Origin of the sequence: Picosynechococcus sp. NKBG042902, assembly GCF_963864045.1 — a bacterium.
In the GTDB taxonomy this organism is placed as follows: Bacteria; Cyanobacteriota; Cyanobacteriia; order Cyanobacteriales; family MRBY01; genus MRBY01.
Genome location: NZ_CAWLTV010000076.1, coordinates 57,672 through 115,342, shown reverse-complemented (window position 1 = coordinate 115,342; position 57,671 = coordinate 57,672). Strand labels below are relative to the sequence as shown.

Genomic DNA, 57,671 nt, shown 5'->3' with positions numbered 1-57,671 from the left:
GGTGTTACATTCTGCCGACACCACCGGCAAAGCGATCATTACCACCTTGATCGAGCAGGTGGTTGAACGTCCGAACATTCACATTGTTTCCCAGGCCTTTGCCCTCCAACTCTGGCGCAATGAAACGGGCCGATGCCAAGGGGTCAGTGTTTTATTTGATCATCACATTCAGTGGATTGCCGCAGGAGCCGTAATTTTAGCGACAGGCGGTGGCGGCCAAATTTTCGCCCAAACCACAAACCCCACCGTCAGTACTGGGGATGGGGTGGCCCTGGCTTGGCGGGCGGGCGCTCAGTTGCGGGATCTCGAATTTTTTCAGTTTCATCCCACGGCCTTAACGAAACCGAACGCCCCCCATTTTTTGATTAGTGAGGCGGTACGAGGTGAAGGGGCGCATTTGTTGGGGTTTAATGGTGATCGCTTTGCCTTTGACTACCATCCAGACGGTGAACTCGCCCCCCGTGATGTGGTCAGTCGCGCTATTTTTAGCTACCTGGCCGAAAATGCCGGTGATCCGGCCAATGCCCATGTTTACCTCGATCTGAGTGTGATCCCCGCTGAGAAAATCCGCCGTCGCTTCCCGAACATTATTCGGATGTGTGCCGAGTGGGGAGTGGATGTTTTTACGGAGCCAATTCCTGTGGCCCCCGCCGCCCACTATTGGATGGGGGGAATCACCACCAATACAGACTGTGAAACCTCGATTCCAGGGCTCTATGCCATTGGCGAAACCGCAAGTACGGGTGTCCATGGGGCGAATCGTCTCGCGAGTAACTCCTTGTTAGAATGTCTAGTTTTTGCGGCGCAACTGCGGGATCTCCAGCCAAAACCAGCGGCCCTAGCGGTACAAGATCCTGAGATCCAGACCATCACCGCAAGCTGGAAAAAATTATCCGTTAAAGTGCAAACGATCCGGGCCGATCTCCCCCTATTGCTCTGGCAAAGCGCTGGTATTTGTCGAGAACAAAAAATTTTACAGGAGGCGATCGCCCAGGTAAGCACCTGGCAAAAACAACTCCAGCAAATGCCTCTGGCGCAATTTCTTCAGGGCCGTCCCCCGCAGCAGATCCACCTCACTCATCCCGATGCCGAGGCGCAAATTCGTCTCTATGCAGAAACCTGTAATCTCACCGATGTTGCCCTCTTAATCCTCAAGAGTGCCCTCTGGCGTACCGAAAGCCGTGGTGGGCACTATCGCACCGACTATCCCAACGCTGAAGTCCCTTGGCAAGTGCATACGTTAGTTGAAGGGGAAACGTTGCAACGTTCTGCACCGTCGCGCCTAGAGCAGTCACCCTGAAATCCCCCTGGCGAATTAATTAATAACTTCTGCGAGTTCGATCACCCGTTCATCCCAGTCTTTGACCAGAAAGTTTAAGGGTTTCTCCTGGCGAATTTTATATTTGAGACGGCGGGCTTGGATACGGAGCAGGAGCGCTTCTAGACAATCCTTATCGAAACAAACGTGGCGTTGGCGATTCTTTTTTCCAAGGCTCGCCCCAGATACCACATGGAGTTGGGTATTTTTTTTCAGTTGATACCATAACCCGTCTGCCCCCCCCAAGGTTTCAGTGCGGCCCATCGCTATGGGACTGGCCCCCATATACATCGGGTCAAGGCTGGCGGCCCCTAGGGTTTGTTCATAGTTGTAGTAGTAGTGGAGGGGAACATCGGCGACGGGGAGCTGCAAAATTCCTTCATAAAATCCCCTGGCCACTTCTAGATCCGAGACCATAATCGTGTGGACTTTGGGGGCTGTGGTTAGAAACATCCACATGGCGACCCCATAGGCACAGAGCAACATCACCATGATGCCTTGGGTGGAAAACAGGCTATCGAAGGCGGGGAAAAAGGCCGCTATTGAGGGATGGGACAATGCAGAGAAAGCAACGGTCATGGAACAAAAGTTGGGAGGTGAATCGCTTATGATTAAAATCAGGTGACGCCGCACAGGCACTTTTTAGGCATTATTGCAGGACATGATTCAGATTCCGAGTTTTTCTGAAACCAATCATCCACTGATTTTGGCCCTCAACCATTATAGCGATTCGGATCTGCTGACTTTTTGTCAACGCTATTCGGATCAAGGGAAATACTTCACAGGGATTTTTTGTCGATATGCACCGTTGGTTTACACCCTCATTGGCCACGGGGGGCGATCGCCTGTGCAGACGGACTATCTTTTTGCCCTGACCTGGCGGCAAATTTTCCACGAGATGCGCACCCTCGATTTAGAGGCCCAAGGGTTTCAATCTTTACAGCAGTGGCTTTTGGAAGTGGCAACGGCCTACCAGGATCAGTTCGAGATTCCGCCAGTGGCCAGCATTAACTATGACATTAAGCGGACAACGCCGCCCCTGTGGTGTTACCTCGAACAAGCCTTGGATTTAGTTCCGCCACTGCCCCGGTTGATTGTGGTGCTCGCGGATCATTTTCACTGGAGCTCGACCCGCATTTCTGCCCATCTCCAGGCCGAGAGAGAGTATTTGACCGTTGAGGATGTGGAGAATTGGCTTAACCAAGGGCGTCAATTGATTTTAGAAGAGTTGCCGACAGATATTCGCACGATCTACTTTCCAGAATCCCTACCCCAACTCAATAACGAAGGCGATCGCCTGACAGATTCGGCGAGTAACGCCAATTGAACGCGCTATGATAGGTAAAATTTCTTAGTCATTTCAGTAAAAGGTTTGGAAGCGATGATTCTCCCTGGTAGCACGGTGCGCGTAATCAACCCCGATGACACCTTTTATCGGTTTAAGGGCCTCGTCCAACGGGTCAGCGATGGTCGGGCGGCAGTTCTTTTTGAAGGGGGGAACTGGGATAAATTGATTACCTTTAACCTCGCGGAGCTTGAAGTCACGAAATAAGTCCCTTTGGCTCGTCCTATGCGTCTGCCCTTGCCCCAATTTTCCCCTGGTGATCGCCACCCCGATCACATTGCCGAGGTCATTGAAACTGCCACCACTGAGTTCACCGCCCAATGTTTGGAGCCGGAAGACCTCAGCTTTCCAGTGATGCCCCCCTTTGGCAGTTGGGTAAAATCCTATGACGAAGAATCAGGCAACATCGTCTACGGGGTCGTTACCTACGTCACCACGGCCCCCATTGATTCAGTCCATCGGGCCAGGGCCTTGGGGATGAGCCTCGAAGAGTTGCGAGAACAACAGCCGCAAATTTTTGCGATGCTCAAAACGGAGTTTCGGGCGGCCATCGTCGGTTTTGAAATTCCCAGTAATCGCCGCAATGGTCGGCGGGGCGAAGTGTTTCAATATTTACCACCCCGTCCCCCCCAAATTCACCAATCGGTTTACCATTGCGAACCGGACGAAATTATTCACTTCACCGACAGATTAGAGTTTCTCAGAGTGCTTTTGCAGGTGAATTGGGTGCCCCCAGAATCCCTCATGGCGGCGGCAGTGCGGGAAGTCTACCGACTGCGAAAAGGCGATCGCCAATGGTTAGTGGATGTGGGGCGGATGATCAGCACCCTCCTCAAAGATGACTACGACCGACTCCGCTACATCCTGAGTCAGATTCATTGGTAGCCACAAAAAAAGAGGGATTACAATCAATCCCCCTCGTTATTTACCGCAATTTAGACTTTAATCTCGAATTTCTTTAGTCCCAACCATGGCGATCGAGATATTTCGCCACCGTTTGTACATCCTTATCACCCCGACCAGAACTGTTGATCACAATGCGCGGACTGCCCGACAACTGGGGACAAAGGGTTTCTAGATAAGCAAAGGCATGGGAGGTTTCCAGGGCGGGAATAATTCCTTCTAACTCGGACACCCGTCGGAAGGCAGCCACTGCATCTTGGTCAGTGACACTGTAATACTCAGCCCGACAAGTATCTTTGAGGTAGCTGTGTTCCGGGCCGACGCCAGGATAATCTAAGCCCGCACTGATGGAATGGGCCTCGACAACTTGGCCTTCGGTGTCTTGCAATAGGTAGCTCATGGCCCCATGTAGGACCCCTGGTTTCCCTTGGGTGAGGGTGGCGGCGTGGTGACCACTGGTGATCCCAGACCCTTCGGCCTCAACGCCAATCAAGCGCACGGTCGAATCTTTAACAAATTCGTGGAAAAGCCCCATGGCATTGGAACCTCCCCCCACACAGGCGATCAGAATATCCGGGAGGCCACCCCACTTTTCTGCACATTGTTGGCGAGTTTCGGCACCAATGATCGCGTGGAAATCTCGCACCATCATCGGGTAGGGGTGGGGGCCAGCTACGGAACCGAGGATATAGTGGGTTGTCTCTACATTTGTTACCCAATCCCGAATGGCCTCGGAGGTGGCATCTTTGAGGGTTCCAGTGCCCGCTTCTACGGGTTGGACGGTAGCTCCTAATAATTTCATCCGGAAGACATTGAGGGCTTGGCGTTCCATGTCCTGCACCCCCATATAGATAATGCATTCCAGCCCAAACCGGGCACAGACCGTCGCTGTGGCAACGCCATGTTGACCCGCACCAGTTTCGGCAATGATGCGTTTTTTGCCCATGCGTTTGGCGAGGAGGGCCTGGGCGATCGCATTATTGATTTTGTGGGCACCTGTGTGGTTGAGATCTTCCCGTTTCAGGTAAATTTGCGGGCCAGAACCATCGGGGCGAGCATAGCGAGCCGTCAGCCGTTCTGCAAAATAAAGGGGACTGGGGCGACCAACATAATCTTTTAATAGTCCAGCTAATTCTGCTTGAAAAGTCGGGTCGTTACGATACTGGGCATAGGCCGCTTCTAACTCAGCTAAAGCGGGCATCAAGGTTTCAGGCACATATTTACCACCATATTTCCCAAAACGCCCAAAGGCATCGGGTTGATTGGGGTTAAAGGTAGTGTCTTGGGGAGAAATGGGAGAAATAGTCACGGTGTCTGTATCAGGTGAAATCAACTAGGTCTGGGTCAGCTTTATTGTAACTTGATCAAACTCCCTCGCAGATACCCTGGGGCTGGTTCCTAGGCATTGTCCTTGGGGGAAGATTGCATCGGAAAGGAAAAGTAAAAAGTAGAGCCTTCACCAAAGGTAGAAGTCAACCAAATTTCACCACCATAACGGCGCACAATTTTTTTACACACGGCGAGGCCAATGCCTGTCCCAGAATATTGACTCTGGGAATGGAGGCGTTTAAAAGCGTAGAAAATTTGCTCAAAATAATCGGCTTCAATGCCAATGCCATTGTCGTGGCAGCTAAAAACCCAGTGGTTATCGTTTTGGACGGCACTGATCCGAATCTGGGGAGGCACCTCTTCCCGGCAATACTTGAGGGCATTTTCGATTAAATTTTGGAAAATTTGACTAATTTGTAGGGGATTTCCCTGAATGGTAGGCAAGGAATCAATGGTGAGCTTGGCGCTTTGTTGGGCGATCGCCGAACTGAGTCGATTACAAACCTGATGGACGATCAAATTACAATCCACATCCACCGCCGTATTTTCTACTCGATCGACCCGCGAATAGGTTAAAAGATCTTCAATAAGCTGGGTCATCTGGCGCACGGAATCTTGGATCGCATTGAGGTAACTACTCCCTTTTTCATCCAGACAATTGCCGTAGCGCACCTGGAGCAGTTGAGACCAAGAGTAAATACTCGCTAAGGGTTGCTTCAAATCGTGGGAGGCAATATAGGCAAACTGTTCAAGCTCCTGGTTGGATTGTTCAAGTTTGATCTGCATTGCTTCGCGGGCCTTCATCTCTTGCCGGAGTCGCTCGTTGGCTAACTTGAGGGCCTGTTGATTTCGCTTGCGTTCGATGGCGTAGAGAATTGAGCGGAGTAATGTCTCTTGGTCAAAGGCGATATTTTTTTGATTAAATAATCCTGGGCTCCTTGGTGCACCGCTTCGAGGGCTAACTCGGCATCATTGGTATTCGTCAGCACCACAATGGGAACGTCTGGGGCAATGCCCATCAGCATCGGGAGAGAGCTTAGGCCCTGGCTGTCGGGCAAGCTCAAATCGAGCAAAATCACGTCAAAGGTTTGGTCTTCAAGACAGGCGATCGCCTTTTCGAGGTGGGCAAAATGCACAATATCGCACTGCACCATCTCAATATCTGCCAGTAGATCCCCTAACAATTCAGCTTCCGCCAAATTATCTTCAATGAGCAGAATATGTAGATCATCTAAGTGCATAGTTTAGTCGCGACAGTTGGGGAAGTCAGGCCAAATTCACTTGCAATCTCGCTTTTTCACCCCAGGCTTTTCCCTTGAAAAGTGGCCGTTACTCGCCTACTTGCATCGATATTAGGAATCCATATTCCTTCGATTTACAACTGGTGCTGAATTTTCACGAGGATGATTTTTCCAGGAAAGTCACTATTTTACAATAACCTATTTAGGCTTTCCCCTATTGGTTAGATATCGTCATACTTTGTTTTACTAATCTCAAAATAATACGAAAACCAGCCAAGATAGCAGTGTGGTCTTAAAAATTAAACTTAGAAAATCGAACTCGCATTGACTACCGACTACACTAAGATGCAATCTTTGCGGGTGAATACAACTTTCCTTTGGGCATTCACGCCCGACGAACTTCTTAGCCAATGACCCAAGCAGTAGAAGCGACTACCATAGAAAACCAAAGGAGTGATTAAAATGTAAAGGAGTATGCTTACCCCTTTGCCAGAGTAAGTCACAGTTTAAATTGCACTCAATCACGTATAGAGATATAGCATCATGGGATTTTTAGATCGTCTTGGTCGTGTTGTTAAAGCCAACCTCAATGATATGGTCAGTAAGGCCGAAGACCCCGAAAAAATATTGGAACAGGCCGTTGCCGATATGGGGGAAAGTTTGGTGCAATTACGCCAGTCGGTGGCCCGGGCGATCGCCGCCCAGAAAAAAACTGAGCAACAGCTGATCAAAAACCAAACCGAAGCGACCACTTGGCAAAAGAAAGCAGAATTAGCCATTAAGAACGGTCGAGAAGATCTTGCCCGGGAAGCCCTAGTCCGGAAAAAAACCTTTGCGGACACCGCAGCAGTCCTCCAACAGCAACTGACCCAACAAAATGCCCAGGTAAAAACCCTCAAGGAAAACCTCCTTGCCCTAGAAAGCAAAATCCAAGAGGCTAAAACCAAGAAAGATATGCTTAAGGCCCGGGCCAATGCAGCAAAAGCGAATGCCCAACTTCAGAGCACCATGAACAACATCGACACCAGCAGTGCGATGAGTGCCTTCGAGCGGATGGAGGACAAAATCATGGAACTCGAAGCCCAATCTGAAGCAACCAATGTCTTGGGCAGTGCCAGTTTAGATCAAGAATTTGCCCAACTTGAAGCCTCCAATTCCATTGATGATGAGTTGGCGATGCTCAAAGCGGCTTCCCAAGAAGCACCAGCCCTAGAAGCGGCCAAGATGGTGGATGAAATGGAAGAAGTATCCGATACTCCCGTCGAAACTCCCGAACCAACGGATGCTGATTTTGCGGCGGTGGATGCTGAGCTGGAGGCCCTACGCACCCAAATGAAAAATCTCTAGGATCTCGCCTTGAGGGGGGGGATCTTTATCCTGGTTTTTGGGTCTTGAAACCTTACAAACAGATTACTTGGCGGGGTAGAAGTCCAAAGAACTCCTACCTAGTTCGCTTACGGAGTTTTGTGGCTGTTCGTAAATCCATTGATCCAGCGATCGCCGAAAACTGTTAACGTAAGGAACTGTCTTCATTTTGTAAGTAATCAAGGAGTTCACCCCCTGTGAGTGGCAGCGTTTTGGAAATTACCGATTCCCAGTTTGAGCAGGAAGTCCTCAACGTCAATCAAGATATCTTGGTCTATTTTTGGGCCAGTTGGTGTGGGCCTTGTCGGTTAGTTTCGCCCTCGGTCAGTTGGGCCGCCCAGGAGTATGGCGATCGCCTAAAAGTCGTTAAGCTCGAAGTAGACCCCAATCCGGAAGCCGTTGCCCAATGCCAAGTGGAGGGGGTGCCGGCCCTGCGCTTTTTTAAGGCCCAGAAGGTTGTGGCGAGCCATGAGGGGGCGATTACGAAGCAGGGTCTTAAGGATTTTGTTGAAGCCCAACTGTAATATTTTTCAGCGATTTGATTTGCCCCTATGCATTTTTCCCAGCGGTTATCACGGCTTTCGGCAAATGTGTTTGCAGATATGGACCGGGCCAAGGCCAAGGCGGTGGCAGCAGGTCGGGATTTAATTGATCTATCCCTCGGCTCTTCTGATCTCCCTGCTTCAGCGATCGCCACGGAAACCATTGCCCAGGCATTAACCGATCCCCAAACCCATGGGTATGTCCTTCACCGCAATACCCAGGCTTTTCGAGAGGCGATCGCCACTTGGTACACCGAGCGTTATGGGGTTGCCGTTGATCCGAATACCGAAGTCTTGGCACTGATCGGTTCCCAGGAGGGGACGGCCCACCTGCCGCTGGCCTTGCTCGACCCTGGAGACTATGCTCTACTGCCGGATCCGGGTTATCCATCCTATGCGGGTGGGGTGGCGCTGGCGGGTGGCGAAAGTTACTTTATGCCCCTCACCGCTGAACATCATTTTCTGCCGAAATTTGCGGCGATCCCCCAGGATATTTTGGCAAAAAGTCGCTTAATGATTCTCAGTTATCCCCACAATCCCACGACGGCGATCGCCACGCTCGATTTTTTTCAAGGGGCAGTAGCGTTTTGCCAGGCCCATGATCTGGCGCTAATTCATGATTTCCCCTACAACGACATTTATTTTGCTGGGGAAACGGCACCACCGTCGGTATTACAGGCCGATCCGGAAAAAACCTGTAGCATTGAATTTTTTACCTTTTCAAAGTCCTTTAATATGGGAGGCTTTCGTACTGCCTTTGCGGTGGGGAATGCCCAACTGATTGCGGCCCTACGCCAAATTAAGGCGGTGGTTGATTTTAACCAATACCAAGGGATTCTCAACGGGGCGATCGCCGCCCTCCAACGGGATCAAGTCACCATCGCGGAAAACGTACGCGTTTACCAAGCCCGCCGGGATGCCCTCGTCGAAGCCCTCAATGACCACGGTTGGTCTGTACCAAAGCCTGGGGCGACCCTCTATGTGTGGGCCAAGTTACCAGAAGCTTGGTCAGGAACTTCTTTGGAATTTTGTACCCAATTGGTGGCCCAAACGGGCATTGCCCTGTCGCCAGGATCAGGGTTTGGTAAAACAGGGGAAGGCTATGTCCGCTTTGCCCTCGTTCAGGAACCAGCGGTACTGCGGGAAGCCGTGCGCCGGATCCAAACATTCCTTTCGCCACAACCATGACATTGACGCAGGTCTGGGGTTGTCTACTCATTTTTACTTTAATCCCAACCCTCGGTGCAGTTTGTATTTTGCCCTGGGGCGATCGCCATCCCCCTAGGCAACTGTTGGGAGATTGTCTCCTGGGGATAATTGTGGTGCTCTTCACCCGGTATTTTTTCCCGTACCAATCCCCCTGGGAACTCATCAGTCTTTTAGCTTTTATGATGGGCCGCTATTGGCGCACCCAAGATCTGGCTTTTGCGGCGGTGTGGGGAGGCTTGTTACTCCATGATTGGCAGATTACCCCCATTGTCAGTTTTATTGGCTTGGTGGGCTTGACGGTATTTCGACAAATTCGCCTGGGGATCTGGGCCGTTTTAACCTTGATTTTTGTCGCTCTCACGATCCGCCACGGTGCGGTGCCGGGCTATTGGGTCGCGGCGATCGCCCTGGGGGGACTCCTGGGCTGGTTAAGTCAACAGACAACAAATAGTCGGCAAGTTTGGCAAATTTTTCGGCCTGAATCCGGCTTTCTCTCCCTCGATCAGCGCCTCAGTAGCCCCCAAGTGGGCCAGGATGCGGCGACCCTCAGCCAATTGAAATATTTGGGTTATCCCGTTTTGCCGGGGTGGGTGCTAAAACCAGGGGATGATTTTAAACGACTGGTTGATTTACTAAAACCCAGTGGCGATCGCCCTTATATGGTGCGTCTCTCCAGCGAAAAAGTCCTTCCCAGATTTCAGATTCCCACGGAGCAACTCACCAGCCCAGAAGCCTTGGAAGTTGCCCTGGTGAATGGCTTTAGTCAAACGGCAGTGGGGAAACAAGCACTGCTGGTGCAAGCCCAACCCACCGTGCAATGGTCTGGCATTACCTACAGTCGCCCACCGCTCCCCTACAAGCGCCAGGATCCCCTCACGGAAGTTGTCCGGGATTTTATTACGCCGCTCGTGATTGGAGAAGGCCAATTTTTGCTGTACTACGGTCTGGATTCACCCCAACCCCTGGGCGGGAAACCCTATGCTAACCACCCTCCCTTGGATATTTTGCAAGAAGTGGCCCACCTCAGCCGTCAGTTGGAACATCAACAGGGCAGCCCCCAGGCCCTGGAATGGTGTTTTACGGGCCAGGATATTTGGATTTTGCGGGTGCGGCCGATCTATCATCTCCATCCGGTCTGGACGAGGGAAGAGATTGCGAGCCATTTCCCCAAACCTTTATCCCCTTTGAGTGCCTCCCTATTAGAGGTCACGGCACCAGGGGCGATCGCCAGTATCTATAATGCCCTGTGGGAAGGGCGCGAAAATCTCCAGAACATCGCCTTGATTTCCCATCATCGGGGATATAGCTATCTCAATCGCAGCTTTTGGGAGCGGGTCTGCCGCCGGGAAAATTTTGAATTTAGCGACCTCCAATCCCGGCTGGGCTGTCTGCTGTTTGGCCTGCGCCATCCTCTGTTCTGTTACCGCTATTTGCGTTGGGATTGGCAATGGTACCCAGAGTTTCAGCAGGAAGCGGAGCGCCTTTGTTATCCCCTGCTAAAAACGATCAAGATGATCAGTCGCAATGATCTTTCGACCCTCAGCCTGGCGGACTTGGTGCAAAATGTCGAGCAAATTACAGAGATGCTGGAGCTTTTGCTTGGCTATTGGCTCCGGGGAGAAGTGATCCTCTGGCGTCGCCGTTTGACCACGGGACTGTCTCATTTTTTGCCGCCGCTCCCGCCCAAATTTCAAACTCTCAATCAATTGGCCGTGGATATCCGGGGCACTCTCCGCACCAAAGGGGAGTCAAGCCAAGGAGCCGTTGAACCCTTTACACGGGCGGTTTTATTTGCCCAACTCGCAGAGCTGCCCGATGGTGAACATTTGTTTGGTCGTTTAAATCAGTGGCTGAAGGAGCATGGGGATGGGGCAGATTTCCCTTGGGAGTTGGCCCAGCGGCGCTGGCGAGAAGATTCGGGGACGATCCGCCAACAATTAACGGATTTAGTGAACCAGCCGCGCACCGCCATTTCTCCCCCTGGTCTTAGCTCCGCCCAGCGCCAACTCCAGCAGATCTACCGTCAACAGGAAATGGTAACGGGGCTTTGTGAAACGTTCTTGGCCCAGTTGCGCTGGCATTTTTTGGCGATCGCCCAGATTTGGCAAAACCAAGGTTATCTAGAGCAGCCCCAGGATATTTTTTGGCTCAAGCTCCCGGAGGTAAAGGCCTTGATTAATGCCCCCCAATCCCAGGAGTTCTCCCGCCTCCAGCTCAAAATTCAATATCGGCGATCGCAGATGAGTGTGAACCAAGAGCAGGGGCCTCCCCCAGAGATTATCTACGGTCAATTGACCACGAAAGAAGATGTTTCGAGTAGTTGTTTTTTACAAAAACTCCAGGGTCAAGCGGTGAGTAGTGGCTCGGTGATTGGCCGCGTCCATCGCTGTTTACCTGGGGAACGGGTCATATCCTGGAGTCCCAATGATATTTTGGTGACCACCTACATTGATGAACATTTTCTAGAGCATCTCAAGGAGGTCAGCGGCATTATCACAACCCAGGGGGGCATGCTCTCCCAGGGGGCAAGCTTGGCCCGCCAACACCAAATTCCAATGGTTGCCAATGTCACCATGGCCCTTGAGCTGCTCCAACCAGGTCAATGGGTACGCCTCGACGGTCGTCTGGGTCAGGTGGAACTTTTAGATCCAGAAGCCCTGTCTACGGATGCGAATTAGTTGCCCACATAGCAGGTTACAATCGCTGAAGTTTTTTACTTAAAATCCTCCAATTTGCCCATGTCGCCCCTTGATTCTGTTCGTCGTTGGTACCACAGCTATGAGAAATTCCCGAAAACCACGGGGATCATTTCGGCGATCGCCTTGGGTCTCCTGGGGGGACTCGCTTTTTTTTGGCAGCTTGGCGCTGTGGGCCTCGTGGATGAAACGGAACCCATGTTTGCGGATGCGGCCCGACGGATGTTAGCCACAGGGGATTGGATTACGCCCTATTACAACGATGCCACCCGCTTTGATAAGCCGCCCCTGGTGTATTGGCTGATGGCGATCGCCTACAAAATTGTTGGGGTGAATGCCTGGGGGGCCAGATTACCCTCTGCCTTTGCGGCCCTTGGTTTAATGGTCTTGGTTTTTGTGGTGCTGCGTCAGTTTGGTTTTGGCACAACAACGGCGGCCCAAAATCCCGAAGCTCCTAATACCCAACGCAAACTCTGGCTGGCGGCTTGGATCGGCAGTAGCTTAATCGCCTTGAACTTACAAACCATTGTCTGGGCGCGGCAGGGGGTCTCCGATATGCTCCTTAATGGCTGCTTTAGTGGGGGCTTGATTTGTTTTTTCTATGGCTATGGTAGCGGCGGACAGCCGATCAATCGCTGGTTACCCAATAGCTGGTACATGGCGGCTTACGCGTTATTTGCCTGTGCAGTCTTGACCAAAGGGCCGGTGGGGATCGTAGTGCCGGGACTTGTGATCATGCTCTTTTTGCTCTATGTCGGCAAGTTTCGCGAGGTACTGCTGGGGGAAGCGAAACCCTTGACTGGGGCTTTGATCTTCACGGCGATCGCCTTACCTTGGTTTGTCCTGGTGACTCTTCGCAATGGCCAAGCGTACATTGATAGTTTTTTTGGTTACCACAATTTTGATCGGTTTACGGGGGTGGTCAATGGCCACGATGCTCCCTGGTATTTTTATTTTCCAGTGGTATTGGTGGGGTTTTTGCCCTGGTCTGTGTATCTACCAGCGGCGATCGCCCGACTCAAGTTACATCGTCCGGCCCGTTGGCGTCAGGAGGCGCGTTCTACCCACCTTGCCGTCTTTGCAAGCATTTGGTTTGGGGTGATTTTTGGCTTCTTTACCATCGCCGTCACCAAACTACCGAGTTATACAATTCCCCTCTTGCCCGCCGCCGCAATTTTGGTGGCGTTGTTTCTCAGCCATGTTATTGAAACGCCCCGGCAACCCTCAACAGGATTCCGTTGGAGTGCGATCGCCAATGTGGGGCTGTTGCTGATTCTCAGCGGGTTTATGATCTATAGCCCCCAAGTCATTGGTTATGATCCTGCGGCCCCGGATCTGGCTACGACCTATGCCCAATCAAACCTTGCTTGGTGGGGCTGTGGGATTTGGCTCCTGGGGGCGGTTGTTCTTGCGGTTTGTGTGTGGCGATCGCGCCTGGGGATCTGGCTAGCTAATGGGGCGATTATGGTGGCATTTATTGTCCTTGTTTTACTACCGGCCAGCACTTTGCTGGATCAAGCTCGCCAAGCCAGTCTCCGGGAAATTGCCGATACCATTACAGCCCAGCAGCGGCCTGACGAAACAGTGATGATGGTGGGTTTTGAAAAGCCGAGCCTCGTCTTCTATACAGGCCAAGATATTCTCTTTATTGACGATGATAAAGAAGAGGAACTCGCCGCCATCGACAGCACCTTAACCCAGGCCAATTCTTCTTTTCTGTTGGTGGTGCGCACATCCACCCGCCCAGAACTTCCCCTAGGGGACAAAACCCTTGATCTCCTCCTGGAAAGATCGCCCTACGAACTGTTGCGGGTACAAAAATAATGCTGGCGCTAAATTTCCGGTAAAATCTCAGCCTATTTTGACAAAAGATGTTACCGTAACCCCAAGCAAGCAAAAAAATTAAGCTTATCTTTATAATTGTCCCATTATTAAAAGAAAGCTATCCTTTAACTTAAGCTTATTTCGATGTTGGTCGGTCTACTTTGGTTTCTAAACTCTCCCTTTATCTAGTTACACCTCCTGGTTTTCAACCCGGAAAAATTGAAGCTCAATTGACAGGCGATCGCTATCAGATCAAGCTCCTTGACTATGGCCAAAAATTCCTGGCATTTCTTGAGGCAAATAAAGAACAAATTGACTGCCTTGTGGTTGTTCAAGGGAAAGAAAACCAAGACTATTTTGAGCGCTTAACTCAGAGTGGAATTTTACTCCCCTGTGTCTTTCTTGGGCCGACCACCGCCTGTGAACTTTCCCAAGAAGATGTCTCCGAGCAGCTTTACCATAGTGCCGAAAAATACCTAGATTTTACCAATCTCGAAAACTTATCGTTGACCATCGACCAGGCGATCGCCCAATTTTTGCACCTCGCCCCAAGCTGTGCCCTGAGCGACAAACCCCAAGATCCCCACCACAGCGATCCCGATAAAACCCACCAAGCTTTTTTACTGCTACAACAGCGCCGTCTCGCCGAAAAATTACGGGAACGATTAGGCTATCTCGGCGTTTATTACAAGCGCAATCCCAAATATTTTTATCGCAGTCTTTCCCCCGAAGAACAGCAAGAATTCCGTGAGCAATTTGTCGCCGATTATCGCGATATTGTCCTAAGCTACTATTGTCCTAAGCTACTTCAGTGGCGATCTCCCCACAAATCAAGCCATTGATCAATTTGTCAATCAGGCTTTTTTTGCCGATGTTTCTGTCTCCTATATCCTCGAAACTCACATGAAGTTAATGGACGAATTCGCCCAACAGCTCAAACTTGAAGGGAGAAGCGAAGAAATCCTCCTAGACTATCGCCTTACCCTCATCGATATCGTCGCCCACTTGTGTGAAATGTATCGCCGTTCTATCCCCCGTGAAGATCTACCTTTTGAACTTCTATTTCGGATAGACTAGGATGAAATCATTCCCCTCCACGACGCCTAGCACCTAACCCTATTCCTACCCACATCAGCCTTGTCTATGAACCTCCTAAAGAAAACTTATGTTTTAAAGCTTTATGTGGCTGGCAATACCCCCAACTCTGTCCGCGCCCTCAAAACCTTAAAAAATATTTTAGAAACTGACTTTAAAGGGGTCTATGCCCTAAAAGTAATTGATGTCCTCCAAAACCCCCAACTAGCCGAAGAAGATAAGATTTTGGCGACACCAACCCTCTCCAAAGTGCTTCCACCTCCCGTCCGTAAGATCATCGGTGACCTCTCCGACCGAGAAAAAGTATTGATTGGTCTCGATCTCCTTTACGAAGAGTTTTTAGAACGGGAAGAAGAGCTTTAAGAACAGGAGCACTTTCTAGTAGGATAAAGCCATTTGATTTTGTATACTTCCTTCGTCTCGTTGGGTCATCAGGCTATGCCGTCCAAAAAGATGGCGTTTCAAGCGCTTGCTCTCCCTGCATTAGGACAACCCTAGTTAAATCTCTTCATTCTTTTATTTATATCTCCAGTCCCTAAGTCGTAATGAATCAGCCCACCTCCTCTAATAACGGTGCCATCAAAGGCGTCCAAAAAATCCGCACCCTCATTGAAGGTCTCGATGAGATTAGTCATGGTGGTTTACCCTCCGGCAGAACAACCCTAGTGAGTGGTACTTCGGGGACTGGGAAGACCTTATTGGCAATCCAATTTCTCTACCATGGCATCAAGCATTTCGATTACCCAGGGCTTTTTGTCACCTTTGAGGAATCTCCCCGGGATATTATTCAGAACGCCCATAGTTTCGGTTGGGATCTCCAAAGTCTCGTTGATGAAGGTAAGTTATTTATTCTCGATGCTTCCCCAGATCCCGATGGTCAGGAAGTGGTGGGTAACTTTGATCTATCTGCCTTGATTGAACGGATTCAATACGCGATTCGTAAATATAATGCCAAGCTTGTTTCCATTGACTCGGTGACAGCGGTTTTTCAGCAATATGATGCTGCCCCCGTCGTCCGGCGGGAAATTTTTCGCCTGGTTGCGCGATTGAAACACCTTGCGGTCACTTCAATCATGACCACGGAAAGACTGGATGAATATGGCCCTGTAGCACGGTTTGGGGTCGAAGAATTTGTCTCAGATAACGTGGTGATCCTGCGGAATGTCCTAGAAGGGGAACGGCGGCGACGCACCATTGAAATCCTTAAGCTGCGGGGAACAACCCACATGAAGGGGGAATATCCCTTCACGATCACCAACGACGGGATCAATATTTTCCCACTGGGGGCAATGCGTCTGACCCAGCGGTCTTCTAATGCACGGATTTCTTCTGGGGTGGAAACCCTGGATAAGATGTGCGGCGGCGGTTTCTTTAAAGATTCGATCATCCTAGCCACGGGAGCCACAGGTACCGGAAAGACTTTACTCGTAAGTAAGTTCCTCGAAGAAGGTTGTCGGCGCGGCGAACGGGCGATCCTGTTTGCCTATGAAGAGTCCCGGGCACAGTTATCGCGTAATGCCTCTTCCTGGGGGATTGATTTTGAGGAGATGGAACGCAAAGGGCTGCTCAAGTTACTCTGTTCCTATCCAGAGTCGGCGGGCCTGGAGGATCACTTACAGATGATTAAGTCAGAAATTTCTGAATTTAAGCCGTCCCGAATTGCGATTGACTCACTATCAGCGTTAGCGCGGGGCGTGACCAATAATGCGTTCCGCCAATTTGTGATTGGGGTAACGGGCTACGCGAAACAGGAAGAGATCACGGGCTTCTTTACGAATACAACGGATCAGTTTATGGGGGCCCACTCGATTACGGAATCCCACATTTCGACGATTACGGACACGATTTTGATGCTGCAATATGTCGAGATTCGTGGCGAGATGTCCCGGGCGATCAACGTCTTTAAGATGCGGGGATCTTGGCATGACAAGGGCATTCGGGAATACACCATCAGTGAAGGTGGGGCAGCAATTAAGGATTCTTTCCGAAACTACGAACGGATTATTAGTGGTTCGCCGACCCGGATTGCCGTGGATGAGAAGTCGGAGTTGTCGCGGATTATGCGGGGTGTACAGGATAAGACCTTGCCGGAGTAACCCCTACCCCCTCTACCCTGTGGGTATCTCTCCCAAGGGAATTAACCCCCTCTGCCTAGCGGCATCTCCCCCAGGGGAGAATATTTTTGGGAGAAAAGAGGCGATCGCCTCTTTCTTTTTACACAGATTTAATCCCGACTATTTTTATCGGGTATGATTGACGACAATTTTAGAACTGTTTACTATGGCTTTCAATTAAGCATTCAGCATTCATGGAAACGGAGAAAACCCTAATGACGCAAGCAACCCTTGATACCGCCGTCGCCTCCCTCGACACCGCCAACTTCACCGCCCTCGCCTGTAAGGAATGTGGCGCTGAGTACGAACCCAAAGCCCTCCACGTGTGTGAGTTTTGCTTTGGCCCCCTCGAAGTGAAGTACGACTACGAGAAAATCGCCAGCAAAGTAAGCCGTGAAAGCATCGAAGCTGGCCCCAAGTCCATCTGGCGCTACAAAGAATTTTTGCCCGTTGTCGGAGAACCCATTGATGTGGGCACTGGCTTTACGCCCCTCCTCAAAGCGAACCGTTTGGCCCGTCGTCTCGGCATCAAGGAGCTTTACATCAAAAATGACGCGGTGAATATGCCCACCCTGAGTTTCAAGGATCGGGTGGTATCCGTTGCCCTGACCCGCGCCCGCGAATTAGGTTTCTCGACCGTTTCCTGTGCTAGCACTGGTAATTTGGCAAACTCCACAGCGGCGATCGCCGCCCATGCCGGATTAGACTGTTGCGTCTTTATCCCTTCCGATCTCGAAGCAGGGAAAGTCCTCGGCACCCTGATCTACAACCCCATTCTGATGGCCGTCCACGGCAACTATGACCAGGTGAATCGCCTTTGTTCTGAAGTTGCCAACTCCCACGGCTGGGGCTTCGTGAATATCAACCTCCGCCCCTACTACTCCGAAGGTTCCAAGACCCTCGGCTATGAAGTCATCGAACAACTTGGCTGGGAACTCCCCGACCACGTGGTTGCGCCCCTGGCTTCCGGTTCCCTCTTCACCAAGATCTACAAAGGCTTTAACGAATTCGTCAAAGTCGGTCTTGTTGAAGACAAAGCGGTTCGTTTCAGCGGTGCCCAAGCTGAAGGTTGCTCTCCCATTTCTCAGGCCTACAAAGAAGGCCGTGACTTTATTACTCCTGTGAAGCCCAACACGATCGCTAAGTCCATTGCGATTGGCAACCCTGCTGATGGTGTCTACGCCGTAGAAATCGCCAACAAGACCAACGGCAACATCGAAGACGTCACCGATGCTGAAATTGTTGACGGCATCAAACTCCTTGCTGAAACCGAAGGCATTTTCACCGAAACTGCTGGTGGCACTACCATTGCCGTTTTGAAAAAACTCGTAGAAGCAGGCAAGATCAACCCCGACGAGAAGACAGTCGTCTACATCACTGGGAACGGCCTCAAGACCCAAGAAGCAGTACAAAATGCTGCTGGTGAACCCCTCACCATCGAAGCGAACCTGGAAAGTTTCGAGCAGGCTCTTGATCGTGCCCGCACCCTCGAGCGTCTAGAGTGGCAGCAAACTTTGGTATAGTTGCTGTTCTAAATTGGGTCTTTTCTCATTGTCACTGCACGGTAGATCTGACCCAATCCCTGTTCCTTATCGTTTAGTTTTAAAAAAATTTGTCTGACTCAAAATGGCAATTAAAGTTTTAGTTCCAACTCCCCTCCAAAAGTTTACGAAGGATCAACCCACCGTTGAATGCGCTGGTTCTTCCATTAAAGAATTGCTCGATTCCCTAGAAGCAAACTGCCCCGGCATTAAGGCTCGCCTCTGTGATGAACAGGGCAATCCTCGACGCTTTTTAAACCTCTACGTCAATGAAGAAGATATCCGTTTTCTGAACGGTGTCGATACTGCTCTAAATGACGGTGATGAGGTCAGCATTGTACCCGCTGTGGCAGGGGGCTAAAGTTTCGAGTAATAACCATGAATGCTTTTGTACGGGGGAAGAATACTTCCCTCGTTTTTTATTTTTTGATTTGTTGATGACATTTGATTCGATCAAAAATAGGCTGATTTTTAGCTGACTTCATAAGCAAAAGTTGACCTTGAAATTAAAAATTGATCTCATAAAAAAGCCATAAATGCAAGAACGTCATGATACATTTAAATAATTGCATGGAGCAAAGTTATTAAAATCCAGCAATCCTATCGATCTTGATTGGAAGTTTTATGTCATCATTTCCCCGGCGGGCATCTATTCGATTAAAAAAACGTTCTAATACAGCAATTCTGAGGCGGTGGCGACGCAAATTTTATACGCTGCAACAGAGCCGTAGACATCAACCCAGCTTCTCCCGACAACATATTGGTTTGTCATTTTTAGGCAGTTTTATTGGTATTTCGACCCTGGCTTACATCTCGGTTTATAGTTCCTATCCTTTGATTGCGGCTCCCTTTGGGGCCACGGCCGTACTGGTATTTGGGGTGCCGGATAGTCCATTAGCCCAGCCCCGCAACGTGATCGTGGGGAATGTAATTGGGGCTTGCAGTTGTGTGGTGTTATTTCACTTGTTCGGAGATGCTCCCTGGGTCATGGGTTTGGCGGTGGCAGTGACGATTAAGCTCATGCAACTGACCCGAACCGTCCATCCGCCTTCGGGGGCCGTAGCCTTAATTGGTATTTTGAGCCATGCGTCCTGGCAATTTATTTTGACGCCTGCTTTATGCGGTTCTGTGTTGATTGTGTGGTTGACGGTAATTTTTAGTCGTGTGGTGCCGGGACGTCCTTATCCGAAGCACTGGCTTTAGGTTTAACTTTAAAAAAACACTACTTTTGTTAGGCGAATGAGGGTTAGAGTTCGTTGAAAATGACGACGGATGTTTGGATTTGGCTCGAAATTTTTGTGGTGACATCGCCCACAGCTAGGCCTCCGGCGGTACGGTAACGGGTAGAGTGCAGAATGACAAGGTCGAAGTCTTTGGCGTCATGGAGAATTGCCTTGGCCACGTCGTGGTAACGGATGATCCGAATCTGCATTTTGGTGGTAATTCCGGCATTTTGCAGGGCATTTTCTAGGTCGGCTTTGAGTAGGTTGCGTTGGTCTTTGGTCATCCAGGTTTCGCACACATGGAAGACGGTGACTTCGGCTTGGTTGGCGATCGCCAAAAGTTCAGCAAATTGCACCATCTGTAAATTTTGGGCTGAGATCCCTTTGAAGGGCACCATAATTCGCCGCAAATTTTTCGGGTCATCCAAGAGACGCACGACCGCTACTGGGCAATGGGCCGACCAGCAAACATTATGAATTAAAGTCCCCAGGAGCCTTGCTTTGAGACCCTCAGTTTTCCCCCAGCCCATCAAAATTAAGTTGGCATTTTCTTCCCGGGCCACGCGACTGATCCCGGCGGCCACATCGTCATCGATGCGAATTTTCGGTTGCATTGTAATTTGCAGTTGCTCCCCCTGGGCGATCGCCTCTTGGAGTAAGCTTTGACTCCGGTCGATCCCCGTCATCACTGCCGGATCATCCATGTGGGCGTGGCCCGTCACAATCGACACAGGCATCACAACCCCTTGACGAATGCGGGTTAAAAGCCCTGCTGCTTCGAGCAAATAATCCTTGGTGCTGGGATTGGCAATGGGCACAACAATTTTGAACCGATCCGTCGATGGCGACACCTTAACCGTTGTCAGGGCAATATCCTTGCCACTACTGGGTAATAAACGACCAAAGCGACGGGTTAACACCGGCCCCAGCATCGAAGTGACTAGCATCAGTACGATCACCGCATTAAATACCGATTCGCTGATCAGTCCTACCCGGAAACCAACCAAGGCCGCCGCCAGGGTTGCCGCCACCTGGGGGATCGACAACGACCACATCGTGAGGGTTTCGGCCCAGCTATAGCGATAAATTTGTTTGGCGATCGCCGCTGCAATAAATTTAGACAACAACAACCCACCCACAATCGAAAACGTGAGGGGAAACTCATAGAGCAAATTATTAATAAATGCCGGAATATCGAGCAATAACCCCATCCCCACAAAGAAGAACGGAATAAATAGCGTACTGCCCACAAATTCAATTTTTTCCTCTACCGGGCTTTTGCCGACCACATCATTGACCGCCAAACCCGCCAAAAAAGCCCCCACAATTTTATCGACATTGATCACCTGGGCACCCACTGACGCGAGAAAGACAGCCAGCAAAATAAATAAAAATTGATTGCCCTCTTCATCCCCATTGCGCTGGAAAAATTCTCGACCAAGCCAGGACAGACCGAAGAGCACCAAGGCTCCGTAGCCCACCAATAATGCCAGTTGCAAGACCAAAGAAGCCGTTGAAAAATCGCCCTGGTGAATCGACACACAGATCGCCAGCACCAAGAGAGCGGCAATATCCGTAAAAATCGTCGCGCCAATCGTGACCGTTACACTCTCATTATTGAGAATCCCCAAACGGTTAATAATTGGGTAACCCAGCAACGTATGAGAAGCCAATAAAGATCCAATAAGAATTGCCGCATTCCAACCAAAATCGAAACTTAGGCCGACCACCGTTCCCATCGTTAACGGCACAATAAATGTCAGAAAACCAAAGCCAATGGAGCGATCCTGGGTTTTCCGAAACTCCGCCAAATTAATTTCCAATCCGGCCACAAACATCAGGTAAATTTTGCCCACTTCCGAGAATAAAACCATCGTTTCACTCTCTGAGTCGAGGAGGCCTAGGGCATTTTCACCAAGGATAATCCCTGCGAAGAGTAAGCCCACCAAGCCAGGTAAATTCAGCCGTTCAAAAATAGGGGGAATGGTCAGGGACACTAACAGCAGCAGAATAAACGTAAAAATCGGATTTTCTGTGATGTATTGGATCGATTCGGCAACCATGGCAGTCCGAGAAAAAGGCTAGCCTCCCAGTGTAGCGGAAGAAGTTTATAACGAAAATAAATTGTCGATTTTATGGCAAAAACAGGGAATTTTGGCCCTTAAGCTTGCTCAAATTTCCCTACAGAGAGAAAAGGGCATCGCCGCTTTTAGGCCCAGGAAACGTTAAACTTGAAATAAATTGTTACATTTCAGAAAAATCCAAATTATGGCTGCAACCGTTGAAATTTATACTTGGAGCACCTGTCCTTTTTGTATCCGGGCCAAGCATCTCCTCGACAGTAAACAAGTGGAATATACAGAGTATTGCATTGATGGCGATCGCCAAGCGCGGGAGGCCATGACAGACCGAGCCAATGGCCGCAGTAGTCTCCCCCAGGTTTTTATTAACGATCAGCACGTGGGCGGCTGTGATGATCTCCATGAACTAGAGTACCAAGGCAAACTCGACGATCTTCTGATGCAGGCGGCTTAGATTTGACCAGCACTAATTTCCCCAACCCTCGGCGGCAGTCTGGGGGTTTTTGTTTGGCTATTTTTGAATGTTCTGGCTCGTTAGCTCTGGATAACCCGCTTTGATCAGGGCTTCATCCCGGATGCGGCAGGAATCACATAAGCCGCAGGGATGTTCTCCCCCCTGGTAGCAAGACCAAGTTTCGGCAATGGGAACCCCTAATTTCACGGCCTTTTGGATAATTTCTACTTTGGTATCAAGCACAAGGGGCGCAACCAATTGGGGCGCGTGACCTTCGATGCCAACTTTAGAAGAAAGATCCGCTAACTTCTGGTAGGCGGCAAGATATTCGGGGCGACAGTCAGGATAACCGGAATAGTCCACGGCATTGATCCCCAGGTAGATCGCTTCGGCTTGTTTTGCTTCAGCGAGAGAAAGGGCGATCGCCAAAAATACCGTATTACGACCGGGGACATAGGTCGAGGGAATATCCCCTGTCTGGACACCACTTTGGGGGATCGCTTGGTTAACGTCAGTTAGGGAAGAGCCGCCCCACTGGGACAAATTCACATCCATGATGAAATGCTCGGTGATCCCTAAATGTTCGGCAATTTTCTGGGCGGCGACCAATTCTCGGCTATGTTTTTGACCATAGCGAAAGGAAAGGGCAAACACTTCATAGCCATCGGCGATCGCCTGGGCGGCACTGGTGGCCGAATCCAAGCCACCGGAGAGTAAAACAACAGCCCGTTTCATCTAGCGCACCCCCAGGAACTTATGGGTTTGCAGACCAAGACGCCATTCGGGGTGAGCCAAAATATAGTCGAAAATAAGGCTCTGACTGGCAGGATTTTCCCACTGGGGTTGGAGATATTGCGGAATCTCTGCGGCAATTTTTTGAGCTTGGGTTTCGGCCCACTGAAAATCCGTGGCTTGGTCGATCACGACCTTTAATTCACTGACATGATCATATAATTTCCGGCAATGGCATTTTAAAGGGTTTTGGCGAAAGGGTCAGCCAATTAAAATGACCGCTGAGGGGATGGGCACCGGAGGTTTCTAGGTGGAGGGGAATCCCCGTTTCTTTCAACCCAATCGTCAAAGGATAAAGGTCATGCATCAAAGGTTCCCCCCCCGTAATGACAATGATCTTCGGCTGGGCTTCTATCGCCTGTTGTTTGAGTTCGGCAACGGAAACTTGGGGATGACGTTTCGGATTCCAGGAAATTTTGGTGTCGCACCAGGGACAACCCACATCACAACCGGCGAGGCGAATGAAAAAAGCTGCTGTGCCAAACCAAAAGCCTTCCCCCTGGATCGAATGAAAGGTTTCTACGATGGGATAGGTGACGGAGGCAATCTCTAAAGAATCAGCGGAATCAAGCAAGGGTCGCGGTACGGTACGAAGGGCCATGGCCTTGGGCAACAGAAAATAACACAGGGTTACTACTGTATTCTAAAAGGCGATCGCCTGTCTCCGGGGCAAAATCCAGAGATCCCCTAGGAGATGCGATAAAGTAAGAATTTGCCTGCCGATTCTGTTTTGTGCGCCGTCACCATGGTTAAACCTGCCTCCACCGATACCACCGCTATTTTTCGCATCCTCGATGCCAACCTTGACCGAGCCAGGGAGGGACTGCGCATTGTTGAAGAATGGTTTCGATTTGGCCTGAACCATGCTGAACTGGCCGCCCGTTGCAAGGAAATGCGCCAAACCCTGGCCCAATGGCACCACGACGAATTACGCGCCGCACGGGATACGTCCAACGATGTAGGCACCAGCCTCAGCCATCCCCAGGAAGAAAGCCGCACGGATCTTAATCATTTGCTCCGGGCCAATCTTTGTCGGGTCGAAGAAGCGCTCCGGGTGCTAGAAGAATACGCCAAACTCTACAAAACGGAGATGGCGATCGCCTGTAAACAGATGCGGTATCAGGTCTATACCCTCGAAAGTCAACTCTTTAGCCCCCAACTCAAACAACGTCTCGAAAAAGCACGACTTTATTTGGTGACTTCTCCCCACGAAAAGCTGTTGGCAGTGACCGAAGCGGCCCTCCAGGGGGGCGTTGAAATCGTCCAATACCGCGACAAAGAAACCCCCGACGAACAGCGTTTTGCCAATGCGATCGCCCTGAAAAAATTATGCGATCGCTACCATGCCCTATTTCTCGTCAATGACCGTGTGGATCTTGCCCTAGCTGTGGATGCCGACGGCGTTCACCTCGGCCAAACGGATTTACCCATTGCCACTGCCCGCCAACTCCTTGGCCCCGATAAAATTATTGGCCGTTCCACCACCAATCCCCAGGAACTCGAAAAAGCATTGAGAGAAGGGGCGGATTATGTCGGCGTTGGCCCCGTGTACGAAACCCCTACTAAACCGGGGAAAGCCGCTGCGGGTCACAGTTATGTCAGCTATGCCAGGGAAAATTGTCCTGTGCCCTGGTTTGCGATTGGCAGCATTGACACCGAAAATCTCGGCGAGGTTCTGGCCGCCGGAGCCGAACGGGTTGCAGTGGTGCGGGCCCTGATGCAGAGTGAAGACTCAACCCTAACAGCCCAGTTTTTTGCGGCCCAATTACACCGCCAACAAACCCTACAAAACCTTGAGGAGGCCACGGCATAAATGATCGATGTTTGGGTGAATGGTGAACTAAAAACTATTGCGAGTGAACTATCTCTACCCAGTTGCCTTGAACAATTGGGCATGAACCCGCGCCTCGTGGCAGTGGAATACAACGGCGAAATTTTGCACCGTCAGCGGTGGGAACATACCTTGATCCAGGAAGGCGATCGCCTAGAAATTGTCACCATTGTTGGTGGTGGCTGAGGCTGAAACCGTTACACTACAAAGCAACACACCTTCAACTCCTTGAGCGAAAAATGAGTCAAACCGTAAATTGTGCCGTTGAGTGCGTCAATGGTTGCATCCTAGGGGAAGACTGCCCCAACAAAGAATATGCGGCCCAAGCCAGCGAATTTGTGCAGACCGTCTCCATCGACAAAATGCACGAAATCGCCGAAGCAGCGCGCCTCAAGAAAATGATGGAACCCCCCAAATGGGTAATCCCCGACGAAATTTAGACTGCTTTTACCTTGGTTTTCCGGTTGAACCATGACCCAAACCATCGATCATGATTTGTTGTTTAAGGAGTTGCTGACGACCTTTTTCTGGGATTTTCTCGCCCTTTTTGCGCCGGAAATCCTCGAAACAGCCGAGCAGAACTCCTTAACTTTTCTTACCCAAGAAGTTTTCAATGACCTACCTGGCCAAACGCATCGCAATGTAGATATTGTGGCGAAACTTCACTTTCGCGGCCAAGAGACTTGTTTTCTCGTACACGTTGAAAATCAAGCAACCTCCCAAGCAGATTTTGCGGAACGGATGTTTCTCTATTTTGCGCGGTTGTACGAAAAGTATCGTTTACCCATTTACCCCATTGCCTTATTTTCTTACCGCTCTCCCCAGAGGCTAGAACCAGAGACTTTTTCAGTGGTGTTTCCTTCCAAGGAAATTCTCAGTTTTTCTTTCCAGACTATTCAATTGAACCGCTTGCCGTGGCGTGACTTTCTCCGCCAACCAAACCCCGTTGCGGCTGCGCTCATGGCAAAGATGAACTTTAGCTCAGAGGAACGCCCAAAGGTCAAGTTAGAATGTTTACGGATGATTGTGACGCTTCGTTTAGATTCGGCCAGAATTCATTTGTTGTCGGGTTTTGTGGATACTTATCTGAGGTTAAATATGGCAGAACAGCAGATCTTTGAGCAGGAACTACACCGAATTCAGCCCCAGGAGGAAGCCCAGGTGCTGCGAATTGTCACGTCTTGGATGGAAGAAGGTCTACAGCAAGGCCGCCAAGAAGAAGCTTGTAAAATAATCCTACGCTTCATTCAGCAACGCTTCCCGGAGCAAGTTTCAGGATTCGCCCCACAAATCCAGGCCCTGAATCTAACTCAACTGGATGCCCTAAGCGATCGCCTATTTGGGTTTGAGTCAGCCGCAGAGTTAGAAACTTGGCTGCGGGAAAATCCCACCGAGGGCAACCCTACCTAGCTACCGAGAATAAACAAACTCAATAGAGTGCCGCTGTTCCACAAACTATGGAGGAGCATCGGTGCCAAGAGGTTGCGGGATTTAACATAAACGAATCCCAAAATAATGCCCAGGGTCATCAAGGGTAGAACTTCTGACAGGCTCATGTGGGCGATCGCAAACAAAAACGCACTGAGAATGATGCTGCCCCACACTGGGACATAGCGGGTTAGAGAAGGTAATAGAAAACCTCGGAACATAATTTCTTCAAAGAGGGGAGCCATCACCGAGGCCGTCAAAAAGAAAATCGTTAAGGCCACCTGATCCTGAGCTTTAAGGGCGAGAAACAAAATCGGATTACTGCCCCCCTGACCCTGCCAAATTTGTTGATTGAGTAGGGAAACGAGTAACACCAGCGGCAAGGCCACCATGTAGCCTCCAAATCCCCATACCGTCCAGTTATCCAGCCATTTCACCTGAAACCAGCCCTGGGGGAGGGGCCGAAATTCCCAAACCGAAGCCGCTAGAACGATTAAACCAGCGATCGCCATCAGTGAATAGGTGATGAGGGTATAAACAGCTTTTTCACGTACACTCCAAGCGGTGGCATCGATGCTAAAGGCCTGGAGGGCGATGGGTAAAGCAAGGGGCAAAATAATTTGACCGACGAGAAAGAAGCCGACGATAAAAACCTGCCAGATAATTTCTCCATTCCAGGGGGTGTTCCAAGTCGCCTGATCATCAATGTGCAAAAGGGCTGCTTCCTGCTTCCGGAAAACTTGAACGCCCAAAAAGATGAGAAAACCCAAGCCAAAAAGACCCACACTAAAGGGCAAGACGGTAATGACCGTTAATTTTAAAAAAGCCCGTTGCGCATTCTGTTGAATTTGTTGTTGGAGTTGCTGTTGTGCCGGACGATTGTCTTGAATTTGGTATAGCTTTTGGAGATTTTGTTGCTCGAACCAGGTTTCAAGCTGGGCCTGGGTTAAGGCATCTGGGTCAGCGGGAGCTTGGGAGTTAAGCCAGAGGGGCGCTAAAGTTTGAGCCAAACCATCAGATTCTTCTCCGGAAACGTCTTCCCATCGCTGTTGTGCTTGTTCGAGCTTGCCGCGACTGGCATACAAAATTCCGAGTCTGAGCTGGAGTTCATCGATTAAGGTGGCGGTTTCGGCGATCGCCTTTTTTGTCGCCTGGGTTTGAGCAGCGCTTGTTTCTGTGGAGTCTGTGAGGAGTTTTTGGCGGGCTTCACTACTACTGAGCACCTTTTTATACTGGGCGATTGCACTACTGTAGGGATCTTGGCCCGTTAGTTGGGTAACAAGGGTGGCGATCGCCTCAGGGGAGGTAGTGGCCGTGGAATTGGGATCGTACTCTGCGGCCTGAAGCACCAAGTTGGTTTGATACAGTTCGAGGCGGCCCTGGATCTGCGGTTCCTGGAAACTGGCCCACAACGAAGACAGGAGCGGCACCAGGGTAATAATCGTCAACAGAATTAAAATTACGCGCTTCACGTTAGCTACCCGCACAAAAACAGTGGATCTAGCCTAGCCTGTTGTTTCTCACGGAATCAATATTTAACGGTGGATAATTTCCCTGGCTGGCTATCGTGAATGAAATCTGATTAAACTTGCTGCCAAATTTTGATCGTGCCATCGGAACCGCCCGCCGCGAGGGTACGCCCATCGGCAGTGAGGGCTAGGGACAGCAAACGTACATGATCTTCTTGGTCGGGAGTGTTGAAATTCAATGTCGTCAAAGGCTCAGTGATGCCTAACTGCCAAATTTTGATCGTGCCATCGACGCTACTGCTCAGGAGAAAATGACCTTGGCGACTAAAGAGAAGCTGGGTAATCGGCTTTTCGTGGGCTTCGAGGGTGAAGCAAGGCACAGTTTCCGGTAAAACGTCTAAATGATTGAGATCCACTTGCCACAGATGAATCAGGCCATGTTCGCCAGCAGAGGCAAACAATTTACCGTCGGTGCGGATGGCGATCGCCGCAATGGCTGCGGGGGGATCATTTTTTAAACTACCGAGTAAGCGATGATCCGTGGTGCGCCAAAACTTGAGGATGCCCTCTGTGCCACCGCTAATAAAGAGGTTTTCTTGGGGGGCCAGGGCGATCGCCTGAATCTGATCATTGAGATCAAGGGTTTGTTGATAAACGCTACCAGCCTGAAGTTGCCACTGGCGCAGGGTCTGATCATGACTCCCGGTGATGAGTGTTTGTTGGCCAGTCAAAGCCATGGCATAAACGGCCCCTTGGTGTCCCTCCAGGGATTTTTGGAGCGTGAGTTGGGGCACCGCTTGGCTTTGATCGAGGTGCCAAAGGTTAACTTCCGGTGAAAAACTACTACTGGCGATCGCCAATGTTTCTATTTGTTCTGTCTCCGCCTTGGCTCCGGTCACAGGGGGGATGAATGCTAGATTTAAGAGACCCTGTTCGTGGGCGGTCACTTGGGAAATTTGCTTTTGATCGTCTACGCGCCAGAGTTTCAACTGATGATCCCAACTGCCACTCGCGAGGAATTTTTGATCGGCACTAAAGACTAAAGCACTCACACAATCTCGGTGGGCTGGGATAGTAGCGACTAACTGCCATTGCTGCTTGAGTTGCGGTGCTGCGGGTGGTTCTGGAGCGGGGAGTGTTTCCGTGGCCCAAGGATCGGCGATCGCCTCTGGTTTTAGATCATCGGCAACTGCCTGGGCGATGGCTGGAGATTTTGCGGCTAGGGTAGGTTGCTGCCGTAAAAATTCCTGTTCTAAATTCGTGAGTCGTTCATCCAAGACAGCTTCATTGAGATACTGCACCACATTGGTTAGGGCTTTTTCTAAACTGCGCAGATAGGTTTGCATTTCTCCATCTGTTTCGATTTGGGCCAGGCTGGCATTGATTTGGCTCGCTTGGCGAATTTGTTCGGTGAGGGGTTGCAGTTGCCCTTGAAACTGACCTTGTAAACGTTGCTCAAGGCTGCGCACCATGCCCAGGATTTGTCGCCGCTGGTGTCGTTGATGGGCAATGCGGTTAAAAAAATTTAGCCCTAGGGTGATCCAGAGCAGGAACATGACTAATGAAGCTGTCGAATTACCGTCGCCTTGAATCACATCCCAGATCCACGCCAAGAAAACCAGCAGCAGCAAACCCAATTCTGCAAATTCCAACCATTGCTGCTTTTTTCCCATCAAAACATGACCCTCCTCACGGGTGCGTTCGCCTTATCATAACCTCAACATCATGCGGGCGATATTAAAGTAAATCAAAACCCCAATCACGTCCACCGCCGTTGTAATAAAGGGTGCCGACATTAGGGCCGGGTCTAACCCTAGGTATCGGAACAAAAATGGTAGTGAGGAGCCAGCCACCGATGCCAGCACGGCGATCGCCACCAAACTGATACCCACCGAAATGGCCACCGCCAGATTTCCCTGGAGAAAGTAGGCCCAAACAATCACCACAATCCCCAGGATCGCCCCTAACAATGCCCCGGCGATCGCCTCCCGTCCGACTACCTTCGCTGGCCCCAGATCGTTCAAATCCTCCGTATTCAAACCCCGAATTACCACCGTCGAAGACTGCGCCCCTACGTTTCCCCCAGTCCCCGTCAAAAGCGGAATAAATGCTGCCAAAATTACCACCTGTTCCAAGAGCGACTGCTGGGAGCTAATAATCCAGCCCGTAAAGGTATTCGTAATCAGCAACACAAACAACCACACAACCCGCTGTCGGGCCACCGTCCACAGATTCATTTGGAAATAATTATCACCATCCGTTTGCAGACCCCCCAACGCATAGATATCTTCCGTGGCTTCCCGTTCAATAATGTCGATTACATCGTCCACCGTAACGACCCCCACCAGTCGATCTTCTCGATCCACCACAGGTAAAGCGAGTAGGTCATACCGTTGAATCGTTCGCGCCACTTCCTCTTGGTCAGTATCCGTGTGAACCGAGACCACATCCCTGGTCATAATCTCTGACAACGGTAAATCCGGCTCTGAAACAACGAGATCCCGTAGGGAGACAATGCCTACCAGTTGCCGGGATGCGTTAGTGACATAGAGGTAGTAGATAATTTCCGATTTGCTGGCCTGTTGCCGAATCCGCTCGATTGTTTCTGAAACGGTGAAGGTTTCTTTAAGGGAAATATACTCCGGGGTCATTACCCGGCCAGCGGTATCTTCCTCATAACCGAGCAAAAGATTCGTCGCCTGTCTTTCTTCGGGGCTGAGCTGTTCTAGGAGCTGCCGTACCACCTTCGCCGGTAATTCATCGAAAAGACGCACCCGGTCATCGGGGGACATTTGGTCAACGACTTCCCGCACTTCCTGGCGCTTAAATTTTTGAATGAGGGCCTGCTGCACCGATGAATCTAAGTATTCATAGACTTCGATGGCCTCTGCTTTAGAAAGCAGACGGAAAGCAATGACCTGCATCGATTCTGGTAAATCTTCGATCGCCTCGGCAATGTCAACGGGTTGTACGGGCACAAGTAGCGATTTAGCCCCTTGCAAATTATTCGATTCCAGCAAAAGCAACAATTGGCTTCGGACCAACTGGCGCAGCTCAGTATGTTTAGCGGATGTAGTCATCTTGATGGATCGTTTTGCCTCGGAATGTGCGGCCAACAACAGCCTGGGTACCCAGAACAAAGCTTAAAGGAAGGGTGACTCTGCGATTATCTAAGTAAAAGTGCTCAGGCTATCAAAAAAAGGAGAAAGCGCTTCATAAAACTTTATTTATTCTACAAAACAAGTGCCCCCCAAAACTTGTGTTTATTTTTTTGACTGTGCTAGCCTAGTATTGTTGGGAATCAAAAGAATTCGAAAGTACTCGGTTACGGTTTTGTCTCGTTTGGTATTGTGTTTGGTTACGACAGTATTGACAGAAAATCTCCCCGCCCGATACGACTACGAACTCTCCTTCCCCGATGCACAGATTAAGTCATCTTTAAGGAGACAATTTTTATGTCAATTTATGTTGGAAACCTGGACTACGCCGTAGAAGAAGACGATCTTCGGGAAGTCTTTAATGACTACGGTAAAGTAAAACGCGTTTATCTTCCGGTAGACCGTGAAACCCAAAGAAAGCGTGGCTTTGGCTTTGTGGAAATGTCTAACGATGAAGAAGAAGATAAGGCGATTGAAGCCCTCGATGGTGCTAGCTGGATGGGCCGCGACATGAAGGTCAATAAAGCAAGACCCCGCACCAACAGCCGCTAAATATCACCTCTGCGTTGGCATGGGATGTAATTTCTAGAAAACGTCCATGCTTCCAAACAACATGAATTAAATTCAGTGAGGCCACTAGTTTTGTATCTAGTGGTTTTTTTGATCGCCATGATTCGGGAGCAGCAACAAAAAAACTCCCCAGAATTTCCGAGGGAGTTTTTTGGCGATCGCCTGGACTGTTCCGGGAATTACACAGTAATTGCAGCTTTTTGGTTGAGTCGATCAAGTTGGCGCATCAGGAGACTGAGGAACAGTCCCACATCGGTGACCACGCCGACGGATTCTACCGAGCCGCGATCGCTTAATTTTGTGACTACCGCAGGATTAATATCGACACAGACCATCTTCACCCCGGCAGGAGTCATATTGCCGACGCCAATGGAATGGAGCATCGTCGAAAGCATCAAAACCATATTGGTGCCTTCTAGCAAGCGCGCATATTCTTCCTGGGCGCGAATCAGATCCATTTCTGTATCGGGGAGAGGGCCATCATCACGAATAGATCCGGCTAAACAGAAGGGCACATTATTTTGGACGCATTCATACATTACCCCCTTTGTAATGAGCCCCTGGGCCACGGCATTGGCGATACTGCCACAGCGACGAATGGTATTGATTACTTTGAGATGATGACGGTGACCCCCACGCACAGGGACGCCTTTATTCATATCAACGCCAAGGGAAGTGCCCATCATTGATTGTTCAATGTCGTGGACGGCGATCGCATTCCCACCGAGCAAAGTATGGACATAGCCCTGGCGAATTAAATTGGCGAGATGTTGCGCCCCCCCGGTATGGATCACCACTGGCCCAGCCGTGACCGCAACTTTTCCACCCTGGGCACGGATTTTATGGAGTTCCCAGGCAATTTGCTCAACGACCAATTCCACACGGCGTTCACTCGAAACCCCGGCCCCCATGAAGCTAAATTCTTGTTTTTCGGCACTGGGGCGAGCGGTGGTTTTATGGTTGGTGCGAATCCCGTCGATGCCCACAACAACTTTTTCTCCCACCTGGAGATCCCGCAACAGACGACATCGGGCATGAATAGTGCCGTTGCTCTCACTAATGGCGATCGCCCCGTCCATGCGTTGGTGGGTCACCTTAACCCATTGGCCTTTAATCCTGACCTCCGTGGGATAGATATTCGTCACATAAAAATCATCGGGGGCGACTCCCATTTGCTTCACGGTTTCTAGGTGCGCATCCTGGATATCTTCTGCCGAAGCACTGATCGCGCCCATTTCAATGAGGGCGGACATAATGTCCTCCATGGTGGTGGGAGAGGGTGCGGATACCCGTACATTAGCCGATGACGTATTTTTTCGCTCGATGCCGAGGTTGAAATTTAATACTTTTGCGCTGCCGCCCTGTTCATTGATTAAATCCAAGGCTTGGTTCAAAATGCCCGCGTCGAGGAGGTGCCCTTCGAGATGAATAATCCGACTATCAACCGGAGCATTGGCTTGGGCGGTTTCTTGAATCGGTTCTGTGGTTTTTAGGGTTAAACATTTTGCAGCTCCCCCTGCCTTGAGAAATTCCGTGAGGGACGTTTGTCGCACCTGAAAGCCCTTGGTGGCGATCGCCGTTTCGAGTTCTGGGCTGATTTTATTCATGATGATCACATCATCGACATTGACCGCATTACAGGCAAAATTCACCGCATCTGGTTCGGGGACAACAATGCGCTTTTCTGCCGGAATCCGCCGCTCAATTAGGGCATTGGAGTAAGTATCAAAGGCGGGAGGATAGTAGAGAAGATAACCGCCGCTAAGGGGACAAAAGCAAGTATCGAGGTGATAAAAGCGGGGATCGATCAGGCGTAGGGACAGAACTTCCACATCGAGCCATTGGGCAATGTAGGCGTGGGAGTCGAGTTCAGAGCGAAAACCATAACCAGCCCACAACGCTCCAGAATCCCGGTCAAAGAGGGCATCGCCTGCCCCTTCAAAAGGCAAATCCTGGGGCAGCTCATAGACCTGGAAACCATTTTCCGCAAACCATTGCTTAAAGTAGGGTTCTTCCCCTTGGCGCTCTGGGTGATAGAAACGACTGAGAATCGCTTTTTGACCCAAGACCAGACCGGCATTGGCCGTGAAAACCATATCTGGCCAGCCCTGGGCAGGGGGCACGAGATCAACAACGGCATACTCTTTGATGATTTGATGGAGAGCCTGCCACTGTTCAATGGCTTGAGCTTGGGACGATTTGTGGACGTTTCCTTCCATCCAAGGGTTAATGACATAGTCCACCTCGTAATGATCGGGGGCACACATCAAAATGCGGGTTGGGTTAGTCATGGTCAATTTAAAAGCTGAATGGTTTAGGACTAATCATGCAACGGGAAAAGCGGGCGAATTGTATTGATCGGTACGGTACAAAACCCTGTTTTCTGTGGCGCGAGTTTAATTCTATGGGGTCGCTAGAACCACGGCAAATTAAGTTTTTCGAGTTTTTAGGCTTTGGGGGCGATCGCCTTGTTTTTATATTGGTAAATGCTGACAAAAACGCCTTGGATACTGGCAATGTTTGACGATTTTGTTGGCCTTTAAAGGATTATTTTGTCATGAAAATTTGACATGAAACTGTAGCGGCGATCGCCTTTGGACTAGGGCCGAGATGTTAATTTATATATCAAAACCTTGAAAAGGACTTTTATTCAGGGAAATTTAAGGGTAAGCACCCCCCTAATATTTTTCAGGAGAGTCGCCATTATGACCACCGCCAAGCAGTCCAAGAGCCAAGGTTCCTTTGACTCCCTAACCGAAACCGCTAGCAACGATGAGCTCGCTGTGTTTGATCCGGATGAAACAACCCTCCGGAATGGTCAGACCACAGATTTAGTGAGGCTGTATCTGCAGGACATCGGGCGCGTACCGTTACTCGAAAGAGATGAGGAGCTAACGGAAGCCCGCAAGGTTCAAAATTATATCCAGCTTTTGGAAAAACGACAAGAGGGGGCAGAAGCAGGCGACGAAATTTTGGCAGAATTTTTGAGTTGTATCAATGTCCATGACCGCCTAGCCATTGAGTTGGGTTGCCGCCCTTCCCTCAATCGCTGGGCCCAGGAAATGGACCTAGAGCGAGCCGTATTGCGGGATATCATTCGCCAGGGTAAACAGCACTGGGCCGAGCAAGTGGGCTTAAGCGTTAAAGAACTTGACTCGATCCTCAAGGCTGGGGCCAAGGCAAAAGAGCACATGATCCAGGCCAACCTCCGTTTGGTGGTTTCTGTGGCCAAAAAATATCAGAACCGCGGCCTCGAACTTTTAGACCTTATCCAAGAAGGAACCCTCGGTTTAGAGCGGGCGGTGGATAAATTCGACCCGACAAAGGGCTATCGCTTCTCGACCTATGCCTACTGGTGGATTCGTCAGGGCATTACCCGGGCGATCGCCACCCAAAGTCGCACCATCCGTCTCCCGGTTCACGTCACCGAAAAACTCAACAAAATCAAAAAAGCACAGCGGCAAATTTCCCAAACCCAGGGTTGTACTCCCAGCTTAGACGACGTAGCCCAGGCCCTGGAGATGACCCCAGAGCAGGTGCGAGAGGTCTTACAAAAGGTTCCCCGTTCCGTTTCCCTCGAAATTCGCGTCGGCAAAGACCGGGACACAGAATTAGGCGATCTCCTAGAAACCCAAGATGCTTCCCCCGAAGAAAATCTTGTGCGGGAGTCTCTGCAACGTGACTTGCATAACTTACTGACAGAACTCACCGACCGGGAACGGGAAGTCATTCAACTGCGCTATGGTCTAGGTGATGGTAAAACCTACTCCCTCGCAGAGATTGGCCGAATGCTAGAGCTTTCGCGGGAACGAGTACGCCAAATTGAGGCAAAGGCTCTCCAGAAACTCCGCCAGCCCAAACGCCGCAATATTATGCGGGATTACTTGGACACATTGTCATAAACATAAATGAGCCATCCCAAGAGGATGAGGCGATGATCTAGGGTTCCTTGACTCTAGATCTTTTTGATGTTCAGTTTTTTTACGACTAGCCTAAAATCCAGATTTTTCTTCTCGAAAGCTTTTTCTAAAAGAGTTTGGGAAAGAGGTAGGCGAAAATTTAGTCAACCACAACGAAAAAAGACCACAAAAAAGGGGCATTGCCGCCCCTCGATTGAACAGTGTTTGAGAAGTTGAAATTAAGCAGCCGTCTTTAGACGTGCATAGAAAATACCGCGAATTCGGACTTCTTCGGGATCTTCTGCACCCATGTCAGTGGATGAAGTTTGCTCGCTTTCAAAGGTGCCGGCAATTTCACCAGTTTTCTCGTCGATTTTGGCAATTTGCAGGGAAATTTCACCAGTGCGAGATTCATACTGCTTGATGTTGGCGCGGGTTAGCTCTTCTTCATCGGCTTGGGAAGGTAGAGCGACAGCGTTGTCATAACCGCTAGCAGTACCACGGGCCTTGGGATCAAGGAATACAGCACCACGATAGGGGGGAACCCGGAATTCACCGATAAAGTCAGTGGAAGTGTTGATGGAGTCAGACGGGGTAGAGGTCTGGGCCACTAGATTTTTAATGGTGAAGAGGAAAGGTACTTGGTCACCACCGGGCAACTGAACCGTAATCGGTTGGAAATCGATACCGTCTTCTTCTACCAGGGTAAGGAGCCCGTCGCTATCGGCTTTGATCTTCCCGGTCATTTGTTCGAGGGAAGAGGTGTAGCGGGTAAGGGGCTTACCTTCGATGAATTCAGCTTCACGACGCTTGTTGAGGGGCTCTTCCTTAACGAAATAGGTTTGAGGCTCTAAGCAGAGGTCAGAGAATTCGATGGTTTCATTGGGGGCAATGGGAATTGTTCCCCGGGTGAAGTTCGCGATTTGGGGGCAGGAGTTCGCGAGTCCTGTATTGAGAATTTCGTCGTATGTTAGTTGCTTCACATCGACGGTCGCAGCATCGGGCGCTTCACTACAAGCAGTTAGCACGCCGATACACAGAGCCAGAATGGCTGCTAATAACGAACGTAACTTCATGATTAACCTCTTTTTGTCAATCTCAGGGCGGAACTAATCTTGTCCGTTCCACTTAATTTTTTAAAAGTCTGGGATCTAATAGGGACAAGCTATCCGGTTTTATATCGGTATCTACTCTACCAAATTGGGATCCTTTAGTGGTAATGAATCCTCATCTTACCTGGGCGATCGCCTTGGGTTTTTTACGGCAACCAGGGATATTGGCGGAAATTTGGCGATCGCTTTTCCAAAAAAGCCTGCTTCCCTTCTCTGCCCTCTTCTGTCATGTAATAAAGCATAGTGGCATTCCCCGCTAGCTCCTGGAGGCCCGCTTGCCCATCACAATCAGCATTCAGCGCCGCCTTAAGACAGCGAATCGCAATGGGGCTTTTACTCAACACTTCCCTGGCCCACTGCACCCCCTCAGCCTCTAGCTGGGCGACGGGAACCACCTGATTTACCAAGCCCATTTGCAGCGCTTGCTGGGCATCATACTGACGACAAAGAAACCAAATTTCCCGGGCTTTTTTTTGTCCGACAATGCGCGCCATGTAACTCGCCCCAAATCCACCGTCAAAACTGCCTACTTTTGGCCCCGTTTGCCCAAAAATTGCATTATCTGCGGCAATCGTTAGATCACAGAGAAGATGCAGTACATGGCCGCCGCCGATCGCGTAGCCCGCCACCAAAGCGATCACCACCTTGGGCATCGAGCGAATCAGTTTCTGCAGATCCAGCACGTTTAGGCGCGGTACCCCGGCTTGATCGACATAGCCGCCCTCACCCCGCACCGATTGGTCGCCACCAGAGCAGAACGCATATTTCCCATCCGTATGGGGGCCAGCCCCCGTAAGCAGGATGACACCGATGTCTTGATCTTCCCGGGCATCGCAGAAGGCCTCATACATTTCAAAGATTGTCTGGGGTCGAAAGGCATTGCGCTTGTGGGGACGATTAATCGTGATTTTTGCAATCCCATCTAACTTTTGATACAAAATATCTTCGTAAGCTTTGACGGCTTGCCAAGCAAGAGATTCCATAATTTTTCATAGACAATGACTGCCCGTCATCTTATCCCATTCCCCCACTGCTAAGGTTCACTGGCCTTGTGAAAGATGTGTCCCGACGGAGGCTCACACTCTTTTAAAGGGCCGACAAACTTAATATTTTTTGTTAACCTTTACTTAAAAGTACGGAAAACCCGAAACTGTTTTTGACTATTTTTCGGTAAAAACTTAAATTAGTCTTAAGTATGTTTAGGATCAAAGAAAAAGGTAAGAGAATATTCTTGGGATCAACTCAATTGCATTTAAAAGCTTTTTAATGAAACTTCAAACGACCCTCAAAATCACCGACCTTAATTTTTTTAGAATTCAGGACAAAGCTATGGATTGTTCATATTCGCTCCCCTGTCCGAACTGTGGTGCTCCAGCTCTGCGCCGTTATTTACACAACTCTAGCCTGCGGGAAACAACTTGTGAAACCTGCGATTATTTAATGGTGAGTTGTGAAGAAACCGGTAATGTTGTCGAATCCTATGCCCCTGGCCTTTATAGTTTCTAGGGCCGCTTAATGGTCGATAGTCCCTTGGCGATCGCCAATCACCCACAAATCTTTTTTAAAGACAAAATCTTTCCCCAGGAAAAATTTTAGAACCCTTTAGCGACCTCTCAAGCTTCAACACCTTGGGAGCCTCTTCCCCAGAATATTCTCTACCACTTCTTTGGATCCGACAATCAAAATCCTAGTCATTTCTCACTCTTACCTGTCAATTCTTTTGCACCAAAGTGATGCTTAACTAGGAGAAATGGTTGTTCGCTTCCGTGAAAATGAGGCTAGTCCATCGAGTTACTTTTACGTGAATCTACACACGAACTGAGTCACCAGCACCAAGCCCAAAATTCAGCCTCCAGAAAGATTGACGTCTGGTGGTCGCTTTTTTGTAAGAAAATGCAAGCAATCAGTTATCCTAGACTGACACATTTAAGTTTTGGCAATCATTAAGGAGTAAGAGTGGACATTCAAATTGGTCGTGGCAAAACAGCTCGTCGTGCTTACGGATTCGATGAGATTGCCCTCGTTCCGGGCGGTCGTACCCTAGACCCTGAACTGGCAGATACCAGTCTCGAAATTGGTGGAATTAAGCTAAATATCCCAATTTTAGCCAGTGCAATGGATGGCGTTGTCGATGTAAAAATGGCAGCGCTGCTTTCTGACTTGGGTGCAATGGGCGTATTGAACCTTGAGGGACTCCAAACCCGTTATGAAGACCCCAACCCAGTCCTTGATCGGATCGCCGCAGTTGATAAAACCGAGTTTGTCGGCTTAATGCAAGAGCTCTATTCCAAGCCGATCCAACCGGAGCTAATCCAGAAACGCATCCAAGAAATCAAGGCCCAAAACGGCCTCGCTGCAGTAAGTCTTACCCCTGTCGGTGCCACCAAATATGGCAAAATTGTCGCTGATGCTGGGGCCGATATTCTCTTTATCCAAGCAACGGTAGTTTCTACTTCTCACCTATCTCCTGAAGGGATTGTCCCCCTAAACTTGCACAAACTTTGTTCTGAACTGCCCATTCCAGTTGTCCTGGGGAACTGCGTTACCTATGATGCGGCGTTGGAACTGATGCGTGCAGGGGCAGCGGCCGTGCTCGTGGGGATTGGCCCCGGAGCGGCTTGTACTTCCCGTGGTGTGCTTGGAGTTGGTGTCCCCCAGGCAACCGCAGTTGCTGATTGTTCTGCGGCCCGCGATGATTATGAGAAAGAATCTGGCCGCTATGTGCCGATCATTGCCGATGGTGGAATTGTTACTGGTGGCGACATTTGTAAATGTATTGCTTCTGGGGCAGATGCAGTAATGATTGGGTCTCCCATTGCCCGTGCGGCGGAAGCACCGGGTCGCGGTTTCCACTGGGGGATGGCTACACCTAGCCCTGTACTACCCCGGGGAACCCGGATTAATGTGGGAACAACTGGCACGATTACCCAGATTATGACGGGGCCAGCGAAACTTGATGATGGAACCCATAATCTCTTGGGCGCTCTCAAAACAAGTATGGGAACCCTCGGCGCCAAAAATATCAAGGAAATGCAACAGGTAGAAGTAGTAATTGCTCCTTCGCTGTTGACGGAAGGGAAGGTTTACCAAAAAGCCCAAAAACTGGGCATGGGTAAATAGGCTCGGCAATAATTGCTGATTTTCGGCCTGGAGGTTTATTTAGCTTTTTGAAAAGTGAGCCTTCGTTTCAATCAAATCCATCAAATTAACCGAAAGAAAAGGGAATGTTTTTCAACACTCCCTTTTTTTCTTGTTTTGGTAAAAAATTATTCGGCTGAGATGAATATTGTTTAACCGATCCCAAGGTACTGGGCCTCCGCTTCTAACTGTTGCACGAGGTGGTCATTGCCGGAATTCCGGGCGGCTTCGAGGCGATGCTGCAAATTTTTCTTGAGGTTTTCGCGGTGGGTGCGTTTAATTTGCTTGACGATTTGCTGTTGAACGTTTCTAAACATGATCTTCTCGCTGGGGATAATTGGCTATTTTTAGAGTAACAGGCTTCAGATTAAACTGTATCAAATACTACAAAATACTTAAAACATGATGGCGATCGCCTTAGTGACAGATTTCGGTTTACAGGACGGTTATGTGGGGACAATGAAGGGGGTTATGGCGGCGATCGCCCCCCAAGCCCTAGTGATTGATCTCAGCCACAATATTCCGCCCCAGGATCTGTGGGCTGGTCGCTTTTGTTTGTTGAGTGCAGCGCCTTATTTCCCGCCGGACACAATCTTCGTGGGCGTTGTGGATCCGGGGGTCGGCACTAACCGCCAGGCGATCGCCGTGGCATCGAACCAAGGTTATTTTGTGGGGCCGAATAACGGTCTAGGGAGCGGTTTGTTTGCAGATGATGCCATTGTTGCGGCGGTAGAACTGGATAATCCCCAGTATTGGCGATCGCCTCTGAGGGAAAACCTGAGTCACACTTTCCATGGCCGGGACATTTTCGCGCCAGTGGCAGCCCATCTTTCCCTGGGCGTTCCTTTATCCAAACTGGGCCGTCCTCTCAAATCAACAGAAATCATTCGTTTAGATGTTCCACCCTATCAGAGCAATGGCAAGTCCTACACCGGGATAATCCAGCACATCGACCACTTTGGGAACTTGATTAGCACCATTCCCAATACTGTATGTGCAAATAATCAGGGCCAAGCAACGTTAGCGGGTCAACAAATTCCCCTGGTTTGTACCTATGGAGATGTGCCGAAAAATTATCCCTGTGCCTTGGTAGGAAGCCATGGTTGGTTAGAAATCAGTGTAAATCAAGGTAATGCCCAACACTTTTTTCAGGTGCAACGGGGCGCAATGGTTCAATACCAAATTTCCTAAACATTTAAGTTAATTAGTCGCTGATAACCCACAAAAAAGAAGCAATAAAAAAGGAAAGCTTTATGTTAGAAGACTTTCCTTTAAATTAGGGATTAGATTTGCCGATGATCCAAATAATAACTATTGTCTAAAAGCCATTAAATGAACCTGGAAAAAATCAACTATTCTTTGCCCAAGCGCGGTTGGATTACACCATAACCACCGTGGTTGCGGATATAGATCACATTGATGGCATTTGTGTCTTTGTTCAAGAACATATAGAAGTCATGGTCTACCAACTGCAACTGCTCTAAAGCCTCATCAATGGTCATGGGGGGCATCGCAAAATACTTCATCCGTACCACTTCAGAGGGAAGCTCTGGGGCGCGATCGCCAATGAGATTATCTGGCACCGGATCCTCAGGTAACACTTCACTGGTTTTTTCCTGAACGTGGGTTTTCTTGCCGAAATTTTTCTCTTTATATTTGCGGAGTTGGCGGGCGATTTTATCAGAAACAAGGTCAATGCTGGCGTAGAGATTTTCACTGCCTTCCTGGGCGCGAATCACTGTACCATTGGCGTAAACAGTAACTTCAGCTTTATGCTTGTCGGTAATGCGAGCATTGTTAGCAACAGACAAGTGCACATCTACTTTTGTGGCGAAGGTTTGAAAGTGCTTGGTTGCTTTTTCAAGCTTACTTTCAACATAGTCATGGATCGATTCAGTTACTGCAATGTTGTTGCCTTGGATCAATAGCTTCATAGTCTCTGGTTACTCCATCTGAATGGATAAAACAAGTTTACTTTGTACACAATTTACGAATGAAATCTGGATTTAAAGCCTAAAAAAAATTCGCAATGAAATGACTGGTGTAAACAAGAACTTGTTGGTGAAGTGTTTCGTTATTCTAGCAAGGTTTCTTCAAGGCGAAAAACTATTGTGGTGGCGTCATATATAGATCCGTCCGTTTAATATTACGCAACACTTCTACAAGTATTAGCGTAGGTTTGAATACTAGAGAAACTTTTTTTGATGAGATAAACAAACTGAAAATTAAGCGGTTTTTAGTTCTTTTGGAGAAAATTAGTTGCTGACAACTTATTGACTGGGAATTTTTAGGATTTATCTCTTTCTCTCTATAGTTTTAATTGTAGGTTTTGCCTTTGGGCCTTGTCAATTTATCTTTTTTGAAACATTAAGAAAGCCAGGAAGCTTTTACAGTTCTTAACTCTTTGCTATGGTGAGGACAATATCTAACCTTGTTTTGCCAAAAGGCGATCGCCCCTTGATGACTTTTAATGTTTTGTCGGATCCCTTGACATTGCGTCATATCAATTCACACCCTTTCCCCCTTTGTCTATTTTATCAAGGGGGAATTTGGCCTTACACCGAAGCTTGGGCACAGCAACAACAACTGGTGGAAGCACGCCTACGGGATGGGCAGTTGAGTGATGTTTTACTGCTGCTGGAACACTTTCCGGTCTATACCCTAGGGACAGGTTCAAAGCTGGATTTTGTGAAATTTTCTCCAAAAACCACAGGCATAGAATTGCATCGGACAGAACGGGGCGGCGAAGTGACGTACCATTGTCCGGGGCAATTGATCGGTTATCCGATTTTGAATTTGCGTCGCCACCAACAGGATCTGCACTGGTATCTGCGGCAATTGGAAGAAGTCTTAATTCAGCTTTTGGCGCGCTATGGCTTGGTGGGAGAACGAATTCCTGGACTAACTGGGGTTTGGGTCGAGGGTCATAAGGTGGCAGCCATTGGCATCAAGGTGAAGCGCTGGATTACGATGCATGGGTTTGCCCTGAATGTTTGCCCGGATTTGGCGGGATTTAAACGGATTGTTCCCTGCGGCATTGGCGATCGCCCCGTGGGGAGTTTGCAGCAGTTTTTACCGGAGATTACCTTGGCCCAAGTGCGCGAAGATTTACCGAAGATTTTTGGCGAAGTTTTTCAGTTGGAGATGATCAAGCAACAAAATCTCCTAGGCGAAGCAGGCAGCAATCCAAAACAGACCATCGACGAGGAGGGTACTGACTACGGCTCCAGCGAAACTCCAATAGGGGATTTGGGGTTGACGGAAGGCCCACCAACTAATGCCGATCAATAAATTCACCAAAACAACTGCCCAACTGATGCCCCAGAGGGTCTGCATCTGGGCCAAGGCCGCTTGGAAAATGGGCATCACAAAATCCGGTTCGGCATACATGAGCTTGCGCCAGTAGGGGATCAAATCCGTGAGGTAAAAGTAAATGTCGGTGATCGCCGTACCAAGAAGGGAACCTAGGTAAAACAAATGCCCCACCAAGCCCCGCTTTTGCCACAGGCCCCACAGGGCAAAGGGTAGCCCAATCGCCTCCACCGGAAGATGTAAAAAGGGTTCGTAGCGCAACCAGCCCCAATAGATGGCTCCGGCTAACCAGCTCCAGCTAAACCCCCAGAGTAGATCACCCCAAATTTCGGTATTTTCTCGCTGCCGGAGGCCACAGGCGATCGCCACCCAGAGGAGAGTCAAGGCCAAACTCAGCCAGGGAGCCGTCCTGACCAGGGGGGCTTGGAAAAAAACAGGCACAGAAACCAAGAAGCCCGACGCGAGGCAAATTAGCAGGGGGATATTGCGGCGGAGATCCTGTTGTCGCTTGAGAACATACACTGCACCGACAGAGAAAAGAGGATGGTTCAGCAAAACAAAGTGGTTTGTAACAATAACTTGTAAATATTTATTAATGAATTTTAACTTATGACTCCCGATTTTCTCATAAAGAGGACGGGAAATTTGCCTGATTTTGCCATTTCTGAGGGGCGATCGCCGAGGATTTAACCTCCAAGTGGGGAATCCCCAGGCCGGATTTTTCTAAAAGCTAGTCAAGGTCAACCAGATTGACTAGAGTAGTTGAGGCAGATTTACCCGACGCCCAAGGGAAGCGACATCAATGCTCAAAAAAAAGCAACAACGGCACTGGTTTGAGTTCAGCAGTATGGTGGCCCTCGGCTTGGTTCTATTTCTGTTGATTAGCTTTTGGCATCTGCGCATCAATGCCGCCCCGCCCGAAAATACGTTGGCGATCGCCCCGGTACAGTTCAATTGGTTCCAAGGGATTATTTTAGGATTGGTGCAAGGCTTAACCGAATTCATCCCCATCAGTAGCACTGCTCACCTCAAGGTGATTCCCGTGGCCCTCGGTTGGCCCGATCCAGGGGTGGCTCTCACCGCTGTGATTCAACTGGGGAGCATCGTCGCTGTGCTGGGTTATTTCTGGCAAGATTTACGGCAGGTCATTGGTGGGGCCTGGCAAGCTTGGCAACAAAAAGATTGGCAAAAACAAGAGTGGCGAATGTTTTGGGGCATTGTGTGGGGGACTTTCCCGATCCTCGGCGTGGGTCTGCTGCTCAAAATTTTTGTCCCTAACTATGACGCGTCACCGTTGCGCAGCTTAACCGCCATTGCGATCGCCTCCATTGTGATGGCGATTTTGTTAGCCCTTGCCGAACGTTATCCCCGGCACCAACGCGCCTTTGACCAGCTCAGCCTCAAGGATGGCCTTCTCATGGGCTGCGCCCAAGCTCTCGCTGTCATCCCCGGAGTGTCGCGGTCTGGTTCGACGATTACAGCGGGTTTGTTTATGAATCTAGACCGGGCTACGGCGGCGCGTTTTTCGTTTCTGTTAGGGATTCCGGCCATTACCATTGCTGGCCTTGTGGAATTCCAAGGGCTAGTGAGTGAGGGCTTAACAACAGTGCCGCCCCTCACGCTCATCGCTAGCCTTCTTTCTTCAGCGGTGTTTTCCTACTTGGCGATCGCCTGGCTGATCCAATTTCTCCAAAAACACCAAACCTGGGTTTTCGTCTGGTATCGATTAGGCTTTGGTATGATCATCTTGGCATTAACCCTGCTGCGTTAACCCATGAGTGTCTCCACCATCAAGCCCGCCCAAATTTGCCATGTTGTCCCCGATTCCATTGCCGCTGAAATTGGTTTTGAGGCTGGTGATGCCATCGTTTCTATCAATGGGATGAAGCCGAGGGATCTCATCGATTATCAATTTCTCTGCGCCGACGAATACCTCGAATTAGAAGTCCTCGATGCTAAGGGGAAATCCCATCACCTCGAAATCGAAAAAGACTACGACGAAGACCTGGGTTTGGAGTTTGACAACGCCCTCTTTGACGGTTTGATCCAGTGCAATAACCGCTGTCCCTTTTGCTTTATCGACCAGCAGCCCCCCGGCAAACGCCAAAGCCTCTACTTAAAAGATGATGACTATCGCCTCAGCTTTCTCTATGGCAGTTATCTCACCCTGACCAACCTGACCGAGCGGGAATGGCAACGCATTAACCAAATGCGCCTCTCGCCCCTGTTTGTGTCCGTCCATGCCACTGAGCCGGAGATTCGTCGGCAACTCCTCAAAAATGACCGCGCTGGGGAAATCCTCAAGCAACTCCAATGGTTTGCAGATCACCGCTTACAAATCCATGCCCAAGTCGTCGTTTGTCCTGGGATCAACGATGGGCCTCATTTAGAAAGAACATTGCGGGATTTGGCTGAATTTCACGGGGAAGACTTACCCGCTGTGATTTCGGCAGCGGTGGTACCGGTCGGTTTAACTCGTTTTCGACCTAATCTGACGGAACTTAGCCCCGTTGATCAAGCCAAAGCCCAGGAGGTGATCACCCAAGTGACGGCGCTCCAGGCAGAGTTTCGGGAACGGTTTCAGACGAATTTTGCTTGGCTGGCTGATGAGTGGTTCCTGATTGCGAGGGAAGAACTGCCGCCGGAGTCCCATTACGAAGACTATCCTCAACTGGGGAATGGGGTGGGTTCGATTCGCCAGTTCATCCGGGATTTTCTCAATACCGCCGATGAAACTTTACCGCCGGCGATCGCCAAACCCAAACACTTCACCTGGGTGGTGGGGAATGCCGTAGAACAAGCTTTTGAACCCCTTGTCGCGCGTCTAAACCAAGTGGAAAATTTAACAATTACCCTGGCGGCCTTAAATAGTGACTACTGGGGCCAAGCCATCACCGTTACCGGACTGCTCACGGGAGAAGACTTGATCAAAAAACTGGTTGGCCGAAATTTTGGCGATGGTATTTTGCTCCCGACGGTGATGCTCAAGCACGATGAAGCCAAGTTCCTCGACGATAAAACGGTGGCAGAAGTGGCGATCGCCTTAGAAACCCCCATCTATGCTGTAGAAAATGTCTTAGATTTGATGAACCGCTGTTGTCAAGATTAACAGTTCACAAAGAAGATTATCGAAACATTAAGAATTAAATGCTTCTTCAGTAAATAGAGTATGTTTGCTTTTCTAATAAAAGAGGAGGCCGATGCCAGCAGGTAGCATTTACAAATGGTGCTGCTCGTTTTTGGTGCTCGGTTGCATAAAGCTGGCCCTATGAATATTGAAGCGCTTCTCAATGACTATGCCTTGGGACAGAGGTTATTTCCCAGGGAACGGTTTACTGCCGCAAACTTGACTGGGTTAGACCTAGCCCATACCAACTTTACCGGAGGAAATTTTGTTTCTGCCTCCCTCGCAAGGACGAATTTACACCATTGCCATCTACGTCAGGCAAACCTCAAGCGAGCTTTTTTATACGGCGCAAACCTTAGCTATGCCAAATTAGACCAAGCCGATTTGACTGGCGCGGATCTCACGAAAGTTAATCTCCAGGGGGCGACCTTAACCCAAGCAACCCTAAATCACGCCCAGCTCAGTGGGGCCATTATGCGTTGGGTCACTTTTTTCATGGCGGATCTCCAAAACGTGAACCTCTGTGGCGCCAATTTAACGGGGGTCAATTTTCGCGGGGCCAATTTAACAGGAGCGGATCTCAGTTGGAGTAATTTGAGTGAGGCGAAACTCAGTGGTGCGATTTTGCAGGAAACAAATTTACAAGGCATACAGTTACAGGCCGCCTATCTCAATGGTGTTGATTTTCGGCGGCAGGATTTTAGTGGTCTCAATTGTGCTGGAATTCTTTTCTGCGGTGGAAAAGGCCACGATATGAATTTGGTGGGAACCAATTTAACGGGAGCCAAACTGCGTTTTACGAGTTTTGTCCGGGCCAATTTCTCACGGGCATCTTTGCACCAAGCTGATTTCCAACACGGAAATTTAACCGCCGCTAACTGTCAATATGTAGAGGCGATCGCCAGCAATTTTCAGCAAGCAGAATTAGTTTCGACGGATTTTCGGCATGCCCAACTCCAAAGGGCCGATTTTCGGGGCGCAAATCTCCGGGGAGCCAATTTCGCCCGTGCTGACCTCCGGGGAGCCAAGTTTCAGGGCGCTAAACTAAATCAGACAAATTTCCAAGGGGCTGTTTTTGAATTCGATCCCCGCACGCAGACTCTCCTTGCTTCGTAAGGGAAAGTACAAGATCAAAATTATCCCAAAGCGGACTATAATCCTGGGGAACTTGTTACGTTACAAAAGTTAATGGACGCCCAAACGATTGTATTTTGCGACTTTGACGGCACAATCACGACCGTCGATACCTTCGGCGATGCCCTCGGTAAATATGCACCAGAAGTGGCCGCTGACATTCTTCCGGGCTTGTATAACCGCAAGATTACGCTCCGGGAAGGAGTGCGCAAAATCCTCGAAGCGATTCCCTCGGAGCAATTTGCTGCTTTTGTCGGCGAGGTGGACGATAAGCCTGTGCGTCAGGGCTTCAGTGATTTTCTCCAGTTTTTAGGCGATCGCCAAGTGCCGATTGTCGTGGTCTCCGGTGGCCTCGTGCCAATGGTAGAACGGGTTTTAGCGCGCCCCGGTACCGATGGCAAACCCCTGCGCGATCACATTGAAACGGTGGCCGCGATGAATATTGATACCCTCGATCCCTATTTCAAAATTATTGCGCCCTTTGAAGGGGGGACAGAAATGGTGGAAAAAGTTCAGGTGATGGGAAAGTATAAATACCAAAAAGCGATCGCCATCGGGGATTCCCTGACGGATATCAATATGGCCCTCAAAGCAGATTTGGTTTTTGCCCGCGATCGCCTCCAGCAATATCTGGATGAAGAAGGCAAAACTTACGTGCCTTGGGAAACCTTTGATGATATCCGCCATTACCTCGAAACCAACGGTTTTCCGGCCTAGTAAGCGCCTTTACCAAAAAAGACGATCCGCACCGTTTCTAGCAGAATATCGAGATCGAGGTTCAAAGACCAATTGTCGATATAGTACAAATCTAGCCGTGCCGCATCATTAAAATCACTCAGATCAGAGCGGCCCGAAATTTGCCATAGCCCAGTGATCCCCGGCAACACCTGATGGCGGATATGGTGCCATTCGTCAAACCGTTCCACATCCCGCAATGGCAAGGGACGCGGCCCCACCAAACTCATCTGGCCCAGTACCACATTAATTAATTGGGGCAACTCATCAATACTGGTGCGGCGGAGAAATTTACCCAGCTTGGTAATGCGGGGATCGTCTTTGATTTTAAACAAGACCCCATCTTTCATTTGATTTTGCGCTTCTAGTTGGGCCTGCAACTGGGGCGCATCGACGACCATTGTGCGAAATTTCCACATCTTGAAGGGTTTGCCATTGAGACCCGCCCTCGGTTGCCGAAAGAAAATTGGCCCCGGTGAATCGAGACGTATGGCGATCGCCACGCCGACCAACAGCGGTGAGATTAGCAGTAGACCCAACCCTGCACCCAGGAAATCAAACCAGCGTTTCAGGCGATAATCCCAACACAATAACAAGGGCGTTTCAATGCGGAGGGTGGGAATTCCCGCGAACATTTCCGGTAAGCCCCGACGATAAAGCATTTCCCGACTGGATGGCATCAGACGAATCGCAATCCCCGCACTGCGCAAATGCCAAAACAAATGGGAAGCCAACTCTGTTTCCGGCAAGTCTTTGACTAAAACCTCCTGGGCGCCTGACTGACGAATTTGGGCAATGGTGGCCTGGGTGCCGGCCATGGAAGCGAGGGCAGCACCAACAATTTTGTAATGGGGACGTTTTTTGATCACCCGCTTGAGGCAGTCTAACTGTTTTGCTGGTGCCACCAAAAAGACATTTACCGGCGGTGCTTGGCGATCAAACTGCCGTAGGATGAGGGTCAGAATAAAGCGAAAACCTACGACAAAGGCAATGCTGAGAAACCACGCCGTAATAAAAAGTGAACGGGGCGGATCCAACATTGGATTGTGAAAATAACTGCCGACTAAGAACAAACCATAAACCAAGGTGATGATCCAGGCGGCGCGGGTGTAGTTCTGGGGAGCCGAGGGGAGGCGATAGAGATGATTTCCAAAGAAAAAACAGAGGGTGACAATGGCAAAAATCCAGAACAGACTGGGAATATCGAGCCACACCCACCAGACCAGATCCGCCGGAATCGGTGAATAAAAATTATTAATGTAGTCCGCGAGTTGCCAGGCGATCGCCAACCCCAACAGATCACTACCCACCAGCAATAAACCCCTTTTCCAGCGGCCTTGGGCAGTTTTTAACCAGTGGAGCGGATGAATCGCGCGGATATCCTGGGTGGGAAGGGGAAACGGAGACTTGGGCATGGATCGAGGCCATCAATTGGCAATACAAAGAAAAATACTTAAAATCCCTCAGGGGTGGGCAGAATCTGAAAAAAACTAGGGCGATCGCCGCCGGAGCAGTTGCCAACCAAACAGCAAAATAAACGCCCCATTGTGGATGAGATAACGTTTCCAGAGGCGACGGGGTTCTTGGAGCAGTCGATAAAGCCACTCCAAACCCAGGGGCCTCAACCAGTGGGGGGCCTGGGAAACCGTACCCGCATGGAAATCAAAGGCAGCCCCCACCCCCAACAAAACGGCATTAAGGTGAGGGCTATTTTCAGCCATCCATTTTTCTTGCTTCGGGCAACCCAAACCGACGAAAACCAGCTTCGCGCCAGATTGTTCGATGCTCTGTCTTGTGGCGATCGCCTCGGCGGAGGTTGGTGACCGAAAGGGGGGTGCTTCTACTCCGGCAATTTGCAAATTGGGAAATTTTTCTAAAAGGTTTTGCTGCAATTTTTCCAGGGTTTCTGGGCGACTGCCGTAGAGATACACCGGAAGTTTCTCCTGGGCGGCCATGGCGCAACAATGGAGCATCAAATCCGGCCCATAAACCCGGATCGCCTGGGGATAACCCAACCATCGCAACCCCCAAACGAGAGGCATGCCGTCGGGAGTTGTTACCAGGGCTTGGTTGATGATTTTTTGAAACCCTCGATCCCAGTAACCCGTCATCACCATGTGTACATTGGCGATCGCCCCATAACCAAATGTCCCATCGCGGATCGCCGCCGCAATTTCGGCCCAGGCCCGTTGATAATCTAGGCAATGCACCCTTGTTTTTAAAATGTGTCGCTGGGGAATATCCGTCATCAAAACCATGGCGATCGCCCGCAAATATCAACGCTTATTCTAAGATGAGGATTACCAGGCAAAAACCTGACCCTTGGTCAAAAAACGTAAACTTTCACCCTCCCATCGTCCCGTTATGACCCTGCTCAAAGCCGTTTTATTTGAAATCAACGGAGTCTTTCTGAACGATACGGCCCTCCAATTTGAGCTGATCGATGACATTTTGCTGGCCGAAAATCTCCGACCCACCGACCGCCTCTATCGCGACAGCAGCCTGGGCAAAAGCGATCGCCGCTGCCTCAAGGAAAATCTTGCACTCCGGGGGCGGGTATTCTCCGAGGCGCAACTTGACGGCCTGATTCAACAAAAATCTGCACTTTACCAAAGCAAATTACGGGAAATAAAGCCGTTCCCCCTCTATGAAGACGTTGTTCCCCTAATTTCGGCGATTAAACTCAAAAATATTCCCGTGGGGATTGTAACGGGCTATTGTCGTGCCGATGCCGAATTTATTCTCCAGCAAGCGCAACTTGACCAAGCTTTTGATGTGATTGTCACCGCCGATGAAGTGAAAACGTTTAAACCGAACGGAGATGGTTATCGCCAGGCGATCGCCCAACTGAACCAGAAATTTCCTGACGCTCAAATTCAACCGGAAAATTGTCTCGCCATTGAAGATAATTTCCATGGTATCCAAGCCGCCAAATCCGTCGGTATTCCCGTGGTTGGCGTCGCCCATACCTATCCATTTCATATGTTGCAGCGTTGTAGTAACTGGTGTGTGGACTACCTCAGCGATCTAGAACTTGAACGTATCGATCCCAGCCTTGCGCCCCCCGCAGAGGTGCTAAAATAATTTTTCGTTCTGGGGAATTAGCTCAGTTGGTAGAGTGCTGCGATCGCACCGCAGAGGTCAGGGGTTCGAATCCCCTATTCTCCATCCCCCAAAAAACTTGCCTACAATGGGAGCATTCCGCCGCGAGAGGTCGTGACAATGGCTACCGTAACCCTTGATCTCCAGCCCGTTTTGACCCTGACCCAAGGCCAATTTGCCCAGCTCTGTCAGGCGAATCCCGATGCAAAACTCGAACGCACAGCCCAAGGAGAACTTGTGATCATGGCCCCTACTGGTGGTGAAACTGGCCGACTCAACTTCAAGTTAAATGTCCAGCTTGGGATTTGGAATAATCATTATCGCCTAGGGGAATGCTTCGATTCCTCGACGGGTTTTGTTTTGCCCAATGGTGCGACGCGATCGCCGGATATGTGTTGGGTCGAAAAATCCCGCTGGGATAGCCTCACCCCAGAACAACAGCAAAAATTTGTTCCCCTCTGCCCTGATTTTGTCGCCGAACTGCTCTCGCCCAGTGATCTGGTACAACAGACTCGTCAAAAGATGCAGGAATATTTAGCCAATGGTTGTCGGTTAGGCTGGCTCATTAACCAAGGCGATCGCCAAGTGGAAATTTATCGTCCTGGTCGAACCGTAGAAATTTTAACGACCCCTAAACAGCTTGCCGGAGAGGATATTTTACAGAATTTTATTTTAGATCTCAGTGATTTATGGTGATAGCTTCCCCACAAAAAAATTGGTTTTGCAGCATCTTTAACCGACCCTTTTTAGAAAGTGTGGCACCATAGAAGCAATCATCATTGAGATAATGAGAGAAAACACCAACCATGCCGACTATCACCTTCGGAAATCAAACCATTACCTGCAATCAAGGCGATAATTTACGTAAAGTTCTGCTAGCCAACAAAATTAGTCTTTACAATGGCAATGCAAAAACTATCAATTGCCACGGCCTTGGTACCTGCGGCACCTGTGCTGTCGAAATTACTGGCCCTGTTTCAGCCCAGAGCTGGAAAGAAAAAACGCGCCTCTCTCTCCCACCCCATAACCCAGACAAAGAACGGCGTCTGGCTTGCCAAGTTAGCGTAGAAGGGGATATTACTGTCAAAAAATATGATGGCTTCTGGGGCCAGGGGGATACTGTGGTCAGTGACTGATTGCAACCTTGATCAATATTGATAAAAACCAATCAATTTGGGCGGCGAGACTGGGAAAAACCTAGTCTTTTTCTTTTTTAAAGCGCCTTGACTTATCTTGAAAAGGTTAAAAATATCTTAAATAAAGATAAGAAAAAATATTGTCTTTTTAGGCAACATCAAGCTTGTTTTTCTTGATGTTTTTTCATTAAACAGAAGTGAAAGGTAAGGATATATTTCATTTCTGTAAAGGGCTCATTTTAAGTCTTTTAGGATCGAGGTGTACGGAGAGGGATGATTAAGGAGTTTTTATCGTTATGGTTAGCACTCTTAACACGGCTACGGCTTCTGATGCGAGAACCGAAGCGCTCGTTTTGTGGTTTGAGGAGGTTGGTTCCCTGGATGTGGGTCTGGTTGGCGGCAAAAATTCTTCCCTTGGGGAAATGATTCAGCAGTTACAGCCCCAGGGGGTCAATGTTCCAGGCGGATTTGCGACGACGGCCCATGCCTATCGGCATTTTGTTAAATCTGCGGGCTTAGAGGAAAAGTTGCGGACATTGTTTGCAGATTTAGATACGGATGATGTGGCGAATCTCCAAGCACGGGGGCGGCAGGCACGAGCTTTGATTTTAAATACGCCGTTCCCCCAGGATCTCCAGGTGGCGATCGCCTCTGCTTACAAAAAAATGTGTGAGCGCTATAGGGCTAAATCTGATGTGTGTGATCGCTTTGAGGGGGCAGACAAACAAGCCTGCGAAGACAGTGCCCACAACGTCGATGTGGCGGTACGTTCCAGTGCCACGGCAGAGGATTTGCCGGAAGCTAGTTTTGCGGGACAGCAGGAAACTTATCTGAATGTCCACGGTGTCAAGGGCGTTCTCGAAGCCTGCCACAAGTGTTTTGCGTCGCTGTTCACGGATCGGGCGATCGCCTATCGCCAGCACAACGGCTTCGATCACTTTGAAGTGGCGCTGTCCGTCGGTGTCCAAAAAATGGTGCGTTCCGACTTGGCAACTTCCGGCGTGATGTTCTCCATTGATACCGAAAGCGGTTTTAAAGATGCCGCGTTTATTACCGGAGCCTATGGCTTAGGGGAAAACGTTGTCCAAGGCGCAGTGAATCCCGACGAATTTGTCGTCTTTAAACCGACCCTCAAGGATGGTTTTAAACCGATTCTCGAACGGCGACTCGGCAGCAAGAAGATCAAGATGATCTATGCCGACGGTGCCAAGCTCACGAAAAATGTTGATGTGCCCGAAGCCTTGCAAAACAAATTCTGTGTCAGCGACGAAGATGTGTTAACCCTCGCCCGTTGGGCAACCACCATCGAGGAGCATTACTCCAATGTCCGGGGCCAATACACGCCGATGGACATTGAATGGGCAAAAGATGGGTTAACGGGTGAACTCTTTATCGTCCAAGCCCGTCCGGAAACGGTGCAATCCCAGAAAGCCGCCAACGTGATCCGCAATTACAAACTGCAAGAAACGGGCAATGTGATCGCCCACGGTCGCAGCGTTGGGGAAATGGTCGGTCAGGGGGCAGCCAACGTAATCCTCGATGTGGATCAAATTAAGCTCTTCAAACCCGGTCAAGTGCTGGTCACCCGCCGCACCGATCCCGATTGGGAACCGATCATGAAAAAAGCCTCGGCGATCGTCACCGACCAAGGCGGACGCACCTGTCACGCCGCGATTATTGCCCGTGAAATGGGTATTCCGGCAGTAGTTGGTTGCGGTGATGCCACGACCTTGGTGAAGTCTGGTCAAGACGTAACCGTCTCCTGTTGTGAAGGGGAAGACGGCAAGATCTACGAGGGTCTGCTGAAGTTTGAAGTGGAAGAAACGTCCCTTGAAAATCTGCCCACCACCAAGACCAAAATTTTGATGAACGTGGGCAACCCCGAACAGGCTTTTTCGCTCTCGTCTTTACCTGCCGATGGTGTTGGTTTAGCTCGCCTTGAATTCATCATTGCCAACCACATTAAAGCCCACCCGAAAGCCCTGATTCACTTTGATGAATTGGAAGATTTGATGGTGAAAAAAGAGATCGCGGAACTCACCCATCTCTATGAAAATAAAGCTGATTTCTTCGTGGATAAACTCGCAAGTGGCATTGCAATGATTGCCGCCGCATTCTATCCGAATCCGGTTGTGGTTCGTATGTCCGACTTCAAATCCAATGAGTATGCAAATCTGCTCGGCGGTCGTCAATTTGAACCGACAGAAGAAAACCCGATGATCGGCTGGCGTGGTGCATCCCGCTACTACGATCCTAATTATTCTGAAGCCTTTGGTTTGGAATGTGAAGCCTTTAAGATCGCCCGCAATGAGATGGGTCTGACGAATATTATTCCGATGATTCCGTTCTGTCGCACCCCCGAAGAAGGTCGTAAAGTGTTAGCTGAAATGGCAAAACATGACCTCCGCCGTGGGGAAAATGGGCTGCAAGTTTACGTGATGTGCGAATTGCCTTCTAACGTGATTCTCGTGGATGAGTACAGCGAAGTATTTGACGGTTTCTCGATTGGTTCTAATGATTTAACGCAATTAACATTAGGTTTGGATCGGGATTCTGCCCTTGTTGCCCACATTTTCGATGAACGGAATGAAGGGGTAAAACGCATGGTTCGCATGGCGATCGAAGGGGCGAAAAAATATGGTCGCAAGATCGGTATTTGTGGTCAAGCTCCCTCTGATTATCCAGAATTTGCTGAATTTCTCGTTGAATTGGGCATTGATTCCATCAGTTTGAACCCTGATTCTCTCCTGAAAACTAAGTTGGCGATCGCCGCTTTAGAACAAAAACTTGGCCGCTAGATTCCTCGGTCAAATCCCTTGTCTTTCCCTTCTCCAATCACTAAATTGGGGAGGGGATTTTCCTATGGCCTAATCTGTGTTGCCCGTCGTGTCGGTCGTTATCATTGGAATTGTCTACCCTTGCAACGAGGATTTTTTGAACCCCCAATGACAGACGCAAAAAACGTTTTAGGAACTGCCCTCCAGCCTTGCAGTACCGACCCCTTAACTGGATTTTATCGAGATGGCTGCTGCACCACTGGCGCGAATGATTTTGGCCGCCATGTGGTCTGTGCAAAAATGACGCCAGCTTTCTTGGAATTCACCAAAAACCAAGGCAACGACCTGAGTTCCCCCGTGCCCCAATACCATTTCCCTGGCCTCAAACCTGGCGATCGCTGGTGTCTCTGCGCTGCCCGCTGGCAAGAAGCCTTTGAGGTCGGTGTTGCGCCCCCAGTTCACCTCGAAGCCACCCATGCCAAAGCCCTAGAAATTGTTCGCCTCGAAGATCTACAGCACCATGCTTTGGTTTCCTAACGGAGCTTGGATTACTGCCGCCAATTCAGGCCAGTCTCTGCCCCTAAACCAAGGGCCGATTACCCCAAATTTTCTCAAACAGTTGAAGGAACATCTTTTCAGGGGAGTCGGCATCTATAATAAACATCGGTTCGCCATTCTGTTTCACCCCTAGCGGCACAATCTCACCCACCATGAAAATTGCCAAGAACATTACCGAATTAGTAGGAAAAACGCCCCTTGTGCAGTTAAATCGTATTCCTGAGCAGGAAAATTGTGTTGCCCAGGTTGTGATCAAATTAGAAGGGATGAATCCAGCCGCCTCCGTTAAAGACCGCATTGGCGTCAACATGATCGAAGCTGCCGAAGCCGCTGGGGAAATTACCCCTGGTAAAACGATTTTGGTGGAACCGACTTCCGGGAATACAGGCATTGCCCTAGCGATGGCCGCCGCCGCCAAGGGTTATCAGTTAATTTTGACGATGCCAGAAACCATGAGTATGGAGCGACGGGCCATGCTCCTCGCCTATGGAGCACAACTCGAACTGACCTCTGGGGATGCGGGCATGAGTGCTTGTATCACCAAAGCCCAGGAAATCGTCGATACCCTGCCCAATGCCTATATGTTGCAGCAGTTTAATAATTTGGCGAACCCCGATGCCCACCGTAAAACTACAGCCCTCGAAATTTGGGAGGATACGGAAGGGAAAGTCGATATGATCATTGCTGGAGTTGGTACCGGTGGCACAATTACCGGAATCGCCGAGGTGCTAAAAAAATATAAGCCCGAATGCCAGGCGATCGCCGTTGAACCAGCCAATAGCCCCGTACTTTCTGGTGGCAAACCCGGCCCCCACAAAATCCAAGGCATCGGCGCGGGCTTTGTCCCCAGTGTGCTCAATCAGACCGTCATCGATGAAGTGGTGACGGTGACCGACGAAGCCGCGATTAATTTTGGCCGTCGCTTAGCTAGGGAAGAAGGTATTTTATCGGGCATTTCAACGGGGGCCGCCCTCTGTGCCGCGATCAAGGTTGCCCAACGTCCAGAAAATAGTGGCAAACTCATTGTTGTGATTCAACCAAGCTACGGGGAAAGGTACCTGAGTACTCCCCTTTATCAAGATCTCCCTGCCAACGTGATTCATTCGGTTTGAACTCGTTTTTCCATGCAAAAAAACCCTCTACATTGCCAGAGAACATAGAGGGATTTTGAATTTTATTTAATGATTGACTCAATCGAGGCGAATCATCTACTTAATAAACAGCATTTCCTGGTAGGTAGGCAGGGGCCAGAAGCTGTCTGGTAGTTCATTTTCCAACAGATCTGCGTAGCTACGAACCTCATCCATCAGAGGACGAATGGTGCTCGCGCAATAGTGCATGTGCTCTTCTGTGGAAGCAAAATCTTCTTTTTCAAAGGCAGCACTGAGCTTTTCGGTAGCAGCCATCAGGTCATTGGTGAGACTAGAAACAGTTTCTGCACTTTTCTTCTCGAGGGAAATGCCGAGATTCACAAGGGCAGTGATGGTACCTGACAACTTAGACAGGTATTCTACAGCGGCAGGATAAACCATGGTTTTTGCCATGTTCATCACCAGCTTGGCTTCCACTTCGATGGATTTGATGTACTGCTCGGCGTACACTTCAAAGCGGCTTTCAAGCTCCACGGGGGTCAAGACTTTGAGTCGGTCAAACAACGCTCCAACTTCTGCTTCCTTGAGCACAGGTAGGGCATCCGCCGTCGTGGGTAGGTTACGTAAACCGCGCTCTTCAACGGCCATCCGGTGCCATTCTTCGGAGTAGCCATTGCCACCGAAGATCACAGAACCATGTTCGTTCATGATTTCCTTGAGAACTGTGAGGATGGCTTCGCTGATTTCTAATCCCTTTGCTAATTCACTCTCAAGGCGATCGCCAATCCACTCTAGGGAATCGGCCAAAATCGTATTGAGTGCCACCAAAGGCCCAGACACAGACTGGCTAGAGCCCACAGCCCGAAATTCAAAGCGGTTCCCGGTAAAGGCAAAGGGAGAAGTCCGGTTGCGATCGCCCGCATCCTTGGTCAGTTCAGGCAGTACCGCCACACCGAGATCCATAACGCCTTTCTTCTTCGACTCAGAAACAGTGCCATTTTTGATTTGTTCAAAAACTTCCT

General features: G+C 49.6%; 54 protein-coding genes, 1 tRNA gene and 2 pseudogenes (2 of these 57 cut by a window edge). 38 read left to right on the top strand and 19 right to left on the bottom strand.

Features of this window, described 5'->3' with window-relative positions:
• Positions 1-1,300: the 3' portion of an L-aspartate oxidase gene (gene nadB / locus AACR41_RS14505; RefSeq protein WP_030006084.1), read on the top strand. The gene continues 374 nt to the left of window position 1, outside the view; the window shows 1,300 of its 1,674 coding nt (coding positions 375-1,674); its start codon lies beyond the left edge, outside the window; its stop codon occupies positions 1,298-1,300.
• A gap of 15 nt (positions 1,301-1,315) precedes the next feature.
• On the opposite strand, the gene AACR41_RS14500 is transcribed toward nadB, so the two are convergent.
• Complete coding sequence (locus AACR41_RS14500) at positions 1,316-1,897, bottom strand: hypothetical protein (RefSeq protein ID WP_030006083.1); 582 nt, start codon at positions 1,895-1,897, stop codon at positions 1,316-1,318.
• 82 nt (positions 1,898-1,979) lie between these two features.
• Between AACR41_RS14500 and AACR41_RS14495 the strand changes: the two genes are divergently transcribed.
• From AACR41_RS14495 to AACR41_RS14485, 3 genes are read left to right on the top strand one after another with little or no spacing between them, the layout of a single operon-like run.
• Positions 1,980-2,645: a hypothetical protein gene (locus AACR41_RS14495; protein ID WP_030006082.1), complete on the top strand. Its 666-nt coding sequence runs from the start codon at positions 1,980-1,982 to the stop codon at positions 2,643-2,645.
• A 54-nt stretch (positions 2,646-2,699) separates the two neighbouring features.
• Positions 2,700-2,870 carry an NAD(P)H dehydrogenase subunit NdhS gene (locus AACR41_RS14490; protein WP_012305932.1) on the top strand — a complete coding sequence of 57 codons (171 nt, stop codon included), beginning with the start codon at positions 2,700-2,702 and terminating at the stop codon, positions 2,868-2,870.
• A gap of 18 nt (positions 2,871-2,888) precedes the next feature.
• A complete protein-coding gene (locus tag AACR41_RS14485; protein WP_012305931.1) occupies positions 2,889-3,548 on the top strand; it encodes an HAS-barrel domain-containing protein in 660 nt (219 codons plus the stop codon).
• A gap of 73 nt (positions 3,549-3,621) precedes the next feature.
• On the opposite strand, the gene trpB is transcribed toward AACR41_RS14485, so the two are convergent.
• The 3 genes from trpB to AACR41_RS14470 form a co-directional block, all read right to left on the bottom strand.
• Entirely contained in the window at positions 3,622-4,875 is a 1,254-nt protein-coding gene (trpB, locus tag AACR41_RS14480) for a tryptophan synthase subunit beta (protein WP_012305930.1), read from the bottom strand.
• An 89-nt stretch (positions 4,876-4,964) separates the two neighbouring features.
• Complete coding sequence (locus AACR41_RS14475; protein WP_223209851.1) at positions 4,965-5,699, bottom strand: sensor histidine kinase; 735 nt, start codon at positions 5,697-5,699, stop codon at positions 4,965-4,967.
• A 23-nt stretch (positions 5,700-5,722) separates the two neighbouring features.
• Positions 5,723-6,136, bottom strand: a complete 414-nt coding sequence (locus AACR41_RS14470) for a response regulator (RefSeq protein ID WP_223209850.1) — start codon at positions 6,134-6,136, stop codon at positions 5,723-5,725.
• Positions 6,137-6,679: 543 nt separating this feature from the next.
• On the opposite strand from AACR41_RS14470, the gene AACR41_RS14465 reads away from it, so the two are divergent.
• The 12 genes from AACR41_RS14465 to AACR41_RS14410 all read left to right on the top strand — a co-directional run bounded on the left by AACR41_RS14465 (position 6,680) and on the right by AACR41_RS14410 (position 19,725).
• The gene (locus tag AACR41_RS14465; RefSeq protein ID WP_012305928.1) at positions 6,680-7,483 is read left to right on the top strand and encodes a PspA/IM30 family protein; all 804 of its coding nucleotides are present in this window, start codon (positions 6,680-6,682) and stop codon (positions 7,481-7,483) included.
• A 215-nt stretch (positions 7,484-7,698) separates the two neighbouring features.
• On the top strand, positions 7,699-8,025 hold the full coding sequence (locus AACR41_RS14460) for a thioredoxin family protein (protein WP_012305927.1): 327 nt from the start codon (positions 7,699-7,701) through the stop codon (positions 8,023-8,025).
• Positions 8,026-8,052: 27 nt separating this feature from the next.
• Positions 8,053-9,231 carry an LL-diaminopimelate aminotransferase gene (locus AACR41_RS14455; RefSeq protein ID WP_030006081.1) on the top strand — a complete coding sequence of 393 codons (1,179 nt, stop codon included), beginning with the start codon at positions 8,053-8,055 and terminating at the stop codon, positions 9,229-9,231.
• Complete coding sequence (locus AACR41_RS14450) at positions 9,228-11,930, top strand: PEP-utilizing enzyme (RefSeq protein ID WP_030006080.1); 2,703 nt, start codon at positions 9,228-9,230, stop codon at positions 11,928-11,930. The genes AACR41_RS14455 and AACR41_RS14450 overlap by 4 nt, the downstream gene beginning before the upstream one ends.
• Positions 11,931-11,990: 60 nt before the next feature.
• Entirely contained in the window at positions 11,991-13,772 is a 1,782-nt protein-coding gene (locus tag AACR41_RS14445; RefSeq protein ID WP_030006079.1) for an ArnT family glycosyltransferase, read from the top strand.
• Positions 13,773-13,933: 161 nt separating this feature from the next.
• Positions 13,934-14,614 carry a circadian clock protein KaiA gene (locus AACR41_RS14440; protein WP_229364845.1) on the top strand — a complete coding sequence of 227 codons (681 nt, stop codon included), beginning with the start codon at positions 13,934-13,936 and terminating at the stop codon, positions 14,612-14,614.
• Entirely contained in the window at positions 14,565-14,849 is a 285-nt protein-coding gene (locus AACR41_RS14435; RefSeq protein ID WP_315862008.1) for a hypothetical protein, read from the top strand. The genes AACR41_RS14440 and AACR41_RS14435 overlap by 50 nt, the downstream gene beginning before the upstream one ends.
• A gap of 66 nt (positions 14,850-14,915) precedes the next feature.
• Positions 14,916-15,230 (top strand): circadian clock protein KaiB, encoded by a 315-nt coding sequence (gene kaiB / locus AACR41_RS14430; RefSeq protein ID WP_030006078.1) that lies wholly within the window; start codon positions 14,916-14,918, stop codon positions 15,228-15,230.
• A 182-nt stretch (positions 15,231-15,412) separates the two neighbouring features.
• Positions 15,413-16,963, top strand: a complete 1,551-nt coding sequence (gene kaiC, locus AACR41_RS14425; protein ID WP_012305921.1) for a circadian clock protein KaiC — start codon at positions 15,413-15,415, stop codon at positions 16,961-16,963.
• Positions 16,964-17,196: 233 nt separating this feature from the next.
• Positions 17,197-18,504 carry a threonine synthase gene (thrC, locus tag AACR41_RS14420; protein WP_030006077.1) on the top strand — a complete coding sequence of 436 codons (1,308 nt, stop codon included), beginning with the start codon at positions 17,197-17,199 and terminating at the stop codon, positions 18,502-18,504.
• 103 nt (positions 18,505-18,607) lie between these two features.
• The gene (locus AACR41_RS14415) at positions 18,608-18,883 is read left to right on the top strand and encodes a MoaD/ThiS family protein (RefSeq protein WP_012305919.1); all 276 of its coding nucleotides are present in this window, start codon (positions 18,608-18,610) and stop codon (positions 18,881-18,883) included.
• A 263-nt stretch (positions 18,884-19,146) separates the two neighbouring features.
• The gene (locus AACR41_RS14410; protein WP_030006076.1) at positions 19,147-19,725 is read left to right on the top strand and encodes an HPP family protein; all 579 of its coding nucleotides are present in this window, start codon (positions 19,147-19,149) and stop codon (positions 19,723-19,725) included.
• A gap of 43 nt (positions 19,726-19,768) precedes the next feature.
• On the opposite strand, the gene AACR41_RS14405 is transcribed toward AACR41_RS14410, so the two are convergent.
• Positions 19,769-21,808 carry a cation:proton antiporter domain-containing protein gene (locus tag AACR41_RS14405; protein ID WP_030006075.1) on the bottom strand — a complete coding sequence of 680 codons (2,040 nt, stop codon included), beginning with the start codon at positions 21,806-21,808 and terminating at the stop codon, positions 19,769-19,771.
• Positions 21,809-22,013: 205 nt separating this feature from the next.
• Between AACR41_RS14405 and grxC the strand changes: the two genes are divergently transcribed.
• On the top strand, positions 22,014-22,280 hold the full coding sequence (gene grxC, locus AACR41_RS14400) for a glutaredoxin 3 (protein ID WP_030006074.1): 267 nt from the start codon (positions 22,014-22,016) through the stop codon (positions 22,278-22,280).
• A 57-nt stretch (positions 22,281-22,337) separates the two neighbouring features.
• Here grxC and queC read toward each other — a convergent pair whose 3' ends face one another.
• Complete coding sequence (gene queC, locus AACR41_RS14395; RefSeq protein ID WP_030006073.1) at positions 22,338-23,015, bottom strand: 7-cyano-7-deazaguanine synthase QueC; 678 nt, start codon at positions 23,013-23,015, stop codon at positions 22,338-22,340.
• Positions 23,016-23,673, bottom strand: a pseudogene (locus AACR41_RS14390) (7-carboxy-7-deazaguanine synthase QueE). It abuts the gene before it with no gap.
• Between the two features lie 144 nt (positions 23,674-23,817).
• Here AACR41_RS14390 and AACR41_RS14385 point away from each other — a divergent pair.
• From AACR41_RS14385 to AACR41_RS14370, 4 genes are read left to right on the top strand one after another with little or no spacing between them, the layout of a single operon-like run.
• Positions 23,818-24,885 carry a thiamine phosphate synthase gene (locus AACR41_RS14385; protein WP_030006072.1) on the top strand — a complete coding sequence of 356 codons (1,068 nt, stop codon included), beginning with the start codon at positions 23,818-23,820 and terminating at the stop codon, positions 24,883-24,885.
• A complete protein-coding gene (gene thiS / locus AACR41_RS14380; RefSeq protein WP_030006071.1) occupies positions 24,886-25,089 on the top strand; it encodes a sulfur carrier protein ThiS in 204 nt (67 codons plus the stop codon).
• Between the two features lie 53 nt (positions 25,090-25,142).
• Positions 25,143-25,343 (top strand): hypothetical protein, encoded by a 201-nt coding sequence (locus tag AACR41_RS14375; protein WP_012305911.1) that lies wholly within the window; start codon positions 25,143-25,145, stop codon positions 25,341-25,343.
• A 31-nt stretch (positions 25,344-25,374) separates the two neighbouring features.
• Positions 25,375-26,313 carry a DUF4351 domain-containing protein gene (locus AACR41_RS14370; RefSeq protein ID WP_030006070.1) on the top strand — a complete coding sequence of 313 codons (939 nt, stop codon included), beginning with the start codon at positions 25,375-25,377 and terminating at the stop codon, positions 26,311-26,313.
• Here the strand turns inward: AACR41_RS14370 and AACR41_RS14365 are convergent.
• From AACR41_RS14365 to mgtE, 3 genes are all read right to left on the bottom strand, one after another.
• Positions 26,310-27,803, bottom strand: coding sequence for a CPBP family glutamic-type intramembrane protease (locus AACR41_RS14365; protein WP_223209849.1), 1,494 nt, complete (start codon positions 27,801-27,803; stop codon positions 26,310-26,312). The two genes, AACR41_RS14370 and AACR41_RS14365, sit on opposite strands and share 4 nt — an antisense overlap.
• 110 nt (positions 27,804-27,913) lie before the next feature.
• A complete protein-coding gene (locus tag AACR41_RS14360; protein WP_030006068.1) occupies positions 27,914-29,473 on the bottom strand; it encodes a WD40 repeat domain-containing protein in 1,560 nt (519 codons plus the stop codon).
• A gap of 36 nt (positions 29,474-29,509) precedes the next feature.
• Complete coding sequence (gene mgtE / locus AACR41_RS14355; RefSeq protein WP_012305907.1) at positions 29,510-30,880, bottom strand: magnesium transporter; 1,371 nt, start codon at positions 30,878-30,880, stop codon at positions 29,510-29,512.
• 375 nt (positions 30,881-31,255) lie between these two features.
• Between mgtE and AACR41_RS14350 the strand changes: the two genes are divergently transcribed.
• Positions 31,256-31,510, top strand: a complete 255-nt coding sequence (locus AACR41_RS14350; protein WP_012305906.1) for an RNA recognition motif domain-containing protein — start codon at positions 31,256-31,258, stop codon at positions 31,508-31,510.
• 197 nt (positions 31,511-31,707) lie between these two features.
• On the opposite strand, the gene argZ is transcribed toward AACR41_RS14350, so the two are convergent.
• The gene (argZ, locus tag AACR41_RS14345) at positions 31,708-33,819 is read right to left on the bottom strand and encodes a bifunctional arginine dihydrolase/ornithine cyclodeaminase (protein ID WP_030006067.1); all 2,112 of its coding nucleotides are present in this window, start codon (positions 33,817-33,819) and stop codon (positions 31,708-31,710) included.
• Positions 33,820-34,233: 414 nt separating this feature from the next.
• On the opposite strand from argZ, the gene sigC reads away from it, so the two are divergent.
• Positions 34,234-35,430, top strand: a complete 1,197-nt coding sequence (gene sigC / locus AACR41_RS14340) for an RNA polymerase sigma factor SigC (protein ID WP_030006065.1) — start codon at positions 34,234-34,236, stop codon at positions 35,428-35,430.
• A gap of 236 nt (positions 35,431-35,666) precedes the next feature.
• On the opposite strand, the gene AACR41_RS14335 is transcribed toward sigC, so the two are convergent.
• Complete coding sequence (locus tag AACR41_RS14335) at positions 35,667-36,503, bottom strand: photosystem II manganese-stabilizing polypeptide (RefSeq protein WP_030006064.1); 837 nt, start codon at positions 36,501-36,503, stop codon at positions 35,667-35,669.
• 182 nt (positions 36,504-36,685) lie between these two features.
• Complete coding sequence (gene menB, locus AACR41_RS14330) at positions 36,686-37,522, bottom strand: 1,4-dihydroxy-2-naphthoyl-CoA synthase (RefSeq protein WP_030006063.1); 837 nt, start codon at positions 37,520-37,522, stop codon at positions 36,686-36,688.
• A 346-nt stretch (positions 37,523-37,868) separates the two neighbouring features.
• Between menB and AACR41_RS14325 the strand changes: the two genes are divergently transcribed.
• Both AACR41_RS14325 and AACR41_RS14320 read left to right on the top strand, forming a co-directional pair.
• Positions 37,869-38,045 (top strand): hypothetical protein, encoded by a 177-nt coding sequence (locus AACR41_RS14325; protein ID WP_041443725.1) that lies wholly within the window; start codon positions 37,869-37,871, stop codon positions 38,043-38,045.
• A gap of 450 nt (positions 38,046-38,495) precedes the next feature.
• Complete coding sequence (locus AACR41_RS14320) at positions 38,496-39,659, top strand: GuaB3 family IMP dehydrogenase-related protein (protein ID WP_012305900.1); 1,164 nt, start codon at positions 38,496-38,498, stop codon at positions 39,657-39,659.
• Between the two features lie 170 nt (positions 39,660-39,829).
• Here AACR41_RS14320 and pirA read toward each other — a convergent pair whose 3' ends face one another.
• A complete protein-coding gene (gene pirA, locus AACR41_RS14315) occupies positions 39,830-39,994 on the bottom strand; it encodes an arginine synthesis PII-interacting regulator PirA (RefSeq protein WP_012305899.1) in 165 nt (54 codons plus the stop codon).
• Between the two features lie 85 nt (positions 39,995-40,079).
• On the opposite strand from pirA, the gene AACR41_RS14310 reads away from it, so the two are divergent.
• Positions 40,080-40,868 carry an SAM hydrolase/SAM-dependent halogenase family protein gene (locus AACR41_RS14310; RefSeq protein WP_030006062.1) on the top strand — a complete coding sequence of 263 codons (789 nt, stop codon included), beginning with the start codon at positions 40,080-40,082 and terminating at the stop codon, positions 40,866-40,868.
• A gap of 161 nt (positions 40,869-41,029) precedes the next feature.
• Here the strand turns inward: AACR41_RS14310 and hpf are convergent, their stop codons facing one another.
• Positions 41,030-41,611 carry a ribosome hibernation-promoting factor, HPF/YfiA family gene (gene hpf, locus AACR41_RS14305; protein ID WP_012305897.1) on the bottom strand — a complete coding sequence of 194 codons (582 nt, stop codon included), beginning with the start codon at positions 41,609-41,611 and terminating at the stop codon, positions 41,030-41,032.
• Positions 41,612-42,179: 568 nt separating this feature from the next.
• Between hpf and lipB the strand changes: the two are divergent.
• A pseudogene (lipB, locus tag AACR41_RS14300) lies at positions 42,180-42,824 on the top strand (lipoyl(octanoyl) transferase LipB); the annotation flags it as partial.
• An 18-nt stretch (positions 42,825-42,842) separates the two neighbouring features.
• On the opposite strand, the gene AACR41_RS14295 reads toward lipB, so the two are convergent.
• Entirely contained in the window at positions 42,843-43,472 is a 630-nt protein-coding gene (locus AACR41_RS14295; protein WP_315862007.1) for a DUF3120 domain-containing protein, read from the bottom strand.
• A 319-nt stretch (positions 43,473-43,791) separates the two neighbouring features.
• Here AACR41_RS14295 and AACR41_RS14290 point away from each other — a divergent pair, with 319 nt between their 5' ends.
• The 4 genes from AACR41_RS14290 (at position 43,792) to AACR41_RS14275 (ending at position 47,967) form a co-directional block, all read left to right on the top strand.
• Entirely contained in the window at positions 43,792-44,760 is a 969-nt protein-coding gene (locus tag AACR41_RS14290) for an undecaprenyl-diphosphate phosphatase (RefSeq protein ID WP_030006060.1), read from the top strand.
• Between the two features lie 3 nt (positions 44,761-44,763).
• Positions 44,764-46,098 carry a TIGR03279 family radical SAM protein gene (locus tag AACR41_RS14285; RefSeq protein ID WP_030006059.1) on the top strand — a complete coding sequence of 445 codons (1,335 nt, stop codon included), beginning with the start codon at positions 44,764-44,766 and terminating at the stop codon, positions 46,096-46,098.
• Positions 46,099-46,212: 114 nt separating this feature from the next.
• Positions 46,213-47,232 (top strand): pentapeptide repeat-containing protein, encoded by a 1,020-nt coding sequence (locus tag AACR41_RS14280; RefSeq protein ID WP_052349586.1) that lies wholly within the window; start codon positions 46,213-46,215, stop codon positions 47,230-47,232.
• 72 nt (positions 47,233-47,304) lie between these two features.
• Positions 47,305-47,967 (top strand): HAD-IB family phosphatase, encoded by a 663-nt coding sequence (locus tag AACR41_RS14275; protein ID WP_030006057.1) that lies wholly within the window; start codon positions 47,305-47,307, stop codon positions 47,965-47,967.
• Here the strand turns inward: AACR41_RS14275 and AACR41_RS14270 are convergent.
• Together AACR41_RS14270 and AACR41_RS14265 are read right to left on the bottom strand one after the other, a co-directional pair.
• Positions 47,964-49,400 (bottom strand): sugar transferase, encoded by a 1,437-nt coding sequence (locus tag AACR41_RS14270; RefSeq protein WP_030006056.1) that lies wholly within the window; start codon positions 49,398-49,400, stop codon positions 47,964-47,966. The genes AACR41_RS14275 and AACR41_RS14270 overlap by 4 nt on opposite strands.
• A 75-nt stretch (positions 49,401-49,475) precedes the next feature.
• Positions 49,476-50,243, bottom strand: coding sequence for a WecB/TagA/CpsF family glycosyltransferase (locus AACR41_RS14265; protein ID WP_084149981.1), 768 nt, complete (start codon positions 50,241-50,243; stop codon positions 49,476-49,478).
• 106 nt (positions 50,244-50,349) lie between these two features.
• On the opposite strand from AACR41_RS14265, the gene AACR41_RS14260 reads away from it, so the two are divergent.
• From AACR41_RS14260 to cysK, 7 genes are all read left to right on the top strand, one after another.
• Positions 50,350-51,069, top strand: a complete 720-nt coding sequence (locus AACR41_RS14260; protein WP_030006054.1) for an HAD family hydrolase — start codon at positions 50,350-50,352, stop codon at positions 51,067-51,069.
• 11 nt (positions 51,070-51,080) lie between these two features.
• Positions 51,081-51,153: transfer RNA gene (locus AACR41_RS14255), tRNA-Ala, on the top strand.
• A 54-nt stretch (positions 51,154-51,207) separates the two neighbouring features.
• Entirely contained in the window at positions 51,208-51,783 is a 576-nt protein-coding gene (locus AACR41_RS14250) for a Uma2 family endonuclease (protein ID WP_030006053.1), read from the top strand.
• 110 nt (positions 51,784-51,893) lie between these two features.
• Complete coding sequence (locus tag AACR41_RS14245; protein WP_012305886.1) at positions 51,894-52,223, top strand: 2Fe-2S iron-sulfur cluster-binding protein; 330 nt, start codon at positions 51,894-51,896, stop codon at positions 52,221-52,223.
• A 296-nt stretch (positions 52,224-52,519) separates the two neighbouring features.
• Entirely contained in the window at positions 52,520-55,021 is a 2,502-nt protein-coding gene (gene ppsA / locus AACR41_RS14240) for a phosphoenolpyruvate synthase (RefSeq protein WP_030006052.1), read from the top strand.
• A gap of 147 nt (positions 55,022-55,168) precedes the next feature.
• Positions 55,169-55,537: a DUF2237 family protein gene (locus tag AACR41_RS14235; protein ID WP_030006051.1), complete on the top strand. Its 369-nt coding sequence runs from the start codon at positions 55,169-55,171 to the stop codon at positions 55,535-55,537.
• A 173-nt stretch (positions 55,538-55,710) separates the two neighbouring features.
• Positions 55,711-56,670, top strand: a complete 960-nt coding sequence (gene cysK / locus AACR41_RS14230; RefSeq protein WP_030006050.1) for a cysteine synthase A — start codon at positions 55,711-55,713, stop codon at positions 56,668-56,670.
• Positions 56,671-56,766: 96 nt separating this feature from the next.
• Here cysK and AACR41_RS14225 read toward each other — a convergent pair whose 3' ends face one another.
• Positions 56,767-57,671: the 3' end of a glutamine synthetase III family protein gene (locus AACR41_RS14225; protein ID WP_030006049.1), read on the bottom strand. The gene runs 1,270 nt beyond the window's last position; only the last 905 of its 2,175 coding nucleotides appear in the window; its start codon lies beyond the right edge, outside the window — the gene reads right to left on this strand; it ends in the stop codon at positions 56,767-56,769.

Bases quoted from the DNA above. Each gene is read 5' to 3' on its own strand.
- AACR41_RS14500 (WP_030006083.1), bottom strand. From the start codon at position 1,897: ATGACCGTTGCTTTCTCTGCATTGTCCCATCCCTCAATAGCGGCCTTT.
- AACR41_RS14495 (WP_030006082.1), top strand. From the start codon at position 1,980: ATGATTCAGATTCCGAGTTTTTCTGAAACCAATCATCCACTGATTTTG.
- AACR41_RS14490 (WP_012305932.1), top strand. From the start codon at position 2,700: ATGATTCTCCCTGGTAGCACGGTGCGCGTAATCAACCCCGATGACACC.
- AACR41_RS14485 (WP_012305931.1), top strand. From the start codon at position 2,889: ATGCGTCTGCCCTTGCCCCAATTTTCCCCTGGTGATCGCCACCCCGAT.
- AACR41_RS14475 (WP_223209851.1), bottom strand. From the start codon at position 5,699: ATGAAGGCCCGCGAAGCAATGCAGATCAAACTTGAACAATCCAACCAG.
- AACR41_RS14470 (WP_223209850.1), bottom strand. From the start codon at position 6,136: ATGCACTTAGATGATCTACATATTCTGCTCATTGAAGATAATTTGGCG.
- AACR41_RS14465 (WP_012305928.1), top strand. From the start codon at position 6,680: ATGGGATTTTTAGATCGTCTTGGTCGTGTTGTTAAAGCCAACCTCAAT.
- AACR41_RS14455 (WP_030006081.1), top strand. From the start codon at position 8,053: ATGCATTTTTCCCAGCGGTTATCACGGCTTTCGGCAAATGTGTTTGCA.
- AACR41_RS14450 (WP_030006080.1), top strand. From the start codon at position 9,228: ATGACATTGACGCAGGTCTGGGGTTGTCTACTCATTTTTACTTTAATC.
- AACR41_RS14445 (WP_030006079.1), top strand. From the start codon at position 11,991: ATGTCGCCCCTTGATTCTGTTCGTCGTTGGTACCACAGCTATGAGAAA.
- kaiB (WP_030006078.1), top strand. From the start codon at position 14,916: ATGAACCTCCTAAAGAAAACTTATGTTTTAAAGCTTTATGTGGCTGGC.
- kaiC (WP_012305921.1), top strand. From the start codon at position 15,413: ATGAATCAGCCCACCTCCTCTAATAACGGTGCCATCAAAGGCGTCCAA.
- thrC (WP_030006077.1), top strand. From the start codon at position 17,197: ATGACGCAAGCAACCCTTGATACCGCCGTCGCCTCCCTCGACACCGCC.
- AACR41_RS14415 (WP_012305919.1), top strand. From the start codon at position 18,608: ATGGCAATTAAAGTTTTAGTTCCAACTCCCCTCCAAAAGTTTACGAAG.
- AACR41_RS14410 (WP_030006076.1), top strand. From the start codon at position 19,147: ATGTCATCATTTCCCCGGCGGGCATCTATTCGATTAAAAAAACGTTCT.
- AACR41_RS14405 (WP_030006075.1), bottom strand. From the start codon at position 21,808: ATGGTTGCCGAATCGATCCAATACATCACAGAAAATCCGATTTTTACG.
- grxC (WP_030006074.1), top strand. From the start codon at position 22,014: ATGGCTGCAACCGTTGAAATTTATACTTGGAGCACCTGTCCTTTTTGT.
- queC (WP_030006073.1), bottom strand. From the start codon at position 23,015: ATGAAACGGGCTGTTGTTTTACTCTCCGGTGGCTTGGATTCGGCCACC.
- AACR41_RS14385 (WP_030006072.1), top strand. From the start codon at position 23,818: ATGGTTAAACCTGCCTCCACCGATACCACCGCTATTTTTCGCATCCTC.
- thiS (WP_030006071.1), top strand. From the start codon at position 24,886: ATGATCGATGTTTGGGTGAATGGTGAACTAAAAACTATTGCGAGTGAA.
- AACR41_RS14375 (WP_012305911.1), top strand. From the start codon at position 25,143: ATGAGTCAAACCGTAAATTGTGCCGTTGAGTGCGTCAATGGTTGCATC.
- AACR41_RS14370 (WP_030006070.1), top strand. From the start codon at position 25,375: ATGACCCAAACCATCGATCATGATTTGTTGTTTAAGGAGTTGCTGACG.
- AACR41_RS14360 (WP_030006068.1), bottom strand. From the start codon at position 29,473: ATGGGAAAAAAGCAGCAATGGTTGGAATTTGCAGAATTGGGTTTGCTG.
- mgtE (WP_012305907.1), bottom strand. From the start codon at position 30,880: ATGACTACATCCGCTAAACATACTGAGCTGCGCCAGTTGGTCCGAAGC.
- AACR41_RS14350 (WP_012305906.1), top strand. From the start codon at position 31,256: ATGTCAATTTATGTTGGAAACCTGGACTACGCCGTAGAAGAAGACGAT.
- argZ (WP_030006067.1), bottom strand. From the start codon at position 33,819: ATGACTAACCCAACCCGCATTTTGATGTGTGCCCCCGATCATTACGAG.
- sigC (WP_030006065.1), top strand. From the start codon at position 34,234: ATGACCACCGCCAAGCAGTCCAAGAGCCAAGGTTCCTTTGACTCCCTA.
- AACR41_RS14335 (WP_030006064.1), bottom strand. From the start codon at position 36,503: ATGAAGTTACGTTCGTTATTAGCAGCCATTCTGGCTCTGTGTATCGGC.
- menB (WP_030006063.1), bottom strand. From the start codon at position 37,522: ATGGAATCTCTTGCTTGGCAAGCCGTCAAAGCTTACGAAGATATTTTG.
- AACR41_RS14325 (WP_041443725.1), top strand. From the start codon at position 37,869: ATGGATTGTTCATATTCGCTCCCCTGTCCGAACTGTGGTGCTCCAGCT.
- pirA (WP_012305899.1), bottom strand. From the start codon at position 39,994: ATGTTTAGAAACGTTCAACAGCAAATCGTCAAGCAAATTAAACGCACC.
- AACR41_RS14310 (WP_030006062.1), top strand. From the start codon at position 40,080: ATGATGGCGATCGCCTTAGTGACAGATTTCGGTTTACAGGACGGTTAT.
- hpf (WP_012305897.1), bottom strand. From the start codon at position 41,611: ATGAAGCTATTGATCCAAGGCAACAACATTGCAGTAACTGAATCGATC.
- AACR41_RS14290 (WP_030006060.1), top strand. From the start codon at position 43,792: ATGCTCAAAAAAAAGCAACAACGGCACTGGTTTGAGTTCAGCAGTATG.
- AACR41_RS14285 (WP_030006059.1), top strand. From the start codon at position 44,764: ATGAGTGTCTCCACCATCAAGCCCGCCCAAATTTGCCATGTTGTCCCC.
- AACR41_RS14280 (WP_052349586.1), top strand. From the start codon at position 46,213: ATGGTGCTGCTCGTTTTTGGTGCTCGGTTGCATAAAGCTGGCCCTATG.
- AACR41_RS14275 (WP_030006057.1), top strand. From the start codon at position 47,305: ATGGACGCCCAAACGATTGTATTTTGCGACTTTGACGGCACAATCACG.
- AACR41_RS14270 (WP_030006056.1), bottom strand. From the start codon at position 49,400: ATGCCCAAGTCTCCGTTTCCCCTTCCCACCCAGGATATCCGCGCGATT.
- AACR41_RS14265 (WP_084149981.1), bottom strand. From the start codon at position 50,243: ATGGTTTTGATGACGGATATTCCCCAGCGACACATTTTAAAAACAAGG.
- AACR41_RS14260 (WP_030006054.1), top strand. From the start codon at position 50,350: ATGACCCTGCTCAAAGCCGTTTTATTTGAAATCAACGGAGTCTTTCTG.
- AACR41_RS14250 (WP_030006053.1), top strand. From the start codon at position 51,208: ATGGCTACCGTAACCCTTGATCTCCAGCCCGTTTTGACCCTGACCCAA.
- AACR41_RS14245 (WP_012305886.1), top strand. From the start codon at position 51,894: ATGCCGACTATCACCTTCGGAAATCAAACCATTACCTGCAATCAAGGC.
- ppsA (WP_030006052.1), top strand. From the start codon at position 52,520: ATGGTTAGCACTCTTAACACGGCTACGGCTTCTGATGCGAGAACCGAA.
- AACR41_RS14235 (WP_030006051.1), top strand. From the start codon at position 55,169: ATGACAGACGCAAAAAACGTTTTAGGAACTGCCCTCCAGCCTTGCAGT.
- cysK (WP_030006050.1), top strand. From the start codon at position 55,711: ATGAAAATTGCCAAGAACATTACCGAATTAGTAGGAAAAACGCCCCTT.